The 53,381-nt window shown below is 67.8% G+C and carries 61 protein-coding genes (2 of these 61 only partly in view); 25 read left to right on the top strand and 36 right to left on the bottom strand.

Annotation, left to right across the window (positions count from 1 at the left end):
• Window positions 1-909, top strand: partial view of an ABC transporter permease gene (locus RMO01_RS05005; protein ID WP_309627940.1) — the 3' portion only. The gene continues 477 nt to the left of window position 1, outside the view; 909 of the gene's 1,386 nt are visible here — the last part of the coding sequence; its start codon lies beyond the left edge, outside the window; its stop codon occupies window positions 907-909.
• 255 nt (window positions 910-1,164) lie between these two features.
• On the opposite strand, the gene rpsU is transcribed toward RMO01_RS05005, so the two are convergent.
• Window positions 1,165-1,404, bottom strand: a complete 240-nt coding sequence (rpsU, locus tag RMO01_RS05000; protein WP_298161710.1) for a 30S ribosomal protein S21 — start codon at window positions 1,402-1,404, stop codon at window positions 1,165-1,167.
• Between the two features lie 185 nt (window positions 1,405-1,589).
• Here rpsU and RMO01_RS04995 point away from each other — a divergent pair, with 185 nt between their 5' ends.
• Both RMO01_RS04995 and RMO01_RS04990 read left to right on the top strand, forming a co-directional pair.
• A complete protein-coding gene (locus tag RMO01_RS04995) occupies window positions 1,590-2,264 on the top strand; it encodes a COQ9 family protein (protein ID WP_309627939.1) in 675 nt (224 codons plus the stop codon).
• Window positions 2,265-2,870 (top strand): SOS response-associated peptidase family protein, encoded by a 606-nt coding sequence (locus RMO01_RS04990; protein ID WP_309627938.1) that lies wholly within the window; start codon window positions 2,265-2,267, stop codon window positions 2,868-2,870.
• 43 nt (window positions 2,871-2,913) lie between these two features.
• Here the strand turns inward: RMO01_RS04990 and RMO01_RS04985 are convergent, their stop codons facing one another.
• From RMO01_RS04985 to purE, 3 genes are read right to left on the bottom strand one after another with little or no spacing between them, the layout of a single operon-like run.
• A complete protein-coding gene (locus RMO01_RS04985; RefSeq protein WP_309627937.1) occupies window positions 2,914-3,165 on the bottom strand; it encodes a hypothetical protein in 252 nt (83 codons plus the stop codon).
• A gap of 39 nt (window positions 3,166-3,204) precedes the next feature.
• Window positions 3,205-4,290 carry a 5-(carboxyamino)imidazole ribonucleotide synthase gene (locus tag RMO01_RS04980; RefSeq protein ID WP_309627936.1) on the bottom strand — a complete coding sequence of 362 codons (1,086 nt, stop codon included), beginning with the start codon at window positions 4,288-4,290 and terminating at the stop codon, window positions 3,205-3,207.
• A complete protein-coding gene (gene purE, locus RMO01_RS04975; protein WP_309627935.1) occupies window positions 4,291-4,782 on the bottom strand; it encodes a 5-(carboxyamino)imidazole ribonucleotide mutase in 492 nt (163 codons plus the stop codon).
• Between the two features lie 124 nt (window positions 4,783-4,906).
• On the opposite strand from purE, the gene RMO01_RS04970 reads away from it, so the two are divergent.
• Complete coding sequence (locus tag RMO01_RS04970) at window positions 4,907-5,482, top strand: GGDEF domain-containing protein (RefSeq protein WP_309627934.1); 576 nt, start codon at window positions 4,907-4,909, stop codon at window positions 5,480-5,482.
• Window positions 5,483-5,591: 109 nt separating this feature from the next.
• Here the strand turns inward: RMO01_RS04970 and RMO01_RS04965 are convergent, their stop codons facing one another.
• Genes RMO01_RS04965 through RMO01_RS04955 form a run of 3 tightly spaced genes read right to left on the bottom strand, consistent with a single transcriptional unit; the run spans window position 5,592 to window position 6,930 of the window.
• A complete protein-coding gene (locus RMO01_RS04965; RefSeq protein WP_309627933.1) occupies window positions 5,592-5,816 on the bottom strand; it encodes a DUF465 domain-containing protein in 225 nt (74 codons plus the stop codon).
• 39 nt (window positions 5,817-5,855) lie between these two features.
• Window positions 5,856-6,335 carry a TIGR02444 family protein gene (locus tag RMO01_RS04960; protein ID WP_309627932.1) on the bottom strand — a complete coding sequence of 160 codons (480 nt, stop codon included), beginning with the start codon at window positions 6,333-6,335 and terminating at the stop codon, window positions 5,856-5,858.
• A complete protein-coding gene (locus RMO01_RS04955) occupies window positions 6,328-6,930 on the bottom strand; it encodes a UbiX family flavin prenyltransferase (protein WP_309627931.1) in 603 nt (200 codons plus the stop codon). The genes RMO01_RS04960 and RMO01_RS04955 overlap by 8 nt, the downstream gene beginning before the upstream one ends.
• Before the next feature lie 138 nt (window positions 6,931-7,068).
• Here RMO01_RS04955 and RMO01_RS04950 point away from each other — a divergent pair, with 138 nt between their 5' ends.
• The gene (locus RMO01_RS04950; protein WP_303695499.1) at window positions 7,069-7,242 is read left to right on the top strand and encodes a YdcH family protein; all 174 of its coding nucleotides are present in this window, start codon (window positions 7,069-7,071) and stop codon (window positions 7,240-7,242) included.
• 90 nt (window positions 7,243-7,332) lie between these two features.
• Here the strand turns inward: RMO01_RS04950 and RMO01_RS04945 are convergent, their stop codons facing one another.
• Window positions 7,333-7,998: a cell cycle transcriptional regulator TrcR gene (locus tag RMO01_RS04945; protein ID WP_309627930.1), complete on the bottom strand. Its 666-nt coding sequence runs from the start codon at window positions 7,996-7,998 to the stop codon at window positions 7,333-7,335.
• A 214-nt stretch (window positions 7,999-8,212) separates the two neighbouring features.
• On the opposite strand from RMO01_RS04945, the gene RMO01_RS04940 reads away from it, so the two are divergent.
• A complete protein-coding gene (locus RMO01_RS04940) occupies window positions 8,213-8,935 on the top strand; it encodes a beta/gamma crystallin-related protein (protein ID WP_309627929.1) in 723 nt (240 codons plus the stop codon).
• Between the two features lie 30 nt (window positions 8,936-8,965).
• Here RMO01_RS04940 and RMO01_RS04935 read toward each other — a convergent pair whose 3' ends face one another.
• Complete coding sequence (locus RMO01_RS04935) at window positions 8,966-9,952, bottom strand: NAD(P)H-quinone oxidoreductase (RefSeq protein ID WP_309627962.1); 987 nt, start codon at window positions 9,950-9,952, stop codon at window positions 8,966-8,968.
• A gap of 40 nt (window positions 9,953-9,992) precedes the next feature.
• On the opposite strand from RMO01_RS04935, the gene RMO01_RS04930 reads away from it, so the two are divergent.
• Both RMO01_RS04930 and RMO01_RS04925 read left to right on the top strand, forming a co-directional pair.
• On the top strand, window positions 9,993-10,235 hold the full coding sequence (locus RMO01_RS04930; RefSeq protein WP_309627928.1) for a DUF1192 domain-containing protein: 243 nt from the start codon (window positions 9,993-9,995) through the stop codon (window positions 10,233-10,235).
• A 105-nt stretch (window positions 10,236-10,340) separates the two neighbouring features.
• The gene (locus tag RMO01_RS04925; RefSeq protein WP_309627927.1) at window positions 10,341-10,862 is read left to right on the top strand and encodes a DUF1465 family protein; all 522 of its coding nucleotides are present in this window, start codon (window positions 10,341-10,343) and stop codon (window positions 10,860-10,862) included.
• A gap of 11 nt (window positions 10,863-10,873) precedes the next feature.
• Here the strand turns inward: RMO01_RS04925 and RMO01_RS04920 are convergent, their stop codons facing one another.
• Both RMO01_RS04920 and rpmE read right to left on the bottom strand, forming a co-directional pair.
• On the bottom strand, window positions 10,874-12,451 hold the full coding sequence (locus tag RMO01_RS04920) for a L,D-transpeptidase family protein (protein ID WP_309627926.1): 1,578 nt from the start codon (window positions 12,449-12,451) through the stop codon (window positions 10,874-10,876).
• 194 nt (window positions 12,452-12,645) lie between these two features.
• Window positions 12,646-12,870 carry a 50S ribosomal protein L31 gene (gene rpmE / locus RMO01_RS04915; protein WP_309627925.1) on the bottom strand — a complete coding sequence of 75 codons (225 nt, stop codon included), beginning with the start codon at window positions 12,868-12,870 and terminating at the stop codon, window positions 12,646-12,648.
• A gap of 133 nt (window positions 12,871-13,003) precedes the next feature.
• On the opposite strand from rpmE, the gene RMO01_RS04910 reads away from it, so the two are divergent.
• Window positions 13,004-14,860 carry an ABC transporter transmembrane domain-containing protein gene (locus RMO01_RS04910; protein ID WP_309627924.1) on the top strand — a complete coding sequence of 619 codons (1,857 nt, stop codon included), beginning with the start codon at window positions 13,004-13,006 and terminating at the stop codon, window positions 14,858-14,860.
• 374 nt (window positions 14,861-15,234) lie between these two features.
• On the opposite strand, the gene RMO01_RS04905 is transcribed toward RMO01_RS04910, so the two are convergent.
• From RMO01_RS04905 to RMO01_RS04880, 6 genes are all read right to left on the bottom strand, one after another.
• A complete protein-coding gene (locus tag RMO01_RS04905; RefSeq protein WP_309627923.1) occupies window positions 15,235-16,191 on the bottom strand; it encodes a glycerophosphodiester phosphodiesterase in 957 nt (318 codons plus the stop codon).
• Between the two features lie 113 nt (window positions 16,192-16,304).
• A complete protein-coding gene (locus RMO01_RS04900; protein WP_309627922.1) occupies window positions 16,305-17,111 on the bottom strand; it encodes an inositol monophosphatase family protein in 807 nt (268 codons plus the stop codon).
• 152 nt (window positions 17,112-17,263) lie between these two features.
• Complete coding sequence (gene efp, locus RMO01_RS04895; protein WP_309627921.1) at window positions 17,264-17,833, bottom strand: elongation factor P; 570 nt, start codon at window positions 17,831-17,833, stop codon at window positions 17,264-17,266.
• Between the two features lie 84 nt (window positions 17,834-17,917).
• Window positions 17,918-18,475 carry a tryptophan-rich sensory protein gene (locus RMO01_RS04890; RefSeq protein ID WP_309627920.1) on the bottom strand — a complete coding sequence of 186 codons (558 nt, stop codon included), beginning with the start codon at window positions 18,473-18,475 and terminating at the stop codon, window positions 17,918-17,920.
• Between the two features lie 53 nt (window positions 18,476-18,528).
• The gene (locus RMO01_RS04885) at window positions 18,529-18,771 is read right to left on the bottom strand and encodes a helix-turn-helix transcriptional regulator (RefSeq protein WP_309627919.1); all 243 of its coding nucleotides are present in this window, start codon (window positions 18,769-18,771) and stop codon (window positions 18,529-18,531) included.
• On the bottom strand, window positions 18,771-19,271 hold the full coding sequence (locus RMO01_RS04880) for a DUF2975 domain-containing protein (RefSeq protein ID WP_309627918.1): 501 nt from the start codon (window positions 19,269-19,271) through the stop codon (window positions 18,771-18,773). Before RMO01_RS04880 ends, RMO01_RS04885 begins: the two co-directional genes overlap by 1 nt.
• Window positions 19,272-19,364: 93 nt before the next feature.
• Between RMO01_RS04880 and RMO01_RS04875 the strand changes: the two genes are divergently transcribed.
• Both RMO01_RS04875 and RMO01_RS04870 read left to right on the top strand, forming a co-directional pair.
• Window positions 19,365-20,309 (top strand): ABC transporter ATP-binding protein, encoded by a 945-nt coding sequence (locus tag RMO01_RS04875; protein WP_309627917.1) that lies wholly within the window; start codon window positions 19,365-19,367, stop codon window positions 20,307-20,309.
• Entirely contained in the window at window positions 20,309-21,034 is a 726-nt protein-coding gene (locus tag RMO01_RS04870) for an ABC transporter permease (RefSeq protein ID WP_309627916.1), read from the top strand. The genes RMO01_RS04875 and RMO01_RS04870 overlap by 1 nt, the downstream gene beginning before the upstream one ends.
• A 1-nt stretch (window position 21,035) precedes the next feature.
• On the opposite strand, the gene bfr is transcribed toward RMO01_RS04870, so the two are convergent.
• Together bfr and RMO01_RS04860 are read right to left on the bottom strand one after the other, a co-directional pair.
• Window positions 21,036-21,536, bottom strand: coding sequence for a bacterioferritin (bfr, locus tag RMO01_RS04865; RefSeq protein WP_309627915.1), 501 nt, complete (start codon window positions 21,534-21,536; stop codon window positions 21,036-21,038).
• A gap of 143 nt (window positions 21,537-21,679) precedes the next feature.
• On the bottom strand, window positions 21,680-21,865 hold the full coding sequence (locus RMO01_RS04860; RefSeq protein WP_309627914.1) for a (2Fe-2S)-binding protein: 186 nt from the start codon (window positions 21,863-21,865) through the stop codon (window positions 21,680-21,682).
• Between the two features lie 120 nt (window positions 21,866-21,985).
• On the opposite strand from RMO01_RS04860, the gene thiE reads away from it, so the two are divergent.
• The 4 genes from thiE to cydB all read left to right on the top strand — a co-directional run bounded on the left by thiE (window position 21,986) and on the right by cydB (window position 26,975).
• Window positions 21,986-22,618, top strand: coding sequence for a thiamine phosphate synthase (thiE, locus tag RMO01_RS04855; RefSeq protein ID WP_309627913.1), 633 nt, complete (start codon window positions 21,986-21,988; stop codon window positions 22,616-22,618).
• Window positions 22,619-22,689: 71 nt separating this feature from the next.
• The gene (locus tag RMO01_RS04850) at window positions 22,690-24,375 is read left to right on the top strand and encodes an ATP-binding protein (protein WP_309627912.1); all 1,686 of its coding nucleotides are present in this window, start codon (window positions 22,690-22,692) and stop codon (window positions 24,373-24,375) included.
• A gap of 120 nt (window positions 24,376-24,495) precedes the next feature.
• Entirely contained in the window at window positions 24,496-25,941 is a 1,446-nt protein-coding gene (locus RMO01_RS04845; protein WP_309627911.1) for a cytochrome ubiquinol oxidase subunit I, read from the top strand.
• Window positions 25,938-26,975, top strand: coding sequence for a cytochrome d ubiquinol oxidase subunit II (gene cydB, locus RMO01_RS04840; RefSeq protein ID WP_309627910.1), 1,038 nt, complete (start codon window positions 25,938-25,940; stop codon window positions 26,973-26,975). Before RMO01_RS04845 ends, cydB begins: the two co-directional genes overlap by 4 nt.
• Before the next feature lie 206 nt (window positions 26,976-27,181).
• Here the strand turns inward: cydB and RMO01_RS04835 are convergent, their stop codons facing one another.
• Window positions 27,182-27,724 carry a hypothetical protein gene (locus RMO01_RS04835; protein WP_309627909.1) on the bottom strand — a complete coding sequence of 181 codons (543 nt, stop codon included), beginning with the start codon at window positions 27,722-27,724 and terminating at the stop codon, window positions 27,182-27,184.
• 43 nt (window positions 27,725-27,767) lie between these two features.
• On the opposite strand from RMO01_RS04835, the gene RMO01_RS04830 reads away from it, so the two are divergent.
• Entirely contained in the window at window positions 27,768-28,133 is a 366-nt protein-coding gene (locus tag RMO01_RS04830) for a hypothetical protein (RefSeq protein ID WP_309627908.1), read from the top strand.
• Window positions 28,134-28,252: 119 nt separating this feature from the next.
• Here RMO01_RS04830 and RMO01_RS04825 read toward each other — a convergent pair whose 3' ends face one another.
• The 4 genes from RMO01_RS04825 to RMO01_RS04810 form a co-directional block, all read right to left on the bottom strand.
• Complete coding sequence (locus RMO01_RS04825; protein ID WP_309627907.1) at window positions 28,253-28,657, bottom strand: YkgJ family cysteine cluster protein; 405 nt, start codon at window positions 28,655-28,657, stop codon at window positions 28,253-28,255.
• On the bottom strand, window positions 28,654-28,995 hold the full coding sequence (locus RMO01_RS04820; RefSeq protein ID WP_309627906.1) for a VOC family protein: 342 nt from the start codon (window positions 28,993-28,995) through the stop codon (window positions 28,654-28,656). Before RMO01_RS04820 ends, RMO01_RS04825 begins: the two co-directional genes overlap by 4 nt.
• A gap of 196 nt (window positions 28,996-29,191) precedes the next feature.
• Window positions 29,192-30,178 carry an alpha/beta hydrolase gene (locus RMO01_RS04815; protein WP_309627905.1) on the bottom strand — a complete coding sequence of 329 codons (987 nt, stop codon included), beginning with the start codon at window positions 30,176-30,178 and terminating at the stop codon, window positions 29,192-29,194.
• Window positions 30,178-31,365 carry an acetyl-CoA C-acyltransferase gene (locus RMO01_RS04810; RefSeq protein WP_309627961.1) on the bottom strand — a complete coding sequence of 396 codons (1,188 nt, stop codon included), beginning with the start codon at window positions 31,363-31,365 and terminating at the stop codon, window positions 30,178-30,180. Before RMO01_RS04810 ends, RMO01_RS04815 begins: the two co-directional genes overlap by 1 nt.
• A gap of 149 nt (window positions 31,366-31,514) precedes the next feature.
• On the opposite strand from RMO01_RS04810, the gene RMO01_RS04805 reads away from it, so the two are divergent.
• Window positions 31,515-33,116 (top strand): leucyl aminopeptidase, encoded by a 1,602-nt coding sequence (locus RMO01_RS04805; protein WP_309627904.1) that lies wholly within the window; start codon window positions 31,515-31,517, stop codon window positions 33,114-33,116.
• Window positions 33,117-33,173: 57 nt separating this feature from the next.
• Here the strand turns inward: RMO01_RS04805 and gatA are convergent, their stop codons facing one another.
• The 3 genes from gatA to RMO01_RS04790 form a co-directional block, all read right to left on the bottom strand.
• The gene (gatA, locus tag RMO01_RS04800) at window positions 33,174-34,652 is read right to left on the bottom strand and encodes an Asp-tRNA(Asn)/Glu-tRNA(Gln) amidotransferase subunit GatA (RefSeq protein WP_309627903.1); all 1,479 of its coding nucleotides are present in this window, start codon (window positions 34,650-34,652) and stop codon (window positions 33,174-33,176) included.
• 2 nt (window positions 34,653-34,654) lie between these two features.
• Window positions 34,655-34,942, bottom strand: a complete 288-nt coding sequence (gene gatC / locus RMO01_RS04795) for an Asp-tRNA(Asn)/Glu-tRNA(Gln) amidotransferase subunit GatC (RefSeq protein ID WP_309627902.1) — start codon at window positions 34,940-34,942, stop codon at window positions 34,655-34,657.
• 74 nt (window positions 34,943-35,016) lie between these two features.
• Entirely contained in the window at window positions 35,017-35,559 is a 543-nt protein-coding gene (locus RMO01_RS04790; protein ID WP_309627901.1) for a hypothetical protein, read from the bottom strand.
• 72 nt (window positions 35,560-35,631) lie between these two features.
• On the opposite strand from RMO01_RS04790, the gene ruvX reads away from it, so the two are divergent.
• The 4 genes from ruvX to pyrC all read left to right on the top strand — a co-directional run bounded on the left by ruvX (window position 35,632) and on the right by pyrC (window position 39,489).
• Window positions 35,632-36,111, top strand: coding sequence for a Holliday junction resolvase RuvX (gene ruvX, locus RMO01_RS04785; protein ID WP_309627900.1), 480 nt, complete (start codon window positions 35,632-35,634; stop codon window positions 36,109-36,111).
• The gene (locus RMO01_RS04780; RefSeq protein WP_309627899.1) at window positions 36,108-37,031 is read left to right on the top strand and encodes an AEC family transporter; all 924 of its coding nucleotides are present in this window, start codon (window positions 36,108-36,110) and stop codon (window positions 37,029-37,031) included. The genes ruvX and RMO01_RS04780 overlap by 4 nt, the downstream gene beginning before the upstream one ends.
• A 48-nt stretch (window positions 37,032-37,079) precedes the next feature.
• Window positions 37,080-38,060, top strand: a complete 981-nt coding sequence (locus tag RMO01_RS04775) for an aspartate carbamoyltransferase catalytic subunit (protein ID WP_309627898.1) — start codon at window positions 37,080-37,082, stop codon at window positions 38,058-38,060.
• 151 nt (window positions 38,061-38,211) lie between these two features.
• Window positions 38,212-39,489 (top strand): dihydroorotase, encoded by a 1,278-nt coding sequence (pyrC, locus tag RMO01_RS04770; protein ID WP_309627897.1) that lies wholly within the window; start codon window positions 38,212-38,214, stop codon window positions 39,487-39,489.
• A 135-nt stretch (window positions 39,490-39,624) separates the two neighbouring features.
• Here the strand turns inward: pyrC and RMO01_RS04765 are convergent, their stop codons facing one another.
• Window positions 39,625-39,867 carry a DUF2164 domain-containing protein gene (locus RMO01_RS04765; protein ID WP_309627896.1) on the bottom strand — a complete coding sequence of 81 codons (243 nt, stop codon included), beginning with the start codon at window positions 39,865-39,867 and terminating at the stop codon, window positions 39,625-39,627.
• Window positions 39,867-41,747 (bottom strand): ABC-F family ATP-binding cassette domain-containing protein, encoded by a 1,881-nt coding sequence (locus RMO01_RS04760; RefSeq protein WP_309627895.1) that lies wholly within the window; start codon window positions 41,745-41,747, stop codon window positions 39,867-39,869. The genes RMO01_RS04765 and RMO01_RS04760 overlap by 1 nt, the downstream gene beginning before the upstream one ends.
• A 60-nt stretch (window positions 41,748-41,807) precedes the next feature.
• On the opposite strand from RMO01_RS04760, the gene RMO01_RS04755 reads away from it, so the two are divergent.
• The 3 genes from RMO01_RS04755 to ndk all read left to right on the top strand — a co-directional run bounded on the left by RMO01_RS04755 (window position 41,808) and on the right by ndk (window position 42,998).
• Entirely contained in the window at window positions 41,808-42,080 is a 273-nt protein-coding gene (locus RMO01_RS04755) for a type II toxin-antitoxin system prevent-host-death family antitoxin (RefSeq protein ID WP_309627894.1), read from the top strand.
• Complete coding sequence (locus RMO01_RS04750) at window positions 42,080-42,505, top strand: type II toxin-antitoxin system VapC family toxin (RefSeq protein ID WP_309627893.1); 426 nt, start codon at window positions 42,080-42,082, stop codon at window positions 42,503-42,505. Before RMO01_RS04755 ends, RMO01_RS04750 begins: the two co-directional genes overlap by 1 nt.
• Before the next feature lie 73 nt (window positions 42,506-42,578).
• Window positions 42,579-42,998 (top strand): nucleoside-diphosphate kinase, encoded by a 420-nt coding sequence (gene ndk / locus RMO01_RS04745; protein ID WP_309627892.1) that lies wholly within the window; start codon window positions 42,579-42,581, stop codon window positions 42,996-42,998.
• A gap of 172 nt (window positions 42,999-43,170) precedes the next feature.
• On the opposite strand, the gene RMO01_RS04740 is transcribed toward ndk, so the two are convergent.
• From RMO01_RS04740 to purM, 4 genes are all read right to left on the bottom strand, one after another.
• A complete protein-coding gene (locus RMO01_RS04740; protein ID WP_309627891.1) occupies window positions 43,171-45,231 on the bottom strand; it encodes a M13-type metalloendopeptidase in 2,061 nt (686 codons plus the stop codon).
• Window positions 45,232-45,304: 73 nt separating this feature from the next.
• The gene (purN, locus tag RMO01_RS04735; RefSeq protein ID WP_309627890.1) at window positions 45,305-45,907 is read right to left on the bottom strand and encodes a phosphoribosylglycinamide formyltransferase; all 603 of its coding nucleotides are present in this window, start codon (window positions 45,905-45,907) and stop codon (window positions 45,305-45,307) included.
• A complete protein-coding gene (locus RMO01_RS04730; RefSeq protein ID WP_309627889.1) occupies window positions 45,904-47,280 on the bottom strand; it encodes a M28 family metallopeptidase in 1,377 nt (458 codons plus the stop codon). The genes purN and RMO01_RS04730 overlap by 4 nt, the downstream gene beginning before the upstream one ends.
• Before the next feature lie 57 nt (window positions 47,281-47,337).
• Window positions 47,338-48,369 carry a phosphoribosylformylglycinamidine cyclo-ligase gene (gene purM / locus RMO01_RS04725; RefSeq protein ID WP_309627888.1) on the bottom strand — a complete coding sequence of 344 codons (1,032 nt, stop codon included), beginning with the start codon at window positions 48,367-48,369 and terminating at the stop codon, window positions 47,338-47,340.
• An 80-nt stretch (window positions 48,370-48,449) separates the two neighbouring features.
• Between purM and rnd the strand changes: the two genes are divergently transcribed.
• Window positions 48,450-49,598, top strand: coding sequence for a ribonuclease D (gene rnd / locus RMO01_RS04720; RefSeq protein ID WP_309627887.1), 1,149 nt, complete (start codon window positions 48,450-48,452; stop codon window positions 49,596-49,598).
• 9 nt (window positions 49,599-49,607) lie between these two features.
• On the opposite strand, the gene RMO01_RS04715 is transcribed toward rnd, so the two are convergent.
• The 3 genes from RMO01_RS04715 to RMO01_RS04705 all read right to left on the bottom strand — a co-directional run.
• Window positions 49,608-51,029 (bottom strand): Ppx/GppA family phosphatase, encoded by a 1,422-nt coding sequence (locus RMO01_RS04715; protein ID WP_409013047.1) that lies wholly within the window; start codon window positions 51,027-51,029, stop codon window positions 49,608-49,610.
• A gap of 62 nt (window positions 51,030-51,091) precedes the next feature.
• A complete protein-coding gene (locus RMO01_RS04710) occupies window positions 51,092-53,308 on the bottom strand; it encodes an RNA degradosome polyphosphate kinase (RefSeq protein ID WP_309627885.1) in 2,217 nt (738 codons plus the stop codon).
• Window positions 53,309-53,331: 23 nt separating this feature from the next.
• Window positions 53,332-53,381, bottom strand: the 3' end of a protein-coding gene (locus RMO01_RS04705) for a chromosomal replication initiator DnaA (protein WP_309627884.1). It continues 664 nt past the right edge of the window; the window shows 50 of its 714 coding nt (coding positions 665-714); its start codon lies beyond the right edge, outside the window — the gene reads right to left on this strand; its stop codon occupies window positions 53,332-53,334.

Raw genomic sequence — 53,381 nt, 5'->3', positions numbered from 1 at the left:
GGGCCGGCGGCCCGGGTCTGGGCCGCGCGAGCGACCGACGACACGGTCGAGGACTTCGTGCGCCGGGCCCTGCGGGACGAGAACCGCGACACCGTCCTGCGCGAGGCCGGGATCGATGCGGCTGTGGTCGAACGGGTCGACGCCTTCCGGCCCGAGATCAACGTCTTCTCGCCGCGCTCGGCCAGCGGCGGCGAGGTGTCGTTCAAGGACCGGCTACCCGGCATCATCGGCCTGGCCTTCAGCTTCATCCTGTGGTCGCTGATCATCACGGGCGCCTCGATCCTGCTGAACAGCGTGATGGAGGAGAAGTCGAACAAGATCCTGGAGGTCTTGCTGTCGTCAGCCTCGGCGACCGAGATCCTGGCCGGAAAGGTGCTGGGGGTGGCGATGCTGACCCTGTCGGTGCTGGTCGTCTGGGGCGGGATCGGGGCCGTGGGCCTGATCACGGCGGCGCCGTCGGTGGCCGGAGATGTGGCCGCGGTGCTGATGACCAACGGGCTGATCTTCTACTTCATCGGCTATATCGTCGGCGGCTATCTGATGTACGCGGTGCTGTTCGCGGCCATCGGGGCCTTCTGCGAGACGCCGCGCGACGCCCAGACCCTGATGGGGCCGATCATGATGGTGCTCGTCGTGCCGCTGCTGGTCGTCCAGATGGCTCTGGTGAACCCCGACGCGCCGGCGGTGAAGTTCCTGTCCTGGGTGCCGTTCTTCACCCCCTTCCTTATGAGCGCCCGCGCGCCGTCGGGGCCGCCCATGATCGAAATCATCGGCACGATGGCAGGGATGTTCGCCGTGGCCTTGCTGATGGTGTGGCTGGCTGGACGGGCATTCCGGGCGGGGGCCCTGTCGGACGTGAAGCTGAGCTGGAAGAGCTTCGGCCAGGCGATCAGCGGCGGGGGGCGGTAACGTCGTCTCCTCCCTGTCGGCGAAGGCCGATGGGGAGGTGGCTCGAAGCGATCAGCTTCGAGACGGAGGGGGCGACACCGTGTCTCCGATGGGGCGCCGATTCCCTCACTTCAACCGTTACCTCGCCCCTCCGTCTCATCGCTGAGCGCGATGAGCCACCTCCCCATGCGGCTTCGCGCATAGGGAGGAGACAAAGAAAAAGGCCGCCCCGGTTTCCCGGGGCGGCCTTTGAAATCTGGACCTGCGTCGCGGCCTTTAGGCGCGCGGGACGCGGGGCTTCGGAGGCGGCAGCAGACCTTCGCGCTGCATGCGCTTGCGGGCCAGCTTGCGGGCGCGACGAACGGCCTCGGCCTTCTGGCGGGCGCGCTTCTCCGAGGGCTTCTCGTAATGCACGTGGCGCTTCATTTCACGGAAGCTGCCTTCGCGTTGCATCTTCTTCTTGAGGGCTTTGAGCGCTTGATCGACGTTATTATCGCGAACGAAAATCTGTACCAGGTTGAACTCTCCTTTGGCCGCCCGCCGCGTCCTTGAGAGGCGGGCAGACAAATAAAATCGGTTCTCGCGGGCGACAGCCCGGCGAGCGAAGGCGTGCGGATACACCAAGCCTCGCCCCCTGTCCAGATCGTCGCGGCGCTTCCGTGACGCTCGCGATCCCGCTGTGACGGGCGTATTATGGCGAAATGACCGATACGCCACACCTGTCGAACGTTCACGAGGGCGCCAATGTACCGGATTGGGCCGACCGGATGGAGCAGTCCGTGCTCGATTCGGCGCTGGGCCTGGCTCCGAGGCTGGGCTGGAACGGCCGGATGGTGCGCGAGGCCTGCGCAGCGAATGGCCTGAGCGAAGGCGATCAGGAGCTTCTGCTGCCCAACGGCGCGCGCGATCTGGCGGTCCTGTTGTGGCGCCGGCACGACGACCAGACCCTCGCGGCGCTGGGCGATCCCGCGCCGCTGAAGATTCGCGAGCGAATCGCCACAGCCGTTTCGACCCGGCTCGAGGTCGCGGCGGCGGATGCGGAAGCCGAGAAGCGGCTGTCGGGCTTCCTCGCTTTGCCGACCAACGCCGATCTGGTGCTGAGCCTGACCTGGGCGACGGCGGACCGGCTGTGGCGCTGGGCGGGGGACACGGCGACCGACTGGAACCACTATTCGAAGCGGACGATCCTGTCCGGCATCCTGATCCCGGCGATGACGCTCAGGCTATTCGACGGCAAGGAGGCGGCCGATGCGTTCGTCGCCGCGCGGATCGAGAACGTCATGGCGTTCGAGAAATGGAAGGCGGGCAAGGACTTCGACGCGCCGGTGCGAAAGGTCACCGCGTTGCTGAGCCGGCTGAGATACGGCGCCCGCTAGGTGTGCGCGTCCTACGAGGCTCGATTCAACATCACCCAGCTGGTCGAACTGTTCAGCCAGGCGGGAGCGCCGCTGGACATGACGACAGGCCTGCCGAACCTGGCCCCTGTCGATGAGGTCAAGCCGACGGACGCATCTCCGGTCATAGGCGGAACCGCCGGGTCGGCGCGGCTGGCCATGCTGAAGTTCGGGTTCCCGCCGCCCCGTCCTAAAGCCCGGCCCGTGGTCAACCTGCGAGCCGAGGGGCGCGTGTTCGACAACCGGGAGCGCACCGGTCGCTGCCTTGTGCCGGTCAGCGGATTCTACGAGTTCACCGGCGACCGGTATCCCAAGACGCGCTGGGTGTTCCGCGATGCGGAGGCGGCGTTCCTGGCGCTGGCCGGCATCTGGCGCGCGGGGGAAGCGGGCGAGGGCGCATCCTTCGCCTTGCTGACGACCGAGCCGGGTCCCGATGTGGCGCCGTACCACGACCGGGGCGTGATCCCGGTCCCGAGCGAGCGGTGGGCCGACTGGTTGTTCGCCGAACCGTTCCCTGCCGATGTGATCGCGCCGCCCGAGGCCGGGCGGATGACGGTCGCCGCCCTGCCACGTCCGCCCAAGGCCTAGGGCGGCTGCAGCGGCTCATGTCACGCGAGCCGCCGCGATCCGGTCAGCTCGCCGCCGCCGCGTCGGCGCGATTGTCGGCCAAGGCTCGTGCCTTGCCTTCCGCATAGCCCAGGGTGAACAGCGTCAGGATCAGTGCGGCGATGGCGACAGCGACATTGAGACCGACCAGCGCCTGAAACTCCGTCCGCCCGTTGGCGCGCGCCAGAATCTTTCGCCGGGATGCCCAAAGCGCGATCGGAGACATGGCGATGGCGAGCCACATCAGACCGTTGGTGACCCAGACAGAGCTATCCATGCCTCAGCCTAATCGCGATCCGCAAGGTGACGCAATCGGCTAGAGGCTGGTGACCCGGTTCACGTGGGCCATCTTTCGGCCCGGCCGGGCCTCGGACTTGCCGTAGAGGTGGAGGCGCTGGTCGGGCCTGGCGGCCAGGTTCGACCACTGCTCGATCTCGTCGCCCAGCAGGTTGGTCATCTCGACCCTGGCGTGGGCGGTCGTGGGGCCAAGCGGCCACCCGGCGACGGCGCGGATATGCTGTTCGAACTGGTCGCAGACGCAGCCGTCCTGGGTCCAGTGGCCGGTGTTGTGGACGCGGGGAGCGATCTCGTTGACCAGCAGCTTGCCGTTCCCGAGATCGAACAGCTCGATGCCGACGACGCCGACATAGGCCAAGCCTTCCAGCACGGCGGTGGCGATGGCCTTGGCGCGCTTCAGGGTCTTCGCATCGACCCGGGCCGGGGCGTGGGTCGTTCGCAGGACGCCGCCCGCGTGGTGGTTCTCGCCCAGAGGATAGACGGCGACCGAACCGTCGCGGCCGCGCGCGGCGATGATCGACAGTTCGCGGGTGAAGGCGGCCCTGGCTTCAAGGATGGCGGGGCGGCCGCCGATGGCGGCCCAGGCCTCAGGGACGTCGGCGGCGTCGCGGATCCAGACCTGGCCCTTGCCGTCGTAGCCGTCGCGCCGGGTCTTGAGCAGGCAGGGCAGGCCGACTTGATCCAGATTGGCCGTGATGTCGTCCGCGCGGTCGACTGCGGCGAAAGCGACCGTGGTCGCGCCAACCGCGTTGAGGAAGGTCTTCTCGTCGATCCGGTCCTGGGCCACGGCGAGGGCGGTCGGGCCGGGGGCGACCAGGGCTCCGGCCTCGGCCAGCAACTCCACAGAGGCGGCCGGGACGTTCTCGAACTCGAAGGTGACGACGTCGCAGACGCGACCGAAGACGCTGAGCGCCGTCGGGTCGTCATAGGCGGCGACGATCTGACCGCGGGACACGCGACCCGCAGGGCTGTTCTCCTCCGGGTCGAGGATGACGACGTCGAAGCCGAGGCGCGAGGCGGCCTGGGACAGCATCCGGCCCAGCTGGCCGCCGCCGAGGATGCCGATGGTCGAGCCGGGTGGGAGAGGGGCGGGAACAGCGGTCACTTAGTCTTCGACCGTCTCGTGGACCGACTCGGTCTGGGCCTCGCGGAAGGCGTCGAGCCGACCGGCCAGGGTCTCGTCGTTCAGGGCGAGGATCTGGGCCGCCAGGATGCCGGCGTTCTTCGCCCCCGCCTCGCCGATGGCCAGGGTGGCGACGGGAACGCCGCCGGGCATCTGGACGATCGAGAGCAGGCTATCGAGGCCTTTGAGGGCCTTGGACTGGACCGGGACGCCGAGGACCGGAAGCGGCGTCATGGAGGCGGCCATGCCAGGCAGGTGGGCTGCGCCGCCTGCGCCGGCGATGATGACCTTGAAGCCGGCCGCCCGGGCCCCGCCGGCGAAGTCGAACAGGCGTTGCGGGGTGCGGTGGGCCGAGACGACGCGGGCGTCCCAGGCGACGCCCAGGCGGTCGAGCATGTCGGCCGCGTGCTTCATGGTGGGCCAGTCCGAGCGGCTGCCCATGATGATCGCCACCGGGGGGGTCGTCGTCGCCATGCTTACAGGGCTCCAGCGCGGGAAAGCGGCCGGTTACAGCACGCGCGTTGCGCCCGCAACCAACGGCGTTAGCTTGGGCGCAGGAGGCGCACGCACTGAGTCGCGCCCGGAGCTGCTTCTCGACGTGACCGACGCGCCGAACATCGACGATATCCTCGACCCTCAGGCCGAGATCGCCCGGCTGCGCGCCGAGGTGGCGGCCCTGACCGCGCGCGCCGAGGCGGCGGAGGCGGCGGCGGAGCATGACGTCCTGACGCCGGTGCTGAACCGGCGGGGCTTCGCGGCCGCGATGGTGCGGACCATGGCCTACTGCACCCGTTACAAGGTCCCGGCAGTGCTGCTGTATCTGGATCTCGACGGGTTCAAGACGGTCAACGATACGCTCGGCCACGCGGCGGGAGACGCCGCCCTGGTGCGGGTGGCGGAGCTGCTGCTGGAGAACGTGCGGGCGACCGACGCCGTCGGGCGGCTGGGCGGGGACGAGTTCGCGGTCCTGCTGCTGAACGCGGACATGGATGCGGGGCGCGAGAAGGCGGCCGGACTGAAGGCGGCGCTGGAGGAGGCTGCGTTCATCTACGACGGCCAGCCGGCGTCGCTGGGCGGTTCGTTCGGGGTGCGGGCCTTCACGGGGCAGGCGGATGTCGAGACCTGGCTGGCCGAGGCGGACGCGGCGATGTGGGTGCGCAAGCGCGGAAGATAGTTCGCAAAAACAACTGTCTATGCGGCAATGCGCAGACTGGATCTAAGGCGATGCACTTTCTGGACTCGGAAAAACAGAGTCCAACTGGTCCCCCTCTCCCAACGGTCAGCTAGGCGATGATGTCGGGCAGAATCCGGCTCTCGATCTTCACGATCTCGTCGCGCAGCAGGAGCTTCTTGCGCTTCAGGCGAGCGATCAGGAGCTGATCCGGGATCGGCATGTGCGACAGGGCGTCGATCGAGGCCTCAAGGTCGGCGTGCTCCAGCCTCAGCTCCTTGACCTGGGCATGCAGGGCGATCTCGTCGTCGGTCAGAAAGGGTTGGTCGTCGTTCATGCCGGTCCCCGCGAAGGCGGGCTTATAGCCGAGGCCGCGTCAGGCCGGAAGGCGTTCGGCGAGCGTTGTCAGCGCCGGGCGCGGCACGACGCGGCTCCAGACCCGCGCGACGGCGACGAGGGCGTCGATGGCGGGCTTCGGCGGGCCGCTCGACGGCGGCGCGAGCGCCTCCAGTCCGGCCATCAGATGGCGTTCTGCGGCCAGTTCGACGGCCTTCACCGCCTCGCGCAGGCTCTCGCGCGCGGTGTTGTCGATATCGGGGTTGGTGTTTTTGAGCGTGCGTCGAAGGGCGCGCAGCGGGGAGACGGCGGCGGCGTCCCAGGCGCGGGCGCAGTCACAGGCGCCCTCGATGGCGTCCTCGTCGAGGACGCGGCCGGTCGCGGCGGTCCAGCCGGCCCAGAGCAGAAGGGGGACGTTCTGGCCGGTTCCGTCCTGCAACTGCAGGCAGGCCTCGGGTACGCCGGGGGCGGCATAGGCCCTCAGCGCCCAGTCCCAGAAAGGGGGGCCGGTCTCAGGCATCGCCGGGGCCTTTCAGCCCGTCCCAGCGTTTCACCGGGGCCCAGTCGAGGCCGAACAAGTCCAGGGCGCGACCTACGGACTGATCGACCATCTCTTCGATCGAGGCGGGCTTCGCATAGAAGGCGGGCAGGGGCGGGGCGATCGTGGCGCCCATCTCGGCCAGGGCCGTCATGGTCCGCAGGTGGCCGAGGTGGAACGGCGTCTCGCGCACCATCAGGACCAGGGGCCGGCGTTCCTTCAGCACCACGTCGGCGGCGCGGGTCAGGAGGGTTGAGGTGACGCCGGTGGCGATCTCGCTCATGGTCCGGACCGAGCACGGGGCGACGATCATGCCCAGGGACTTGAACGAGCCCGAGGCGATCGAGGCGCCGACGTCGTTGAGTTTGTGAACGACCGAGGCCTTGCCGGTCAGGTCGTCAGCGCTGAAGTCCGTCTCCTGCGACAATGTGAGCAGGGCGGCGCGGGTGACGACCAGATGGCTTTCGACGCCCAGTTCGTTGAGCGCGTCCAGGACCCGGATTCCGTAGATGACGCCCGACGCGCCTGAGATTCCGACCACCAGACGGGTCGGCGGGGTCCGTACAGCTACGTTCACATCATGGTCCAGATTGGGGCCCAGGTTCCGACGTGCCCGGAGAAATTTTACGTTCTGTTCACGTCACCGAACCGTGATTTCACAGGCGGCAAATCCGGGCGCTCACTGTGTGGTCCCTTAGACATGGAGGCGCAAGCCATGACCATCGAAGCTCGTATCCGCGAACTGGGAAATCGTCACCGCCAGCTGGATGACACCATCCGGCAGGAGGTGGGACGACCGTCCGTGGATCCGCTGCAGGTCAGGGAGCTCAAGCGAAGGAAGCTCCGGCTCAAGGAGGAAATCACCAGTCTGGAGGCCAGGGCAGGCTAGCCCGGGCCTCCGCCAGAAAAACAGGCGGCCCCGGGAGCGATCCCGGGGCCGTTTTTATTCCTCCCCCAAGCGCAGCGCAGGGGGAGGATTTTACTCGTTCGTCCCGAACACCGACGCTGCAGTCGGCTCCGCGGTGCGGCGTTCGCGTTCTTCGGGGACGAACTCCGGCTCGGCGGGTTCGGCCTCGATCGGCTGGAGGGCGGCGCCGCCCTTTTTCGCGTCGTCCTTGTTCTTCTTGTCGGCGGCCTTGGAGACCAGTTCGTCCAGCACCAGCTGGCCGACGAGGCCGAGGGTCACCGGATCGACGGGCTTGATCTGGGGGCTGTTCCAGTGGGTGCGGTTGCGCACGCTGTCGATCGTCGACTTGGTGGTGCCGAGCAGTTTGGCGATCTGGGCGTCAGTGACCTCGGGGTGGTTCTTGACGAACCACATGATGGCGTCCGGACGGTCCTGACGACGCGAGACCGGGGTATATTTCGGCGCCGGTTTGTGGGTCTTCAGCAGTTCGGCGTGACGGCTGACGACAGCCTTCATCATATAGGTGTCGTTGCCCTGGGCCTTGTCCAGTTCCTCGCGCGTCAGCTGGCCGCCGGTGATGGGATCGACGCCCCGGATGTCGCGGGCCACGTCGCCGTCGGCGATGCCACGCACTTCCAGCGGATGCAGGCCGCAGAAGTCGGCGATCTGTTCGAAGGTCAGCGAGGTGTTGTCCACAAGCCAGACCGCAGTGGCCTTGGGCATCAGGATGTCGGTCATTGGGGCAGTCCCGGAAATGAGGGGCCCGGCGATCGCGGGCTCTGGATACGACGGCGCCCGACCTTTCGGCCGGGCGCTGATGATTTGATATAGGCCTGTTCGGAGCAAAAGAAAACGTCGTCTGTCGGTGTCATACAGCAACGGTTCATGCTGATAGTTGAACACTGTCATATCGGACGCGTTCAGCGCCTTGAGGATCATCTGGAGGAAGACCATGTCTATCGCACTCACCTCGATCGCCGCTCTGGCGATGTTCGCAGGCGGCGTTCAGGAACGCGCCCCGTCGATGGACGGTGGAGGCGGCCCCCAACGTGTCGCGCCGCGCGGCAGCTATGCCGACAGCTGCTCGGGCTCCTACGTGAACCAGGGTCGGCTCTATGCCGACTGCCGCGACATGCGCGGCAACGTTCGTGGTTCGTCGATCGAGCTGGCGCGTTGTTCGTCCAGCGATATCGGCAACGATAACGGCCTGCTGGTCTGCTACAATGTTCGCGGCGACTACGAGGACCGCGGCGGAAACAACGGCGGCGGCGGACGGCCCGGCGGCGGCAACAATGGCGGCGGCTGGGGCAACGGCGGCAACAATGGCGGCGGTTGGGGCAATGGCGGCAACAACGGCGGTGGCTGGGGCAATGGCGGCAATAACGGCGGCGGCTGGGGCGGCAACAACGGCCGGAACAGCATCACCGTCTATGCCGACGCCAACTACCGCGGCTATTCGCAAACCTTCCGCGGTGAGGTCCCGAACCTGAACAGCTCGGGCCTGAACGACCAGATCAGCTCGATCGAGTTGAACGGCGCCTGGGAGGTCTGCACCGACGCCAACTATCGCGGCGAGTGCCAGATCGTGACGAACAGCACCCGGAACCTGGGCAACACCGGCTATAACGACCGGATTTCCTCGATGCGTCCGGCTCGGGGCGGCGGCCGCTGGTAGCATTTTCCTTTGGTACCGCTCGTGCCGCGGTCACCCGCTGCCTGAGCTGACCGTCAACACGATCTTGCCGACATGCTCGCCCGCCTCCAGCCGGAGGTGGGCGAGTTTCGTTTCGGCCAGGGGGAAGGTCCCCTCGACCGGCGGCCGAACCGCGCCGGATGCGACCCAGGGCCAGACGGTCTGCTCGACCGCGGCGGACAGACGGGCCTTCTCATCCGCCGAACGGCGGCGCAGGGTTGATCCGGTCAGTGTCGCCTGTTTCATCATGATGCGCATCAGATCGACCTGGGCCAGCGCGCCGCTTAGCGTCGCGATGACGACCCAGCGCCCGCCGGCCTTGAGAGCGTTGAGATTGGCTTCCGCATAGGCCGCGCCGACCATGTCGAGGATGACGTCCGCGCCGCCGGCCGCCTTGATGGCCTCGGTGAGGTCTCCGGCGGATGCGTCCAGGCCGACGTCGGCCCCGAGGGCGAGCGCGGCCGTCGCCTTCGCCGCGCCCCGCGATGTGGCGACGACGTGCGCACCCGCCGCCTTGGCCATCTGGATCGCCGTGACCCCGATGCCGGAGGTGGCGCCGTGGATCAGCAAGGTCTCGCCGGCTTTCAACCCGCCGGCCTCGAACACATTGGCGAAGACGGTGAAGACGGTCTCGGGCAGGGCCGCCGCCTGGATGAAATCGAGGCCGTCGGGGATCGGCAGCGCGTGACGAGCGTCGACGACGGCGTATTCGGCGTATCCGCCGCCGCCCAGCAGGGCGCAGACCCGGTCTCCGGTCCGCCAGCGGGTGACGCCGGGGCCGACCTGATCAACCTCGCCAGCCACTTCCAGCCCCATGATGTCGGAGGCTCCCGGCGGGGGAGGGTAGCCGCCTGCGCGCTGGATCAGGTCGGGTCGATTGACCCCGGCGGCGCGCACCCGGATGCGGATTTCACCGTCTTCGGCCTGGGGATCGGGGCGTTCGGAGAGACGCAGGGCCTCGGCGGGACCAGAGCCGCCGTCGATCTCGATCACCCGCATATCGTCCAAGCCTTGCAATCGTCCGTGTCCGGGAGCGTAAATGGGCTTCTTCGGGCTTCTGGCCAAGGAGGCGACGATGACGTTTGAGGATCTCGAACCCCGCCCGCAACGCGGAGCGGCCGTGGCGGCCCTCGGTCGCGAGGATCTGGACCTGTATTCGGTCGATGAACTGGGCGAGCGTATCGAGGCGCTGGAGGCCGAGGTCGCGCGGACCCGCGCGGCCATCGCCGGCAAGACCGCCAAGAAGTCCGCTGCGGACGCCCTGTTCAACTTTGGACGCTGATGCGGTTCCGCAGAGACCTTTTCCGTGGCATGGCGGTTGCAGGCGGACGGCGTGCGGCGCCGTTACGGCCCGATGGACCAGCGGACGTTGCGGATCACGATGAGTATGGTTGAGTTGACGGGCGACGAGAGTTCCGCGCCGAACACGGCGTCGCGGGCCGGAGAAATCCGCGATTTCGCACGCTCGGAACTGTTCGAGCGCACCTTCCAGGACGGCATGGACCTGGTCGAGGAGACCGCCGCCTATCTGGACGGCGACGGTCGCCGTGAATCCAAGCTGCTGTCGCGCTCCGCCGCCTTGGCCTACGCCGCCGAGAGCATGAAATTGACCACCCGCCTGATGCAGGTGGCGTCCTGGCTGCTGGTGCAGCGCGCTGTGCGCGAAGGCGACATGGCCGCGGAAGCCGCGTGCGAGCCGCGCTATCGCCTCAACGAACGCAAGGTCGAGGTCGAGCCGAGCCACCCGGAGATGCCGATCGCCCTGGTCGAATACCTGGTGCGCGCCGAGAAACTGCACGACCGTGTCCTGTATCTGGACAAGCGGATGTACCTCGACGACGCGCCGGAGCCCGACGCCAACCCGGTGTTGAGCCAGATGGGCATGCTGGAAGCGGCGTTCAGGAGTTAGACCGGTCGCGACTACGGCCCGACGTCGTTGGCGACAGCGGCGCCGTCGTCGATCACTGCCGGCAGGCTGACGGCGATGCCGAGGGCCTCGGCCAGCTTCTGGTCGCGACGGTAGACGTCCTCGCGGAAGGCGACGCGGCCCTGACCGTCGACGAAGGCGGTCCAGTAAAGCAGGCGCACGGTGATCTCGCGGCCGGTCTGGATGCGCCGGGTGTCGCGGCTGACCTGGGCGTCGTCGAACTGGCCGAGCAGCGTCGGGTCGGGCGACAGCAGCAGGCGCGCGAACTCGACGGCGTTCTGGACGCGGACGCAGCCGTGAGACCGCTGACGCATCGACAGGTTGAAGGCGGCCTTCGACGGGGTGTCGTGCAGGAAGATGGCGTAGCTGTCGCGCAGCTCGAACTTAACATAGCCAAGAGCCGCGGTCGGGCCGGCGCGCTGGATGACCGTGCCGTTGGAGACATACATGTTCTGGCTGGCCAGATAGCCGGGGCCGCGGGGCAGGATCTCGCGACGGGCGATGCCGGCGGGCACGTACCAGGGCGGGTTGGCGACGACCGAGGCGAAGGGCTTTTCGAGGCTCGGCGTCTGGGTCGCCGGGGCGCCGACGACGACCCGGTTGGAGTGAACCGGGCGGCCATCCTTCCAGTAGACCATGATAGCGGCGGCGGTGTTGACCTCGATCCGCTCGGGACTGAGGTTGCGCTTCAGCCAGCGACGGCGTTCCAGGTTCAGGGCGATCTGACGCGCGCGGTCCTCTGCCGAGGCGCCGAGCGAGCTCTGTGTGCCGGCGCCGATGCGACCGTCGGCGGCCAGACCGTGGCGGGCCTGGAAACCACGCATGGCGGTCTGCAGTTCGGGCCCGTAGACGAGACCCTCGGCCGTCAGGCGCGCGCCGTCGGCGGCTGAGAGGTCGCCCTCGGCCACCAGACGGGCGATCATGGCGGGGACGCGATTATCGCTGGCCCCCGGCTCGATCGTGCCCGAGCGGGCGGCGAAGCGCGGCCAGCCGCCCTCGCGGATGAGTCTGCGATAACGGACATAGCCGGCGGACAGGTTGGTGTAGCCGATATCGGTCGGGGCGAGGCCCTCGTACCATTCGACGATCTTGTTCTGGACCAGGGCGTCGTTGAGCCCGACCGGCAGGTCGACCCGGTTCTTCTCCATTTCCCAAAGCTCTTCGACTGTCTCGGGACGGACGCGGCCCTCGGCCAGGGTGCGGGCATAGGTGATGGCGGCGGCGGTGGTGCGGATATCCGCGCTGTCGGGATCGGCGGCCAGACCCACGAAGTCGAAGAAGTCCGAACGCGACAGGCCGTGACGCTCGGCGCGGGCCGAGGCCTGGTTCAGGGTGCGCAGGCGGGCGGCGGTCCACACCGGGCGCCAGTCGTTCAACTCATAGAAGGCGCGCACGTCAGGCTGGGTTGCGGCGGGCAGGCGCTCCAGCTGGGCGTTGAAGGCGGCGTAGTAGGGGCTGGTCGACCCACTGGGGGCGGCCTGGGCGGGAGAGGGGGCCGGCCCGGTCTGCGCCGCCGCAGAGCCGGCCAGAGCCGAAACGGCGGCGCCGAGGGTGAGTTCGCGTCGATTCATGGTCTCTTGTCGCCTTCGTTCGGCGCCTGGTGGAGCCCCGTGTCCACGCCCGTGCGCCGGACGGGAACATGTTATCGACGTTCCGGACAAACAAAAAGCGCCGGTCGGGCGACCGGCGCTCTTCGTGACGTCTTTGTCGCACCGGTGTGATGCGCCAGCTTCCAGTCGACCGCCTGGGAGAACCAGGCTGGGGCCTACTTCTTGATGAAGCCGCCGAACTTGTTGTTGAAGCGCGAAACGCGACCGCCGCGGTCCAGCATCTGCTGGTTGCCGCCGGTCCAGGCCGGGTGGGTCGAGGGATCGATGTCCAGGTTCAGCACGTCGCCCTCTTTGCCGTAGGTCGAACGCGTCTTGTACGTGTCGCCGTTCGTCAGGGTGACGGTGATGAAGTGGTAGTCGGGGTGCGTATCGGCCTTCATGGTCGTGTTCCGGTCTCTTGGGCGCGGTGACGATGCCGACCGTCTGTGCGCGAAATGACAAATCCCGCCAGATGTCCGGCGGGAATGAGCGGCGGCGTTTACACCGCAGGGCGTTCCGGGGCAAGAGCCGCGCATGAGCACGCCCCCGCCGACCCCGGACGCCTATTCCAGCACGGAGGCGGTGGGACGGCCCGGCGCCGGCGCCGTCCTGGTCGAACAGATGGGCGAGGCCGGCGCGCGGCGCGAGAAGCGCAAGGACGTCCGTCCCCTGCTGCGGCTGTGGCCCTATCTGATGCAGCATCGGCTGGATGCCCTGATCGCGGGCTTCTGGCTACTGGGTTCGACGGCGGCCTCCCTGGCCCTGACGGCGACGGCGCGAGGCGCCATCGACCATGGGTTCGAGAACGGCGGCGCCGACATCAATCGCTGGTTCCTCTTCCTGGGGCTGAATGCCGTGTTCCTGGGCGTGGCGACGGCGGTCCGGTATTTCTACGTCACAAAGACCGGCGAGCGGATGATCGCGGACCTCAGGAAGGCGCTGTTCGACCGCATCCTGACGCTGGATCCCGCGTTCTTCGCGCGAATGCGCACCGGAGAGGTGCTGAGTCGGCTGACGACGGACATCGCCTTGGTGGAGACCCTCCTGACGACGTCTGTGTCGTTCGCGCTGCGGAATTTCCTGACCCTGATCGGCGGGGTGGTCCTGTTGTTCATTGTCAGCCCCAAGCTGACCGGTTTGGTGCTGCTGACCGCCCCGCTCTTGATGGCGCCGATCTTCCTGTTCGGGCGGTCGGTGAGGAAACTGACCGTGAAGTCCCAGGACCGGTTCGCCAACGCCGTCGGCTTCGCAGGCGAGAGCGTGGACGCCATCGAGACGGTGCAGGCGTTCGGCCGGGTGCAGAGCGCGGTGGCGCGCTTCGGCGGCGTGGTCGAGGAGGCGTTCGGCGTCTCCATCGTGCGGATGCGCGCGCGGGCGTGGATGACGGCCGTGGTCATCGTGGTGATCTTCGGCGGCGTGACCCTGGTGCTCTGGCTGGGCGCGCAGGACGTGATTCGCGGCGCGATGACGCCGGGGGCCCTGTTGCAGTTCGTGCTGCTGTCCGTGTTCACGGCCGGCGCCGTCGGCGCGCTCGGTGAAAGCTGGGGGGATGTGCAGAAGGCCTCCGGCGCCATGCAGCGGATAGACGAGTTGATGAAGGCCGTGCCCTCCATCATGGCTCCGGACGCCCCCGTCACCCTGCCGAGCCCGGCCGAGGGACGCGTGGCCATGGCGGGCGTCCGGTTCGCCTATCCGGGTCGACCCGATCTGCCGGCGCTGAAGGGGTTCGACCTGACAGTGCGGCCGGGCGAGACCGTGGCCCTGGTCGGGCCGTCGGGGGCCGGCAAGTCAACGGTGTTCCGCCTGCTACTGCGCTTCTACGACCCGCAGGAAGGCGCGGTCAGTGTGGACGGTGTCGATGTGCGCGCGGCCGATCCGGTCGAGGTGCGGAACCGGTTCGCCTGGGTGTCCCAAGAGGCGCCCCTGTTCTCGGGCTCGGCTCTTGAGAATATCCGCTTCGGACGCGAGGCGGCCTCGGAAGAGGAGGCGCGCAAGGCGGCGGACGAGGCGCAGGCTCTGACCTTCATCGACGCCCTGCCGGAAGGATTCGCCACGCCTCTGGGCGAGCGCGGCAAGAGCCTGTCAGGCGGACAGCGGCAGCGCCTGGCCATCGCACGGGCCCTGGTGCGGGACGCGCCGATCCTTTTGCTGGACGAGGCGACCAGCGCGCTGGACGCCGAGAACGAGCGTCTGGTGCAGGCCGCGCTGGATCAGGCGATGGAGGGTCGCACGACGCTGGTGATCGCCCACCGTCTGGCCACAGTGCTCAGGGCCGACCGGATCGTCGTCATGGAGGACGGCGCCGCAGTGGAAGAGGGCACCCACCACGAACTGGTGGCCAAGGGCGGGCTCTACGCACGGCTGGCGGAGCTGCAGTTCAGGGAGGGGTGAAACCGTTCCGGAGCGGAGCTGTTTTGCTTTCATGCTCACCACCCTGATCCTCGCCGCCGTCCTGTCTCAGGCCCAGCCGGGCGCAGCCGACCTGGGGCCCGCGTTCGGCAATACCCTGCTGTCCACCTATCCCGATGGCGCACGGCCCGGATGTGGCTGCAGGAAAATGGCCGGTATGAGGGGCGAGGGCGACGCGGCGGGGCCAGCAGCGGCGTGTGGAGCGTTCGCGACAGCCAGGTTTGTTTCGGCCAGCGTCGACCGATCTGGTCTCCGCGCTCGTTCTGCACCCCGATCGTCCGCGGCGGGGTCGGGACGCGATGGACGGCTCGCGCCGTGACCGGCGAGACGATCCGGGTGCAACTGGTCGCCGGGCGTTAGGGTCTGGCCGCGACAGTCACCCCGGGGAAGTCGCTGAAAACGGCGTCGATTCCCACGTCGTAGAAGCGGCGGATCCAGCCGGGCAGGTCACCGCGGTAGTCGGTGGGCAGGAAAATGTCCTCGGCGCGGAAGGTCCAGACGACGACCGTCAGGCCCTTCTGGTGGGCATCCTGGACCAGGGCCGTCGGCGGGGCGGCGGCGCCGGATGGCGTGCGGGGGATGATCAGGGCGGTCTCGACCCCGACGGCGTCGGCATAGGTCGCGATCTCTGCGAGCCCTTGGGGCGTGGCCATGGCGGCGTAGGTCATGTCGGGATGATCGGCCGGGCCGCCCGACTGCGACATCAGCTGGAGCAGAGGCGCGTCGGTCTGCGCGTTCAGCGAGCGCAGGCAGTCGATCTCGAAACACTGGATCATGATCGGGCTGTCGGCCGACATGAGATCGTTGGCGCGCAGGGCCTCGACGAAGGCGGGCTCCATCGGCAGGCCCAGACCGACGAAATAGATCGGGTGTTTCAGCTCGGGAGCCACGCCGATGACACGGCCGGTGCGGGCGGTCCCCCTGCGGGCGATGTCGATGACCTCCTGAAACGTGAGGATCGTCTCGTCGAGGTAGGCGGTGTTGCCGGGGCGCAGGGTCGGGAGGCGTTCACGGGCCTTCAGCGTCCGCAGCTCGGCGAGGGTGAAGTCCTCGGTGAACCAGCCCGTGGTCGGGAGGCCGTCGATGGTCTTCGTCCTGCGACGGTCGGTGAATTCGGGATGATCGGCGACGTCCGTCGTGCCGCCGATCTCGTTCTCGTGGCGGACGATGAGCTGACCGTCCTTCGACATCACCAGATCCGGCTCGATGAAGTCGGCGCCCTGTTCGATGGCCAGTTCATAGGCCGCGCGGGTGTGTTCCGGCCGCTCGCCGGAGGCGCCGCGGTGGGCGATGACCAGGGGATGACGGGGCATGGCCAGCTCTTCAAAAGAATGGGCGCTGACCGGACTGGCAAGGAGCAGGGCGGCGAGGATGAACCGGATCATGCCCCAGCGGTAGGGCAGGGGCGTGACGCCCCTGTGAAGCCCTACGCCGCCTGGAGCACCTTGCGCAGCTGCGGGTGCAGTTCTGGGTTTGCGGCGAGGATCGACACGCCCGACTTCGGATCGCCGTCCTGATCGATTGTGGTGACCAGACCGCCCGCCTCGGTGACGAACAGGATGCCCGCCGCGACGTCCCAGGGCTTCAGGTTGCGCTCGAAGAAGGCGTCGTAGCGGCCGCAGGCGACCCAGGCGAAGTCCAGCGAGGCCGCGCCCAGGCGACGGATGCCGGCCGTGCGCTGGCCGATGGCGTGGATGTCCTTGATCGACTGGGCGTGGCCCGACTTGCCGATGAAGGGCAGGCCGGTCGAGATCAGGCTTTCCGACAGGTCACGACGGCCGGCGACACGGATGCGCTGGTCGTTCAGGTAGCAGCCCTTGCCCTTCTCGGCCCAGAACAGCTCGTTGGCGATGGGGTTGTAGGTGACGCCCGCCACGATCTCCGACGAGCCGTCCGGCGCATAGCGCTGAAGGCCCACGGTGATGGCGAAGTGGGGCATGGCGTGCATGAAGTTGGTCGTTCCGTCGATCGGATCGACCACCCAGGTGTGGGACTTGTCGGTGCCCTCGATCATGCCGCGCTCCTCGCCGAGGAAGCCGTAGCCGGGTCGGGCCTTCATCAGCAGTTCGTAGAGTGTGTCCTCGGCCTTGATGTCGGCGGCGGTGACGAAGTCGCCGGGCCCTTTACGCGAGACCTGCAGCTGGGCGACCTCGCCGAAGTCGCGCAGCATCGGGCGGGCGGTCTTGCGGACCGCGTCGATCATGACGGAAACGAGGGCGGAGGACAGGGCCATGGTCGGAATCTCCTGGTCCGCAGCTCCTGAAAAGGCATGTCGCCCGGAGGTACGGAGAAGTTCAAAGGCCCCGGAGGGCAGGTGGGTGGTGGCTCGTGGCTGGTGGCTGCAGCGGGATCACCCGTCACCCGTCACCCGCCGCCAGTCACGATCTACTCCGCGCGGCGGACGTATTCGCCCGTTGTCGTGTCGACGATGATGCGCTCACCGGCCGACATGTACGGCGGGATCATGATGCGCACGCCGTTGTCGGCGATGGCGGGCTTGTAGGACGACGAGGCCGTCTGGCCCTTCACGGTCGGCTCGGTCTCGGCGACGGTGACCGTGACCTGGTCGGGCAGGTTCAGGCCGATCGGACGATCGTCGTGCATCTCGATGACGACCTTCATGCCGTCCTGGAGATAGGGGATCGAATCCTCGCCGACCCAGGTCTTCTGCAGTTCGATCTGCTCGTAGGTTGCGTCGTCCATGAAGACCAGGGCGTCGCCCTGTTCGTACAGGTAGGAGAAGTCCTTCTGTTCGAGCGTGACGCGCTCGACCTTGTCTTCCGAGCGGAAGCGTTCGTTCAGCTTGTTGCCGGTCTCGAGGTTCTTGGCCTCGACGTTGGCGAAGGCGCCGCCCTTGCCGGGTTTGACGTGGCTGGCCTTGGTGACGACCCACAGGCCGCCGTTGTGTTGCAGGACCATGCCCGGCTTGATGGTGTTGCCGTTGATTTTCGCCATGGGAATCACAGGGGTTGGGGCGCTGCCAGTACGGCGCGCGAAATCGGGCGCGATCCCTATAGGAGGCGGCTCGTCAGGGCAAGGTTAGTGGACAGTGTCCCGGCTGGCCTCGGCCTTGCGGCCGATGGCGTTGACGAAGGCGACGCCGCGCGCGGTCGGGGCAGCGAGTTTGCCGGCCTTCGGGTCGAGCTTGCGGGCTTCGTGGGCAAAGGCGGCGGCGAGACCGGCGGAGGTCATGGCGGCGGCGATCTGCATGCCGCGGCTGGCTGGTCGAAGGGCGATCCAGAGGGCGTTGATCGCCTGCGCACCCGCCCACAGGACCATGGCGCTGGTTCGGGTCGGATTGGCCGGGGCGTTCCAGACGCGCACGGCCGACAGCGTGGTCGCCGAGAAGACGGCGGGCAGGACAAGGCTGAAGGCGCCGCGCGGGCGCTCGGTCACCGGGCCGTCGCCGTGACGCACCTGGGCCGCCGTGCGCCGGGGAGGCTTGATCGCGCCGCTGGCAAGGGCGGTAGCGAGAAGAGCGAACCCGAGAGTCGCCACAACGCCGAGAGCGACGTGGCCGGCGCTGCGCTCGCCCGCATTGAGGAAGTCGGCGGCGGCGTCACGCACGTCGTCCAGGGTCTCTTCGATGTCGGTCATGGCCTCGCTCCTCAAGCGGAGGAGGAATGGTCGGCGGGCGGAGGGGTTCCGGCTCAGACTCCGTCGTCGTCGGTGCGCGCCAGATCAGCCGGATCGTGATCGTAGTCCAGAAGGTCCCCAGGGCGGCAGTTCAGGGCGGCGCAGATCCGGGCCAGGGTGGAAAAGCGGATGCCCTTGACCTTGCCGGAGCGGAACAGGGACAGTTGGGTCTCGCTGAGGCCCACCTCGGCGGCGAGATCACGCGCCTTTATGCCGCGCGCGACGATCAGCCGGTCGAGGGTGACGCGGACCGGCATCAGATCATCTCGTCCAGCTCGGACTGGATCTTGTCAGCCTGATCCACGACGCGGCCGAGCAGGAAGAGGGCCCCGCCGATCATGCCGAGGGTCATGGAGGCGACATCGAAGTTCAGATAGCCCCCTCTGGTCTCGCCGATCAGGCGCATCAGGTTGCTGATCGCGAAGACGGCCAGAAGGCCGCCGACACCCAGGGCCAGGCCGACGCGGCGCAGGCCGTCAGCGAGAGCGGGCTGGATCAGCCGGCCCTTGGCGATCTGGCCGAGAACCCGGCCGATCGACCAGACGCCGAACAGATAGCAAATCGACGGTGACGCCATGATCAGCCCGGTGAGGAGACGCATGCCGTAGTTCGGCAGTGTCCCGCGCAAGCTCAGCGCCAGCGGCGCGACCAGATAGCTCAGGGCCAGAATCGCTCCGACGCTGATCACCATGAACACCGCCAGCCAGCGGAACTGGCCGCACATGCGCCGGAAACGGGTGAGGTCCTGGATGGTCATGGCGTCGCTGATTTCCTGTCGTATCTTTAATCTTGACTTAAAGACGGGAGCTTCGCAACTTTATATCTGACTTAAACGAAACGGGGCGGGCGGATGATAGCGGCGATCGAGACCGAGGGGCTGACACGGCGTTTCGGCAAGCATCTGGCGGTCGATGCGGTGGCGATGACCGTGCCCGAGCAAGCGGTCTATGGCTTTCTCGGACGCAACGGGGCGGGCAAGACCACGACCCTGAAGATGCTGCTCGGGCTGTTGAAGCCGACGTCCGGAGCCGCGCGGATCTGCGGCGTCGATGTTGGCGAGGACCGGATCGGGGCGGCGCGAAAGGTCGGGGCGCTGCTGGAGGCGCACGGCTTCTATGGCAACCTGACCGGTCGGGAGAACCTGGACTTGACGCGGGTGCTGATGGGCCTGCCGGCGACAGAGATCGACCGGGTGCTGGAGGTCGTCGACATGACCGGCAACGCAGGTCGGCGGGTCTCGGACTATTCGCTGGGCATGCGGCAGCGGCTCGGTCTGGCCCGGGCCATGCTGGGCGCGCCGCCGGTCCTGATTCTGGACGAGCCGACCAACGGCCTGGATCCCGACGGCATCGCCGAAATGCGCCATTTTCTGAAGAGCCTTCCGGAACGCACGGGTGCGACTGTGCTTTTGTCCAGCCATCTGCTGGGCGAGATCGAGCAGACGGCGACCCATGTCGGCATCGTCCACGACGGGCGGCTGGTGCTGCAGGGAGACCTGGCGGTGCTGAAGGCCGACCTGGCGCCGGAGATCGGGCTGCGGGTCGATGATGCGGCGCGGGCAGAGCGGGTGCTGAAGGGCTACGACCTGACCCTGGGCGAAGATGCCGCCGGCCTGGTCGTTCGGCTGAGACCCGGCGCGGACCACGATGCGACGACCGCCGCCCTGAACCGCGACCTCGTCGATGCGGGGGTCAGCGTGTTCGCCATCGGCTCGCGCAGTCCCTCGCTGGAGGGGATCTATCGTAGTGTCACCGCGCCGCGCGATGCGGCCGCCCATCAACCGGAGACCGTCTGATGCTCGCCGTCCTGTCCGTCGAAATGCGGAAGCTGAACCGGTCGCTGGCCGCTGTGCTGGCCGTCGCCGCACCGTCGCTCATCGCCGTCTTCGGCTTCTTCATGGTGCTGCGCGGCAAGGCGCCCCAGCCGTGGGAAATGTGGATGGTCAGTGCGATCGGCATATGGTCGTACTTCATGCTGCCGATGAGCGTGACCGCCCTGACGGCCCTGGTCGCCCATATGGAACACGGCCCGAAATCGTGGGACCACCTGCGCAGCCTGCCTCTGCCGCGCTGGCGTCTTTATGCGGCCAAGGCGGTGATGGTTCTGGCCGTTGTCGCGATCATGAGCGTGCTGACCCTGGTCCTGACATGGGGCGCGGTGATGCTGGCGGTGACAATCAAACCGAACCTGACGCCTACCGGAGCACTGGAGACGGGGCTCTATGCGGCGACCATGGGCAAGGTCTTCCTCGCCGCCATTTTGATGGTCGCCATCCAGCTGTGGATCGCTTTGCGCTTCGCCAGCTTCGTGCCTGCCCTGGTGGTCGGGATCGGCGGGACCTTCTTCTCGGTCGTGGCGACCTCGGCGAAGCAGGGGGTGTTCTTCCCGTGGCAGATGCCGGTGAACATGCTGGCGACCGAGGCCTGGCGCGTGAACACGGCGCTGGGGCTCGGCTGCGGTCTCGGGCTGGTCGTCCTGGTCCTCGCGACAGCCCACCTGAGCCGTCGCGAGGTGCTGTAGATCAGTTGCCGGTGGCGGACTTGTCCGGGGCGATCTCGGTCATGGCCGACTGCAGGTAGTTCTGCTCGCCCAGCTGTTCGATCAGCTTGAACTGGGCCTCGAGGAAGTCGATGTGCTCCTCGGTGTCGGACAGGATTTCCATCAGGATCTGGCGGCTGACGAAGTCCGAGGCGGCTTCGGCCTGGGCGACGCCGGCGACGACGGTGTCGCGACCGCCCAGTTCCAGCTGCAGATCCGCGCCGAGGCATTCGATCGCCGTCTCGCCGATCTTGAGCTTGTGCAGATCCTGCAGGTTCGGCAGCCCGTCCAGGAAGAGGATGCGTTTGATCAGTTTGTCGGCGTGTTTCATCTCGCCGATCGACTCGTCGTAGATGATCTGGCCGAGGTGTTTCAGGCCCCAGCTTTCAAACATGCGGGCGTGCAGGAAGTACTGGTTGACCGCCGTCAGCTCGTTGGTCAGCACCGCGTTGAGGGTGCGGATGATCGCGGGGTCGCCCTTCATGGCCGTCTCGTCCTTGCTTTACCGGCGGCCCGTCGAGGACCGTTCAAAGGGTGCCATAGCACAGGAAAAATGCCTGTGTTCAGTTGCGAGCGCTTATCGGCGCATTGATATTGCGAATGATTTTGGTCCGCAGGACTGCGAACCTACTCGGCGGCGAGGGCGTAGACTTCGCGGCTTTCCGCGATCATCTGGCGCATTTCGCAGACGCATTTTGCGCACTGCGCTTCGCATTGATTGCGCTGGAAAACTTCGCGCGGACGGGTCGCGCCCGCCTCGATCGCGCGCGCCACGTCGCGTTGTCTCAGACCGTTACAGTTACACACGTACAATGTGGGCCGCCCCGAAGCGTCAGTTGCGATTGGTTCGCTATAGCAGACAAATGGGCGATTGCAACGCGTTCGCAGGGCGCGGTGGTTGACGCGGCGTCGCAGGCATCGCACCTGCGAACCATGTCCGCGCCCGCCTGCCAACTGTATCTGATCACCCCGCCCGTCATCGGCGACCTCGACGCTTTCGCGGGCCAGCTCGAGGCCGCTCTGGATGCGGGACCGGTCGCCGCGCTGCAGATTCGTATCAAGCCGGCGTCGGACGAACAGATCGCTGCGGCCGTTCGCCGGCTCGCGCCCGTCGCCCAGAGCCGCGGCGTGGCGGTGATCCTGAACGACCGGCCGGACCTGGCCTCGGCTCTGGGCTGTGACGGCGTGCACGTGGGTCAGGAGGATGCCTCGGTGGCGTCCGCGCGCCGGATCATGGGCAGGAACGCCATGATCGGCGCGACCTGCCACGACAGCCGGCATCTGGGCATGGAGGCCGCGGAGCAGGGGGCTGACTATGTGGCCTTCGGAGCCTTCTATCCGACCTCGACCAAGGAGACCGTGCATCAGCCGGAACCGAACATCCTGACCATCTGGCAGGAGACCATGGAAACCCCGTCTGTAGCCATCGGCGGCATCACCATCGACAACGCCGCGCCCCTGGTCGCGGCGGGCGCGGACTTCATCGCGGTGAGCGCCGGCGTGTGGTCGCACCCGCAGGGGCCCGCCGAGGCCGTGCGCCGGTTTTTGGCGATCCTTGCCGGCTAATCCGGCTTCAGGGGATATTAGGAAGCTGTGGTTAAGGATCGGGTCTCGTTCCCCGCCCAGAGTCGTCGTTAATGCCTCAAACCCGCGCGATAACCGCGACCGATGCGGAGGCGCTAGAGCCTGCCGCCGCCGCGCGTCCGGGTCGGACATCCACCGCGGCCGCGCTCTTCGCCCAGCCTCTGGCCCCCATGCTGACCGTTCTGGCCGTGGCCGTTCTGGTGATCGTGGCGATTTCGACGGCCCGCACGGCCGACATGGTTGCGGCATTGTGGGCGGCCAACGGCCTTGCCGTCGCGGTCTGGCTGAGAAGCGGTCGCGGGGTCGGCTACGACATGGCCTTCGGCGGATTGATGGCGTTCGGGGTTCTGGCCGGAGAGTTCCTGGCCGGCAACGGGCCGGTGTTGTCGGTGGGGTTCACTGCGCTCAACATGCTGGAGATCGTGCTGGCCGTGTGGCTGGCCCGGCGGTTCGCCCCCACGCTCAACCTGGCCACAGTGGAAGGCGCGTGCCGGTTCATCCTGTGCACCGCGGTCGTCGCCCCCGCCGTCGCCGGGCTTGCCGCAGGGGCCTTCCTGTACCTGACCCGCGGGGCAGCGTTCCTGCCGACCTTCCAGACCTGGTGGTTCGGTCATGCCCTGGGCCTGGCCGTGATCGGCTCCTTCATCCTGGCCCTCGACATGCGGGCCGTCAGGGCGATGTTCAACCCGTGGCGCGCGCTCGAGACGGTACTGTTGTTCGGCCTGCTCATCGCCGTCTGTCTGACCATCTATTTCGTGGTGAGCATGCCGCTGGGCTTCGTGATGGTGCCCTTGCTCATTGTCATCGCCGCTCGGCTGAGGGTTATCGGTGCGACCGCGGCCCTGGTGGTCATTTCGGTCATGTCGCTGAGCTCCCTGATGATGGGTGTCGGACCCTGGCGGCTCGTGATCGGGGATCTGTCCGAACGCGCCGTGCTGCTGCAGCTGACGATCCTGTTCGGCTATCTGCCGATCGTGCTCGTCGCCTCCCTGCTGGAGGAACGCGACCGCCTGTCGGCGCGCGCCAGGGCGGGGCAACTGCGCGCCGAGAAGGCCTCGGCCGCGAAGTCCCGCCTGCTGGCCAATGTCGCCCACGAGATCAAGAGCCCCATCGGCGGGGTCATCGGCATCGGCGACCTGTGGTCGACCGGCCAACTGGGTCCCGTGACCGAGACCCAGGCGGAGATGGCCGCCATGCTGGTCAAGACGGCCCGTCAGGTCGAGGCCCTGTCGCACGACCTGCTGGACGTGGCCCGCGCTGAGTCCGGAGCGGTCAAGGTCGAGATGCGCCCGACCGACATCCCCGGCATCCTCGAAGACGTGCGCCGCACCACGGCGATGCGGCCGGAGGCCCGGATGCTGTCGCTCAAGATCATCTGCGAAGGCGACGGTCTTGTGGCCCTGGCCGACTCCCAGCGGCTGGCCCAGGTCGTCGACAATCTGGCGACAAACGCCGTGAAATACGGCGCCGGCGGCGGTGAAGTGCTGTTCCGCGCCCGGCGGGTCTACGACGGCGTCCGCATCGAGGTCGTCGACAAGGGCCCGGGCCTCTCGCTCGAGAAACAGGCTCAGCTGTTCGAACCGTTCAACCGGCTCGGGCTGGAGCGGTCGGCGATCGAGGGACACGGCATCGGCCTGGCCCTGGCCAAGCGGCTGGTGGAGTTGCAGGGCGGGTCCATCGGTGTGGAGTCCGTAGCCGGCGAAGGCGCGACCTTCTGGATCGAACTGCCGGCTGCCTGACGACGGTATTCACTGATTGATGAAATAACGCGACCGACTGTCGCGCGCCCGTCGCGCTTGTGGACACCTTCGTTGTGAGGGCGCAATTCGCCGCGATCGCATTGTCACTAGGAACACCCCGTGGACCTCGACGCCCTGCTGCTGTCGCGCCTGCAGTTCGCCTTCACCATCGCTTTCCATATCCTCTTCCCGGCCTTCACGATCGGGCTGGCGGCCTATCTGGCCGTGCTGGAGGGTCTGTGGCTGTGGACGAAGCGGGAGGCGTTCAAGGTCCTGTATCTGTTCTGGGTCAAGATCTTCGCCTTGAGCTTCGGCATGGGCGTCGTTTCGGGCGTCGTGCTCAGCTACCAGTTCGGCACCAACTGGAGTGAGTTCATCCGCCTGACTGGAGGGGTGATCGGGCCGTTGCTGGCCTATGAGGTGTTGACCGCCTTCTTCCTGGAAGCGTCCTTCCTCGGCGTCATGCTGTTCGGCTGGAAGAAGGTCGGGCCGAAACTGCACTTCGCTTCGACCGTTCTGGTGGCCGTCGGCACCAGCATTTCGGCCTTCTGGATTCTGTCCGCCAACAGCTGGATGCAGACGCCGCAGGGCTTTGAGATCATGGCCGATGGGCGGCTCCAGGCGACCGACTATATGCAGGTCATCTTCAACCCCAGTTTCCCGTCGCGACTGGCGCACATGCTGCTGGCCGCCTTCCTGACGACAGGGCTCGTGGTCGGCGGGGCGTCGGCCTACCGGCTGCTCAAGGACCGAGCGGCCGGGCTGAAGACCGAGGGGTGGAGCGAGAGCCGGATTTCGCTGGTCATGGCGGTGGGGCTGATCGCCGTGCTGGCGCCGCTGCAACTGGTCGTCGGCCATGCCTCTGGAGAGGTCGCGCACAAGTATCAGCCGTCCAAGACCGCAGCGATCGAAGGATACTGGGAGACGCGCGCCGACCAGCCCCTGCACCTGTTCGGCATCCCCGATCGCGACGCGCAGAAGAACCATTTCGAGGTCTCCATCCCCGGCGTCGGCAACTGGATCCAGAACGTGCCGAAGGACGAGGTCATTCAGGGCCTGGATAGCTGGGCGCGCGAGGATCAGCCGCCGCCGTTCATCCCCTTCTTCGGCTTCCGGATCATGGTCGGTCTGGGTCTGCTGATGATCGGCCTGGGCGCCTGGGGCGCGGTGCTGATCTGGAGGAAACGGATCTTCGACAGCCCGCTGTTCCTGCGGTTCGCCGTGCTGATGGGTCCGACCGGCTTCATCGCCGTGCTGGCCGGCTGGATGGTGACCGAGGTCGGGCGCCAGCCGTGGGTCGTCTATGGGGTGCTGAAGACCCGTGACGCCGTCTCGCCCGTCGTCGCCAGCCAGGTCGCAACCTCACTGATCGCCTATATCCTCGTCTATTCCGTCGTGTTCACGGCCGGAGCCATCTTCATCCTGAGACTGATGGCCGAGGGACCGATCGCGGCCAGCACCGAACCGGCGCCGCCCGGACAGAGGCCGCCGGGCACGCCGCTGGCCAAGGCGCCGGAGGACACGACCCCGGGCGGACCCGACGGCGTCCTGGGAGGCCCGAAATGAACCTCGACCTGCAACTGATCTGGGCCGGGCTGATCGCGGTCTCCGTCCTGTTGTACGTCACTCTGGATGGGTTCGACCTCGGCATAGGGATCCTGTTCCCGTTCGCGAAGTCGCCCGGCGAACGGGACGTGATGATGAACACGATCGCCCCCGTCTGGGACGGCAACGAGACCTGGCTGGTGCTGGGAGGAGGGGGGCTTCTGGCGGCCTTCCCCCTGGCCTACTCGGTACTGATGCCCGCGCTGTATCTGCCCATCCTGCTGATGCTCGCAGGGCTGATCCTGCGAGGCGTGGCGTTCGAGTTTCGCTTCCGGGCGCGAAACAGGGGCCGCAAGTTCTGGACCCAGATGTTCGCCGGCGGGTCGATCCTGACGGCCGTGGCGCAGGGTCTGGTGCTCGGCGGCTTCATCCAGGGGGTGACGGTGCGCGACGACCGGTTCGCGGGCGGGCAATTCGACTGGTTCACGCCCTACACCCTTCTGGTCGCCGCGGGTCTGGTGGCCGGTTACGCCCTGCTGGGAGGGGCCTGGTTGATGATGAAGACCAGGGACAATCTGCATGGCGACGCGAAGCGCTGGACCAGCATCTCGGCGCTGGTCGTGGCTGGCCTGCTGGCGGCGGTCAGCTTGGCGACCCTGTTGATCCATCCTCGCATCGCGGAGCGCTGGGGGGTCAATCTGCAGGACGGGTTCGCACTGGAACTTGCTGATCTGGCGCCGCTTCTGCCGATCCCGCTGGTGGGGCTCATCGGGTTGGGCCTCGTCTTCGTGATGAGCCGCAAGGGATCGCATCACTGGCCGTTCGTGGGGGCGATCCTGGTCTTCCTGTCCGGCTATCTGGGGCTGGCGGTCGGGTTCGCTCCTTACGTGGTGCCCTACGCCCTGAACTTCCGGCAGGCAGCGGCGCCCGACAATGCGCTGGCTCTGATGCTGGTGGGGACGGCGGCCATCCTGCCCCTGATCCTGGCCTATACCGGCTGGGTCTACTGGGTGTTCCGAGGCAAGATCGACGAGGAGGCCGGCTATCATCATTGATCCCGTTCCCCCGCCCGAAACGGGCGAAGACAGCGGTCCGCTGTGGAAGAAGCTGGCCTGGTTCGCGGGCCTGTGCGTCGCCGGATCGGTCTCAGTCGCGGTCGTCGCCTATGTGCTGAGAAGCTTGCCGTTCATGGGCTGAAAGGCGATGGTTGCGCCATGTCGAATGTGCTCGTCCTCGCCGCCCTTCTGATCGTCGGATCGGGTCAGACCCAACAAACGGCACAGTCCGCCACGGCCCCCCGGCCCGGAAGCGAGCTTACCCGCAGCCTCAACTCGGCGCCGCCTGCGGGCGCCGTCGCGCCGCGCCCGATCTCACCCATGCCGTCCCCCGTCACGACACCACCGCCTCCGGGCCGGGTCGTGCCGATCCCTTCGGCCCCGGTCTCGCCACCGCCGAGGACGCAGCCTCTGACCCCGCCTGTGGTCGCCAATCCGCCCCGGACCCTGCCGCTGGCGACGCCCGCTCCCGTCACCGCCGCGCCGGACGCTCCCACACGTTCCCCGGTTGCAACGCCCGCGCTGACGACGACCCCGCCTGCCTCCACCGCGCCGAGGACGGCGGCCCCCGTGACGGCAGCGCCCAGGCCGCGCCCGACGACGCCTCCGCCCACCGTCGCCGCGCCGACGCCTCGTCCTGCGACTGTAGCGCCGCCTGCTGCCCCCGCTCCGCGCGCTACGACGCCTGCGCCGACCGCGACCGCGCCGGCTCCGCGACCCACGCCGCCAGTAGCGACCGCGCCGGTCACGGCGCCTCCGGTCACCGCGCCTGCTGCGCCGCCTCCCGCACCGATGACGGTGCTGGACGCCCCGGCGATCCGGGCCCTGCCGTTCACGGTCGACCTTCCGGCCGGGATCACGATCACGACCGGCCGGCCGGGGCCGAACTTCAACATCTGGACGATCCGCAGGGGCCAGCAGCCCCTGGTCATGATCTATGCCGGGCCGGCGTCGCAGTTCCCGATCTATTCGGGCGAGATGGTCGAGGCCGGGGCCCGCGCCTCGGTTGTGTCGACCGAGGACGGCCGTCGCGTGGCTCTGGAGCACCTGTTCACCCGCACGACCGCGCCTCAGGAGGTCCACGTCTGGATCACCAGCGTGGACGGCGCCGACCGGACTCTGGCCGAACGGATCGGCCAGACGGTGGATGTCCGCTAGGCCTTGATCGGCTGAGGAGAGATCGCTTCGCGATCTCGCTGATGCCGTGAATCAAGGCCCAGCTTGAATCTGGGACCTGATCCGACCGGAAAACCGCTCACACTTTTCTGGATCAGGTCCTAGGCCCTTCTGACGGGGGTGTCGGTCTCGCCGAGCCGCACGCCGCGCTTGCCGGCGAAGACCAGCACTTCCTGACCCTCGGCGGCAGCCCAGCGGCGTAACTGGGCCTCATAGGGTTCGCGCCGCCAGTCATGGGGGCGGGCCGCGTCGCACTCGACGATCAGCCGTGCGCCGCCAAGTTCCGAATGCAGGACGAAACCCGAGGCCGTCGGCTTCCAGCGGTCATCCAGCGCCTCGGTCAGCAGCCACAGGCAGTTAAAGACGCGGCAGTCACTCGGGCGATCCTCGTAGATGGAGCAGCCGGTCGTCTTGCCGAAATGGCGGCACCAGCGGCCCGCGGGCTTCTCAAGGGCGGTGACGCCCATGATCTTGCAGCACAGGCCGCAATCGCCGCAGGATTTCATCCGCCCTCGGACCAGACCGCCAGCTCGTTTCCGGATGGGTCGCGGAAGTGGAAGCGCTGGCCGCCGGGGAAGTCGAAGATGGGCTTAAGAATGGTCGCACCGGCCGCCTCGACCCGGGCCAGCATGGCCGGAAGGTCGGTGGCGTAAAGCACGGGGAGGGGGGCTTGCGGCCGTTCGGGGTCGGCGTCGAAGCCGCCGTCCAGGCCCTCGTCGAAGGCGGCGTAGGTCGGGCCATAGTCCTGGAAGGTCCAGCCGAAGGCGGCCGCATAGAAGGCCTTTGTTTCCGGCAGGCCGGTGGAGGGCAGCTCCAGATAGTCCAGTTTTCCGTCGCTTCGCATGGTCGTGATCCGATTGAAAAAGCCGCCGGGGATCCGCTTGCCACGGCCCGAAAGACGGCGCAATGTTGCGAACCACTCGCAAAAACAGGTGTGACGGTGATCGTTCTGTCGGCAGGCCCAGACGCCTTGATCCGCCTGATGCGGGAGGCGAAATTGCATCCGCAGCAGACGCCGCCGAAACCTGTGGACCGCGCGGTTAAGCGGTAAGCCAGCCGTTCCGGCGACCGAAGGCCTGGACCAGTTCGGGCCAGACAGCGGCGGGCTTTCCGGCGATCAGGCGGATGCCGAAACCGTGGCCGCCTTCCTGGAACAGATGGGCCTCGGACACGACGGCCGAGGCGCGCAGGGTGGCCAGAAGCTGAAGGCTGTTCTCCGGCGGTACGCCGGCGTCGTCGAGGGCGTGGATCAGGACAGTGGGGCCGACCCCGGTCCAGTCCATCTGGTCGAGGGACCACCGGGAAATCATTTCGGGCGTGGGGGAGGGCCCCAGGAGCTGGTCGCGTGACCCCTTGTGCGCAAAGGGGTCGGCCAGGGTCGTGACCGGATAAAGCAGAATGGTGAGGTCGGGGCGGTGCGAGACCTCATCGGCCGTGTCGACGGCCTGATAGGTCGCGTCGGACCGGACGGCGAGCAAGCCGGCCAGATGGCCGCCGGCGGAGGCTCCCAGACAGGCGATACGGGCCGGATCGACGCTATAGTCGGCCGCGTGGGCGCGGATCAGACGCAGCGCCCGCTGGGCGTCCTGAAGCGGTGCGTTCGGCCCGGCGGCCCAGCCGTCAGCGGGAAGTCGATAGCGGAGGACGAAACAGGTCACGCCGACCGCCGCGAACACCCGTGCGACGTCGAACCCCTCCTTGTCCAGGACGGCCCAGCGATAGCCGCCGCCCGGAATCAGCAGCAGGGCCGCCCCGTTCGGCCGCTCAGGCCGCATGACCGTCAGGAGCGGGTCGGTCGTGTACTGGGCGTAGCGGTCGTGGAACGACGGATCGGTCGAGCGTTCGGGCACGATGGGGGTGACGGTGACGTTTTCGCCGCCCGGCGCACCGCTGGGCCATAGGTGCACGACTTCGGTCGGATCGGCCGGGGCGACGTTCCCGGCAGTGTTTTGGGCCTGAACGGCGCCGGCCGCTGCGGCGGTCACAGCCGCCGCGCCGAGAAGGGAACGACGGCTGAGATCGATCATCAGGCCAGCTCGACTGCAAGGGCCACGGCCTCGCCGCCGCCGATGCAGAGGGACGCCATTCCCTTCGACTTGCCCCGGATCTGCAGGGCCGAGATCAGGGTGGTCAGGACGCGGGCGCCCGACGCGCCGATCGGATGGCCCAGGGCCGTGGCGCCGCCGTTCACGTTCATCTTCGCGTGGTCGATACCCATCTCCTGCATGGCGATCATGGGGACGACGGCGAAGGCCTCGTTGATCTCCCAGAGGTCGACGTCCTCGACCGACCAGCCGGCCTTCTTCAGCGCCTTCTGCATGGCAGGCACCGGGGCCGTGGTGAACAGGCCGGGCTCATGGGCGTGGGCGGCGTGCGACACGATGCGGGCGATGACAGGCAGGTTCAGGGCGCGGGCGACGCTCTCGCGCGTCAGGACCAGGGCGGCGGCGCCGTCACTGATCGAGGAGGCGTTGGCGGCTGTGATGGTCCCGTCCCTGGAAAAGGCGGGCTTCAGGGTCGGGATCTTCTCCGGCATGGCCTTGCCGGGCTGTTCGTCCTCGGTGACCGTAACGGTCCCCTTGCGGCCCGAGACCTCGACCGGAGTGATCTCGGCCTTGAAGGCGCCGGTCTCGATGGCCTTCAGCGCGCGGCTGAGGCTTTCGAGGGCGTAGGCGTCCTGCTGCTCGCGCGTGAACTGATAGGTCGCGGCCGAGTCCTCGGCGAAATTTCCCATCAGTTTGCCGGGCGTATAGGCGTCCTCCAAGCCGTCCATATACATGCTGTCGACGATGACATCGTGGCCGATGCGCGCGCCGCCGCGGTGCTTGTTCATCAGATAGGGGGCGCCGGTCATCGACTCCATGCCGCCCGCGACGATGACGTCGGCCGAACCGGCGTGGAGGGCGTCACTGGCCATCATGACGGCCTGCAGGCCCGAGCCGCACATCTTGTTGACCGTCGTCGCCTCGACATGCTGGCCGAGGCCGGCGCCTATGGCCGCCTGACGCGCCGGAGCCTGACCGAGACCGGCCGGCAGAACGCAGCCCATATAGATCTGCTCGACCTTCTGCGGCGGCACGCCCGCGCGCTCGACTGCCGCCCTGACCGCCGTCGCGCCCAGTTCGGTCGCCTTCACCCCGTTGAAGACCCCCTGGAAGCCGCCCATGGGCGTGCGGGCGAAGGCGACGATGACGACAGGATCGGACATGGACAGGCTCTCACGATGACGTGGAGCGGATGTAGCGTCGGGGGAGGCGGATTGCGAGGGGAGTGACGCGAGGCGCCGAGGTGGCCATTGGGTCGCATGGTCCTCGTCGCCCGGCTGTTACAGAGTTTCGCCCCGGTTCTTTTGGAGGCCCTGTCATGATTTCCGCCCGTCGCCATCTCGTCCTCGCCGTATCCGCCCTGGCCCTCGCAGCAGCATCGACCCCGGCTGTCGCCCAGTCGCACGGCGCGGCGGGCGTGGCGGCGGCTCCGACGCCGCGGGCGGTGGTCTTCGCCACCGAGCCGGGAGAAACGACGGGTGCTTTGGTCCTGCCATTACGGACGGCGGCGGATCTCGACGCCCTGACCGGTCTCCCGGAGATCGAAGCGGTCGGGCGCGCCCTGACCTCGGCCGAGTTCAGCTATGGCGCGCGCCAGACGCTGAGCCTGCGCGGCATCGGCGGCTGGGACCGCATTTTGGTGCTGGGTCTGGGCGCCGAGGGCGAGGCCGCCGCTCTGCAATGGAGCGGCGCGGTTGCGGGACGGAGCTTGATGGCAGACGAGGGGACCGTGACCGTTCTCGCCCCCGCGCTGTCGGGCGAACAGGCGGCCGCCCTGACGACCGGCTTCGGCATCGGCCACTATCGTTCGAACATCCATCAGGCGTCCGCCCGGACCGCGGCGGCGCCGGACGGGCTGACGGTCGTGACCCCCCAAAGCCAGGCCGCCGAGGCCGCCTATCAGGCGCGCGGCGCCGCTCTGGTCGAGGCGATGACCTGGGTGCGCGACATCTCCAACGAGCCCGCCAACATCGTCTATCCGGAGACCTTCGTGGAGCGGACGCGCGCCGCCTTCCGGGGCGTGCGCGGGGTGTCGATCGAGGTGCTCGACGTTCCGGCCATGGAGCGGCTGGGCATGGGGGTGATCACGGCCGCCGGGGCCGGCTCGGCCCGTCCGCCGCGCCTGCTGGTCGTGCGCTATGCGGGCGAGGGGGCGCCGGAGGGCGGGCCGGTGGCGCTGGTGGGCAAGGGGATCACCTTCGACTCCGGCGGTATCTCCATCAAGCCGAGCGCCAATATGGGCAATATGAAGATGGACATGTCGGGGGCCGCCTCGGTCGTCGGCGCGACCCTGGCCCTGGCCCGGTCGGCCGCGCCGGTGAACGTCGTCGCGGTGGCCGCCCTGGTCGAGAACATGCCGGACGGCGCGGCCATGCGTCCGGGCGACGTCCTGACCGCCATGAACGGCAAGACGATCGAAGTCATCTCGACCGACGCGGAGGGGCGGCTCGTTCTGTCCGACGCCCTGGTCTGGACCGAGCGCAACGTGAACCCAGCCGCGATCGTCGACGTGGCCACCCTGACCGGCGCGGTCGGCGGGGCGCTGGGCGACGACTACGCCGGCCTGTTCAGCCGCCACGACGCGCTGGCGGATCAGCTGACGGCCGCCTCAGATGCGACCGGCGAGGGGTTGTGGCGCCTGCCGCTGCATTCCTCCTATGCCCAGGAGATCTCCTCCACCATTGCTGACATCAAGAACTCGGGCGATGGCGGGGCGGGAGCCGGCACGGGCGCATGGTTCATCGGGGAGTTCGTCAGCCGCGAGACCCCGTGGGCCCATCTGGACATCGCCAACATGGCCTATGGCGGCGCCAATGACTGGAAGCCGGCGGGCTCGGCCGGGTTCGGGGTGCGGCTGCTGGAACAGTTCGTCCGCGACTGGCGGCCGGTCGGGCGTGGGATCGGCAACGGCGGAGGCTGATGCGAAAAGGGCCGCCGGTTCTCCCGGCGGCCCTCCATCTTGTCGCGTCTGCCTGGATCACCACCAGCGCTCGGCCTTGCCGACGCCGCCCGCCGCCTGTTCCAGCGCCGCCCCGACCTGAAGCACGGTCGCCTCGTCCAACGCCTTGCCGATCACCTGCAGGCCCAGCGGCAAGCCGTTGGAATCCACGCCAGCCGGGACCGAAATCCCGGGCAGGCCGGCGAGGTTGGCGGTCACCGTGAAGACGTCGTTGAGGTACATGGTCACCGGGTCGATCTGCTTGTCGCCCAGGGCGAAGGCGGCCGACGGCGTCGACGGCGTCAGGATGGCGTCGACCTGACCCCAGACCTTGTCGAAGTCCTCGGCGATGCGCCGCCGGACCTTCAGGGCGCGAACGTAATAGGCGTCGTAGAATCCGGCCGACAGCACATAGGCCCCGATGACCAGGCGGCGCTGGACCTCCTTGCCGAAGCCCTCGGCGCGGCTGGTCTCGTAGAGGTCGGTCAGGCTGGTCGCCTTTTCCGCCCGATGGCCGAACCGCATGCCGTCGTAGCGCGCCAGGTTCGAGGAGGCCTCGGCCGGGGCGACGATATAGTAGGTCGGCAGGGCGTATTTCGTGTGGGGCAGGGAGATGTCGACGATCTCGCAGCCTGCATCGCGCAGCCAGGCCACGCCCTGGTCCCACAGGGCTTGGATCTCGGCGGGCATGCCATCGACGACGTACTCGGCCGGCACGCCGATGCGCAGTCCCTTGACCGACTGGCCGACCGAGGCGGACCAGTCCGGCGTCGGGATGTCGAGGCTGGTCGAGTCCTTGACGTCGAAGCTGCACATCGACTGCAGCATCAGGGCGGCGTCCTCGACCGTCTTGGTGATCGGCCCGGCCTGATCCAGCGAGGAGGCGAAGGCGACCATGCCGAAGCGGCTGGCGCGGCCATAGGTGGGCTTGATCCCGACCGTGCCGGTGAAGGCGGCGGGCTGGCGGATCGAACCGCCGGTGTCCGAGGCCGTGGCGGCCAGGCACAGGTCGGCGGCGACGGCCGAGGCCGAACCGCCCGATGAGCCTCCCGGGGTCAGGTCGGCATTGGAGTTCTTGGACTTCCACGGGTTTACGACCGGACCGAAGGCCGAGGTCTCGTTCGACGAACCCATGGCGAACTCGTCCATGTTGAGCTTGCCCAGCATGACCGCACCGTCGCGCCACAGGTTGGCGGTCACGGTCGATTCATAGGGCGGGACGAAGCCGCGCAGCATGTTGGAGCCGGCGGTCGTCTGGACGCCCTCGGTGCAGAACAGATCCTTGATGCCCAGGGGCGCGCCTTCGAGGGGGCCGGCGGTCCCGGCCGCGATCCGGGCGTCGGAGGCCTTCGCCATCTCGATCGCCTTTTCCGGGGTCGTCACGACATAGGCGTTCAGGGTCGGGTTGGCGGCCTCGATGTTCGAGACGAAGGCGCGGGTGATCTCTTCCGACGAGAAGGCCTTCGACTTCAGCCCGTCGACGGCCGCCTTGAGGGTCAGTTTGGTCAGGTCGCTCATGACTATTCGACCACCTTGGGCACGACGTAGAAGCCGTCTGCGGATTGCGGCGCGTTGGACAGGACGGCGTCGACCTTTGCACCATCGGTGACGACGTCGTCACGCAGACGCAGCGGCTGGGCGACGTTGGACGTCATCGGCTCGACGCCGACCACGTCGACCTCGTTGAGCTGGTCGATCCAGGCCATGATGCCGTTCAGCTCGCCAGCCAGCGGCTCCAGCCGGTCGTCAGCGGTCTTGATACGGGCGAGGTGCGCGACCTTCCTCACCGTCTCTGCGTCGATGGCCATGCGGCCCTCCGATAGTCTCAGTGCAAGCGGGCGGGATTAGCCGCCTGTGCCGCGCCGCACAAGGACCGCAGGCTCTACTGAGCGGGCGTGACGGTCACGACGGTCGGGGCGGCGTCGTCCGCGCCTTGGGTCCACTGGATGATGATCTTGCGATGGCGGTCGCCGATATCGCCGGTCGCTTCGTCCATGGTGCTCTCATGGATGTCGAGATCGATCCGGCCGTTGGCGTGGGACAGGACCGTGTAGTCGAGGAAATCGCCGATCTGATAGATGGCCCAGCCGTCTGCGGGGTTCTCGAAGAAGGCGATGTAGGTCTGAAGCCCGTTCATGGCCGGATCGCCCCCGGAGACGCCGAACAGCTTTGCGCTCTCGCCCGGAATATCGTCGCTCTTCACCACGCTGGCGGCCCATTGCAGGCCGTTGTCGGTCTGCGACGGGTCGGCGATCGTCAGGGTCTCGGGGGCTCCGGATGCCGTGAGGGGCGCGGCCTGGGAAGGCGTGTCGGCCCCGTCCGTGGTCGGCGTCACAGTCGTCTTCGTGGACGGCATGGCGTCGCAGGCGGCGAGCGACAGGGCCGCGACGATGGTGATGCTCAGAAACGAAGAACGCACAGACATGGACCCCTCGCGGACCGGTGATAGGCGACAGTCGCCTTTGACAGGCGGAATGGCAACGCCTACCGCCCGCCCATGCCTGTTGTGGATATCGTCGACCTGCCCGCAGCCTGCCCGCCCGGTACCGCCTGGATGGGGCTGGACCTCGGCGAGACGACCATAGGAGTCGCGGTCTCGGACACCACGCGGCTGATCGCCAGTCCGCTGCAGCTGATCCGCAAATCGAAATTCACGGCCGAGGCCGAGGCCCTGTTCAAGCTGATGGACGCCCGCAAGGTGTCCGGCCTCGTCATCGGCCTGCCGGTCAATATGGACGGGACCGAGGGGCCGCGCGCCCAGTCTTGCCGGGCCTTCGCGCGCAATCTCGAGCGGTTCCGCCCTGTGAACGTCGCCTTCTGGGACGAGCGGCTGTCGACCTCGGCAGTCGAGCGGTTCCTGATCGGGGAACTGGACCTGAGCCGCAAGCGCCGGGCCGGAGTGGTCGATCGGACCGCCGCCGCCTGGATTCTGCAGGGAGCGCTGGACCGGGTGCGCGACCAGCAGACCTGGACATGATCGGCCTCATCGCCGGGGTCGTTCCGGTCTTCGTTATGATCGCCCTGGGCTATGGGCTGCGCAAGACCGACTTCCTGCCCGACGCGACCTGGCGGCCGATCGAGAAGCTGTCGATCAACCTGTTGTATCCCGGTTTCCTGATCCCCGCCGTCTGGGGTGCGGACCTGTCGGGCGGCAGCGCGGGCGCGGCGGCGGGCGCGGCGGTGATCGCCGTCCTGATCGTCTCGGCCGGGACCTTGCTGGCCAAGCCGCTGATGACGATCGACGGCCCGGCTTATACCTCCGTGTTCCAGGGTGTGATCCGGTGGAACAGCTTCGTCTTCCTGCCGGTCATCCAGGCGTCATTCGGGGCCGAGGGACTGGCGCTGGCGGCGGTGATGATCGCCTGCATCATTCCGGTGACCAATATCTCCTGCGTCGCCGTCCTGGCGAAATGGGGCGCGGGACAGCGCGGGGTGACGCCCCTGGCCCTCGTGAAGGCCATGCTGGCCAATCCGATCCTTTTGGCCTGCCTGATCGGCCTGGCGCTGAACTTCGCCCGCGTGCCCCATGTGCCGGGCATCTGGGAGACACTGGAGCTGCTGGGCTCGGCCGCCCTGCCGCTCGGCCTGATCATCGCAGGCGCGGGCCTGAGCTTCGCTGAGGTGGCGCGGCGCAAATTCACCATCGCGGGCGTGTCCTTTGTGAAGCTCATCATCATGCCGCCCCTGATGTGGGGCCTGTGCATCCTGCTGGGCGGCGATCACCTGGCGCAGGGAGTGGCGATGCTGTGCGGCGCGGCGCCGGGAGCGGCGGCTTCCTATCTGCTGGCGCGGCAGATGGGCGGAGACGCGCCCCTGATGGCGGGGGTGATCGCCCTGACGACGGTGGTCAGCGCCCTGATGATCCCCTTGCTGCTGTTCCTGCACCGACTGACTTGAGGCGCCATCCTTGAGCTTGGCGCCGGGCGCCCCTATAGCCGGGCTTTAATGACCCAGCATGATGCAGCCGCCGACCTGATCGCCGACCGGCTGGTCCCCTTTCCGAAACCGCATTTCCTGGCCGCCGGCGATCTGAATCCGCCGTTCGTTCTGAGCCTGCTCGATCTGGCGGATGCGTTCGTCGACCTGAACCGGCAATCGAGCAAGCAGCTCGACCTGTTGCGCGGTCGCACCGTCATGAACCTGTTCTTCGAGAACTCCACCCGCACCAGCTCTTCGTTCGAGATCGCGGCCAAGCGGCTGGGCGCCGACGTCGTGACCATGCCGGTGCAGGCTTCGTCAGTGAAGAAGGGCGAGACCCTGATCGATACGGCGGTCACCCTGAACGCCATGAAGCCGGATATTCTGGTCGTGCGGCACGGGGCGTCGGGGGCGGCGGCCCTTCTGTCCCAGAAGGTCGGCTGCGCGGTGGTCAACGCCGGGGACGGCCGCCACGAACATCCGACCCAGGCCCGGCTGGACCTGCCGAGCCTGCGCCGCGCCTTCGGTGACGTCGGAGGACTGACGGTCGCCATCTGCGGCGACATCGCCCACAGCCGGGTCGCTCGTTCCAATGTTGCGCTGCTGTCGATGATGGGCGCGCGGGTGCGTCTGATCGGGCCGCCGACCCTGGTGCCCGGCGACGCCGACCGCTGGGGCTGCGAGGTCTTCCACGACATGCGCGAGGGCCTCGCCGGCTGCGACGTGGTGATGATGCTGAGGCTGCAGCTGGAGCGGATGGACGGGGCCCTGGTCCCGTCGACGCGCGAGTATTTCCGCTTCTGGGGTCTGGACCGCGAGAAGCTGGCCTGGGCCGCACCGGGCGCCCGGGTCATGCACCCCGGGCCGATGAACCGGGGCGTGGAGATCGATTCCGACGTCGCCGACGACCTGTCCGTGTCGCTGATTCAGGACCAGGTCGAGATGGGCGTCGCGGCGCGAATGGCAGTGCTGGCCTCGCTATCCGCCCGTCTGGAGGGCGCGGCATGAGTTCGTTCCGCCAAATCCTCCCCCATCGGGGGAGGTGGCTCGAAGCGAAGCGTAGAGACGGAGGGGGCCAGCCCCGGACTCCGGCGTGCGCGGTGGGCCCCCTCCACCGCGAAGACGCGGTCCCCCTCCCCCAAGGGGGGAGGATTTTCGCATGAGCTCGCAGGCCATCATCAACGCCCGCCTGCTGGACCCGGCGTCCGACTACGACGGCCCCGGCTCCGTGGTCATCGAGGACGGCGTCATCACCCGCGTCGAGCGCCGCTCGGTCGCGGTTTCGGCCACGGAAATCCTCGACGCGCGCGGCCTGTGCCTGTCGCCCGGCCTGATCGACATCCGCGTCCGCACCGGCGAGCCGGGCGCCGAACCGAAGGAGACGCTGAAGTCCGCCAGCCTCTCTGCCGCTGCAGGCGGGGTCACCACGGTGGTCATCCAGCCGGACACCGACCCGGCTGTGGATGATCCGGCCATGGTTGATTTTATCCAGAGGCGGGGCGCGGCCCTGAGCCTCGTCAACGTCCGGGCGGCAGGGGCGGCGACGAAGGCGCGCGACGGCAAGCGGATGGCCGAGATCGGCCTGATGCACGAGGCCGGCGCCCTTTACTTCACCGACGGCGACCACGTCATCGCCGACAGTCGGGTGCTGCAGCGGGTCATGGCCTATGCCACGGCATTCAACGCCCTGATCGCCTGCCGCCCGGCCGATCCGTGGCTGACCGAAGGCTCGGTGGCGACCTCCGGAGAGCTGGCGACGCGTCTGGGCCTGTCGGGCGCCCCGGCCATCGCCGAACGTATCCAGCTGGAGCGCGATCTGGCCCTGGTCGAACAGACCGGCGTGCGCTTCCTCGTCGACCAGATCTCCACCGAGGCGGCGCTGGAGGTGCTGGCGCGGGCGCGGGGCAGGGGGCTGGAGGTCGCGGCCTCGGTGTCGATCAATCATCTGTGCTTCAACGAGATCGACATCGGCGACTACCGCACCTTCTTCCGCCTGGAGCCGCCGCTGCGGCCCGAGAGCGACCGGCGGGCGCTGATCGAGGCGGTGCGCGACGGACTGATCGAGGCCATCACCTCGGCCCACACCCCCGCGCCCGCCGAGGACAAGCGCCGCCCGTTCGCCGAGGCCGCGCCGGGGGCGGTGGGTCTGGAGACCCTGCTGCCGGCGGCGCTAAGCCTGCATCATGAGGAGGGGCTGGATATCCTCGACGTCCTGCGGCCGATGACCCATGGGCCGGCGACCCTGCTGGGGCTGGACGCGGGCGTGCTGGAAGCGGGGGCTCCGGCGGACCTGATCGTGTTCGATCCCGGCGCGCCGGTGATCGTCGATGCGGCGACGCTGCGGTCCAAGTCGAAGAACTCGCCGTTCGACGGGCGCCGGCTGCAGGGCAGGGTCGAGATGACCATCGTCGGCGGCCGGGTCGTGTTTTCCAGTTAGTGCCGTGCACCCCGGCGAAGGCCGGGGTCCAGATCACAGAAGCAGGCGGCTGGCATCTGGCGCCAGTCCTCAAGCGTCATGCAAAATCGTTCGCCATCTGGACCCCGGCCTTCGCCGGTGTGCACGGTGATTGAATTACGGCTTCTGCTCCAGCGCATAGAGCGCTTCGGCCATCTCGTCGGCCTTGGCGGCGATCAACGCCTGGGCGTCGTAGAGGGCGCGATTGTAGACGGCGTGGCCCAGGGTGTTGGCGAAGAAGTCCATCAGCATCGACGCCTGCAGGTCGCCGATCTCCTGATCCAGTTCGTCGCGCACGAAGGTCTTGATGCGCAGGATCAGGTCGCGCTGCTCTTCCTTCGAGAAGACGATCGGCTTCATCACGAAATCTCGGCCAGGGTTTCCTCCGCGGCCATCCAGGCGGCTTCGGCGGCGTCAAGATCGGATTGCGTCTTGGCGCGCGCGCGGGTCAGGCCTTCCAGCGCCTTGGGGTTCGACACGGCGGCGTTGGCGAGATCGTCGTCGATGCGGGCGATCTCGGCGGTCAGGGCGACGACTCGTTCCTCGGCCTTCTTCACCGCGTGACGCAGGGTCGAGGGCGAGGGGCCGGACTTCTGCTTTTGCGGCTTGGCGGCGGGCGCGGAGGCGACGGCGGCTTCCTCCTTCTTGATCTGGCTCGGCTTCACCGCCGCCTGTTTGGCGCGGTCGAGGACGAACCTGGCGTAGTCGTCCATGTCCCCGTCGAACGGCTTCACCGTGCCGTCCGCGGCCAGCCACAGCCGGTCGGCGACCATCTCCATCAGTGAGCGGTCGTGGGTGATGAGGATGACGGCGCCGGTGTAGTCGTTGAGCGCGTCCAGAAGGGCCCGGCGGCTGTCGATGTCGAGGTGGTTGGTCGGTTCGTCGAGGATCAGGACGTGCGGGGCCTCCATGGCCACCATGTTCAGCAGCAGGCGCGCGCGCTCGCCGCCGGACAGGCTGTCGACCGTCGTCTCCTGCTTCTCGTAGTTCAGACCGAACTGGGCCAGCTTGGAGCGGCGCCCGGCCTCGGGCGCGTCCGGCATGGCGCGGCGGATGATCTCCAGCGGCGTGTCGGTCGGGTCCATGGCCTCGATCTGATGCTGGTGGAACCAGCCGACCCGCATCTTCTTGTCGCGATGCAGTTCGCCCTCGGTGACCTTGAGCGCGCCGGCGATCATCTTGGCGAAGGTGGACTTGCCCGCGCCGTTGACGCCCAGCAGGCCGATGCGGTCGTCCAGATCCATTCGCAGGTTCAGATTGCGCAGGATCGGCCGTCCGGGCTCATAGCCGACGTTGGCGCGTTCCAGCCGAATCAGCGGCGGCGCCAGAGGACGGGGCGGCGAGGGAAGGGTGAAGGGGGCGACGCGTTCCTCGATCGTGGTCGAGACCGGCTGCATCTTGGCCAGACGCTTCATGCGCGACTGGGCCTGGGCGGCCTTGGACGCCTTGGCCTTGAACCGGTCGACGAAGGACTGGAGGTGGGCGCGTTCGGCGTCCTGCTTGGCCTTGGCCGACAGTTGCAGACGGGCCTTCTCGGCGCGCGCCTGTTCGAACTGGTCGTAGTTGCCGGTGTAGATCTCCAGCTTGCGGTTCGCGAGATGGAGGATGTGGGTGCAGACCTCGTTCAGCATCTCGCGGTCGTGGGAGATGATCAGGGCCGTCGCCGGATATTTCTTCAGCCGCGCCTCGAGCCACAGGGCGCCTTCCAGATCGAGGTAGTTGGTCGGTTCGTCGAGCAGCAGCATGTCCGGCTGGGCGAACAGGGCGGCGGCCAGGGCCACGCGCATGCGCCAGCCGCCGGAGAACTCCGACATCGGCCGCTGCTGGTTCTCGTGGTCAAAGCCGAGGCCGGCGAGGATTTCCGCCGCGCGCGCGGGGGCGCCGTCGGCGTCGATCTCGATCAGCCGCGACCAGATCTCGCCCATCTCCTCGGGCTCTGCGGTTTCCAGACGGCCCAAGAGGTCGTGGCGTTCGGTGTCGGCCTCGAGAATCGTCTCGACCACGCTGACCGGCGTGGCCGGGTGTTCCTGATCGACCGAGCCGATGCGTGCGGTCTTGGGCAGGGAGACCTCGTCGCCGTTGCCAGCCAGTTCGCCCAAGATGATCTTGAACAAGGTCGACTTGCCGATGCCGTTGCGGCCCACCAGCCCGACCTTGGAGCCCGGCGGCAGGCTGACCGAGGCGTCGTCCAGAAACTGGCGACCCCAGGCGTTGAACGTCAGGTTGGTGATCTGGAGCATGGAGAAGCGTTGACTTTGAAAGTGGTCAGTTCAATATGACTGGTCATGACACATGACCATGTGACCGGTGAGGTCGTCATAACGGCGACGGAGTTCAAGGCCAAGTGCCTTGAGCTAATTGATCGTCTGCAACGTGGCGCTCTGAAGAAGGTGACGATCACCAAGCGCGGAAAGACGGCGGCGGTGGTGCATCAGCCCGAGCCTGCCGCTGTGTTTGATCTCCGAAGCCTCGTCGGCGCGATGAAGGGCACCGTGATCGCTCCCGCCGATTTCGACTGGACCGCCCCCATGGATCTGGACCCGCTCGATTCCGAAAACGGCATCATCGACTGATGAATCGTCCCGTCCTGCTCGATACGAACGCCATTATCGATCTTGCGACGGGGCTGGGGCTCAGCCCGGCTTCGATGGATGTCGCCGTGGAAGCGTCCGCGCGTGGCGCATTGCTGGTCTCACCCGTCTCGGCATGGGAAATCGGCAACATCAGCCGGCCGCGAAATACGCGCAGATCCATCGATTTTCTGCCAGATCCGACGACCTGGTTTCGGCGTTTCGTCGATACCTATCATGTGGTGCTGACGCCCTTGACGCCCGAGATTGGCATCGCTGCAGCCTATTTGCCGGACGGCATCAATGCTGACCCCGCTGACCGGTTGTTGACCGCAACGGCGCGTGCGCTCGATGCGGTCATGATCACACGCGACCGGGATATTCTCGCCTATTCCGCGCAGGGGCACGTTCGGGCGATCGCCGCCTGATCGACGGGTTGGAAAGCCCGGACGCCGCGTCTATAAGCCCGCGACCTTCAAACTCCCAACAAGAAGTCTCCTCATGACCGACCGTACCTTCTCGATCATCAAGCCCGACGCCACGCGCCGCAACCTGACGGGCGCCATCAACGCAGTGATCGAGGGCGCCGGCCTGCGCATCGTCGCCCAGCGCCGCATCAAGCTGACCGAGGCCCAGGCCAAGAAATTCTATGAAGTCCACGCCGAGCGCCCGTTCTACGGCGAACTGGTCGGCCAGATGATCGCCGAGCCGGTCGTCGTCCAGGTTCTGGAAGCCGAAGGCGCGGTCGCCAAATACCGCGAAGTCATGGGCGCGACCAACCCGAAGGACGCCGCTGACGGCACCATCCGCAAGCTGTTCGCCCTGTCGATCGGCGAGAACTCGGTCCACGGTTCGGACTCGGAAGAGAACGCCGCGATCGAGATCGCCCAGTTCTTCACGGACGCCGACATCGTCGGCTAGGTCGCTCAAGCAACGCGCGACCGCGTCGCGCGCCTTGGTGCCACAAGGAACGCGCTCACGCAGCGAGGCAGAGCCTGTCCTCCGGCCGATCGAAGATCGGACCGGGGGGCGAGCCGAGCGGTAGCGCCCTGAAAAAGAAAGGCCCCGGATCGCTCCGGGGCCTTTTTCGTACTTACCAAATCCGGGCCCGGGCGTCCGGGGCCAGATACTGTTCGTCGCCCGGCTCGACGCCGAAGGCGGCGTACCAGGCATCGATGTTTCGGGGCGGGACGGCCGCGCGGTACATGGCGGGGGCGTGGGGGTCGGTCGTCACCTGCTGGCGCAGATAGGCGTCGCGGCTGTTGGTCCGCCACACCTGGGCCCAGCCGAGGAAGACCCGCTGGTCGCCGGTCAGCCCGTTGATCACCGGGGCCGGCTGGCCGTTCAGCGACATGCGATAGGCGTCCAGCGCCATCAGCAGCCCGCCCAGGTCGGCGATGTTCTCGCCCATGGTCAGGTCGCCGTTGACGGTGGCGCCTTCCACCGGCGACAGGGCCGAGTATTGCGCACCCAGGACAGCGGCCCGTTCCTCGAACTTGGCCGCGTCCTCGGCCGTCCACCAGTCACGCAGCACGCCGTCGCCGTCGGTCTTGCGACCCTGGTCGTCGAAGCCGTGGGTGATCTCGTGGCCGATGACGGCGCCGATGCCGCCGTAGTTCACCGCCGGATCGGCGCGCGGATCGAAGAAGGGCGCCTGCAGGATGGCGGCAGGGAAGACGATCTCGTTGCGCGGCGGGTTGTAGTAGGCGTTCACGGTCTGGGGCGTCATGCCCCATTCCAGGGGGTTCACGGGGCGATCCAGCTTGGAGAGGGCGAACTCCCACTCGAAGGCCGCCGAGCGCTCGACGTTGCCGTAGAGGTCGCCGGCCACGAGGGTCAGCCCGTCGTAGGAGCGCCATTCGTCGGGATAGCCGATCTTCACCCCGAACCGGCTCATCTTGTAGAGGGCCTGTTCCTTTGTTTCCGGGCTCATCCAGTCGAGGTTCTGGATGCGGACGGTCATGGCGGCGCGCAGGTTGGCGACCAGGTCTTCCATCTGGGCCTTGGACTCGGCCGGGAAGTGACGGGCCACGTACTCGCGACCCAGGGATTCACCCAGCGAACTCTCGACCAGGGCCACGCCGCGCTTCCAGCGGGGCTGGATCTCCTGCTGACCGCTCAGGGTCTTGCCGAAGAATTCGAACCGGGCCTGGACGAACGGGTCGGACAGATAGGGGGCGGCCTGGTCGATGACGTGGAAGGCCTCCCACGACTGCAGGGTCGAGATCGGGGTTTCGGCGAAAACGCGGGCCATGCCGGGGAAGGCGGTGTTGTTGGCGGCGATCAGGGTGCGGTCGGCGCCGAGGCCGGCTGCGGTCGACCAGGCGGTCCAGTCGAACCCGGGCGCGGCCGTGTTCAGTTCGGCCACGGTCATCGGGTTGTAGAGCTTGTCGATCTGCCGGTTCTCGACCTGGGTCCAGTGTTCCCGGGCGATCGCGGTCTCGAAGGCCAGGATGGCGTCGGCGGCCGCGGCCGGCTCGGGCCAGCCGGCCAGGGTCAGGGCCTGTTCGACATAGGTGCGATAGGCGGCCTTCTGGGTCGCGAACCGCTCTTCCAGATAATAGTCGCGGTCGGGCATGCCGATGCCGCCCTGGACGACATAGGCCGAGGTGCGATCCGGGGTGCGCAGATCCTCAAAGGCCTGAACGCCGAACAGGCTGGAGCCGAAGCCGTACTGGGTGCGGCCCATCAGGGCGGCCAGCTTCTCGCGGGTGTCGGCGGCGCGAACCTCGGCCAGATCGGCCTGCAGCGGCGAGACGCCCAGGGCATTGATCGCCGCCTCATCGAGGAAGGCGGAATACATGGAGCCGATGCGGGTCGCGTCCGCGCTGGCGCCCGGGTTTGCCGCGCTCTCATCGATGATGGTGCGCAGATTGGCGTCCGAACGGTCCCGCAGCACGGTGAACATGCCGTAGGAGGCCTTGTCGGCGGGGATCGGCGTGTTGGCCAGATAGGTCCCGCTGGCGTAGCGGTTGAAGTCCTCACCGGGCCGGATCGAGGTGTCCATGCCGTTCAGGTCGAAGCCGAAGACGCCGATCTCGGCCTGATCCTCGGACGGGATTTCGACCGGCAGGGGCGCGGTCTGGGCCAGGACGGGCGAGGCGATCAAGAGGGCGGCGCCGGCGGCGCACGCCATGAGGCGGAGTCTGGACATGAGGGATCCCTGTCGGAAGATTTGCGGCAGACTGAACCCGCTGGGTCGCGGTGTCGCGGGCAAAGCGTGATGATTACAAACTTCTAATCCGCGCCCGGCAGAAGTCGGCCAGCGCCCGCGGGTAGAGGGTATGCTCGGCGTTGAGGACCCGCTGGGCCAGGGTCGCGGGCGTGTCGCCCGGAACGATCGGCACGGCCTGCTGGTCGAGGATGGGGCCTTCGTCGACGCCCTCGGTCACCAGATGGACGGTGCAACCCGCCTCGGCGTCGCCGGCGGTCAGGGCGCGGGCATGGGTGTCGAGGCCCGGATATTTCGGCAGCAGACTGGGGTGGATGTTCAGCATCCGGCCCTCCCAGGCGCCCACAAGGAAGGGCGTCAGCAGGCGCATATAGCCGGCCAGGGCGACGACCTCGGTCCCCGCAGTCTCCAGTTCCGACTGAATCGCGGCCTCGTGGGCGGCGCGGTCCTTGCCGAAAGGCCTGTGGTCGACGGCGGCGGTGGCGACGCCCTTGGCCCGCGCCACGGCGAGGCCGCCCGCCTCCGGATCGTTGGACAGGACCAGCACCACCTCATACGGCGCATCGGCGGCCTGACCCGCGTCGATCAGGGCGGCCATGTTCGATCCGGCGCCGGAAATCAGCACGGCCACGCGCACGCGGCCCCCGGGCTGTCTCATCGTGCGGCGGGCGCCGGCGGGTCGCCGACCGAGACGAAGGCGCCGGCGGGACCCGGGTAGACGACCGGGCTCTCATAGCCGTCCTCGGAGATGGCCGAGACGCCGAAGAAATAGTCGTCGATCGGAATGCCGGTCAGGACCAGCGACGTCGTTGTGCCGGCCGAGCGGTTGAACGTCCACTGCGGCGCGGTGGTCGAGCGCCACCAGACGCGATACCCGACCGCGCCTGGCACGGCGGCCCAGCGCAGGGTGGTGTCCGGCTTGACCGCGCCCTCGATGGTCACATCCGCCGGAACCATGGGCGCATTGGCCAGCGCCGCCATGGTCGCGATGTTCAGCCGGGCGACCTGGGCCAGATAGTCGAAGTCCACGCCCTCGATCGTGTCGCCGTATTCGACGCCGTTCTCGGTGCGCAGGTCCTGATGCTGGCGGTCGTAGTTCTCGGCGCCTTCCGAGATGCGCACGGCAGGGAAGCCGGCGCGCAGCATCTCGACCTGGTCGCCGCCGCGCCCGAAGCGGTCGGTGCGATAGATCATGTCGACGTCGAAGTTCGCCAGATAGCGGTCCGCTATGCCGTCGACATAGCGGGCGAGGTTGCGCGAAGAACTGTCGACCTCGCCGCCGTTGTAGCGCCGGCGATCGGCCTGCAGGGTCGTCTCGACCGTCTTGGTGCCTTCGGAGAAGACCCGGACCCGCGTGGTGTCGCGGACGCCCGACTGGCCTTCCGAGTTGCCGACGATGTCGTTGTTCAGATTGGCCTCGACGACCCAGCCCTGCGCCTTGGCATAGTCAGCCAGGATCTTGCCGCCGAGCAGGCCCTGCTCCTCGCCTGACAGGACGGCGTAGACCAGGGTGGCGTCGAACGTGTGTTTCGACAGGACGCGGGCGGCCTCCAGAACGGCGGCCACGCCCGAGGCGTCGTCATTGGCGCCCGGTGCGTCGGCGGTGAAGTTCATCACGTCGGTGACGCGGCTGTCGATGTGGCCCGAGATGATGATGACGCGGTTCGGATCGCCGCTCCCGCGCTGGATGGCGACCACATTGACGACCTCGGTCGGCGTCGGGACGCGTGGACCGGTCACGGTGTCGGCCGGCAGGGCGATCTCGAGACAGGTCCCGCATTCGGCCGAGATGCGGCGGAACTCCCGTTCGGTCCAGCGACGGGCGGCGCCGATGCCGCGCGTCTCGGATCGGGTCTCGGACATGGTGTGTCGGGTGCCGAAGCCGACAAGCGCCGTGATGTCGGCGTGCATCCGGTCGGCCTCCACCTCGGAGACGACTGTGTGCAGTAGCGGCTGTTCGATCGCGGCGGGTGTCTGGGCCTGGGCGACTGCAGGCAGGGCCAGCAGGGCGGCGAGGGCTATCAGGCGCATGGGACGACTCCGTGTTCAGAGACAACCTAGCGACATCCCTCTCCCACCGGGAGAGGCTTAAACCAGTTGTCCGCAGACGAACGCCGCTTCACCGGCTTCCAGCAACCCGGCCAGCACGTCTTCGGCATTCTCCGGCGCGACGATCAGGATGAAGCCGATGCCGCAGTTGAAGGTCCGGCGCATCTCGTGGTCCGAGATGCCGCCGGTCTCGGCCAGCCACTGGAACACAGGCGGCACGGGCCAGGCGTTCCAGTCGAACTCGGCCGACAGGCCCTCGGCGATGCAGCGGGGCGGATTCTCGATCAGGCCGCCGCCGGTGATGTGGGCCGCGCCCTTGATCAGGCCAGCCTTCATCAGCGGCAGGACCGGCTTCACATAGATGCGCGTCGGCTCCATCAGGGCCTGGGCGAGGGACCGGTCCCTGGCGAAGGGGGCGTCGTCGCCCCAGGCCAGACCCGAACGCTCCACCACCTTGCGAATCAGGGAGTAGCCGTTGGAGTGCGGACCCGACGACGCCAGGCCGATGATCAGGTCGCCGGTGTTCTGCAGGTCCAGCCGGGGCAGGGCGTGGCCCCGCTCGACGGCGCCCAGGGAGAAGCCGGCCAGGTCGTAGTCGCCGCCCGAATACATGCCGGGCATCTCGGCCGTCTCGCCGCCGACCAGGGCCGCGCCAGCCTGACGACAGCCCTCTGCGATCCCCGACACCACGCGGCGCGCCGCGTCGATCTCGAGCTTTCCGGTCGCATAGTAGTCGAGGAACAGCAGCGGCTCCGCGCCCTGGGCCAGCAGGTCGTTGACGCACATGGCGACCAGATCGATGCCGACGCCGTCATGACGGCCCGTCTCGATGGCGATCTTCAGCTTGGTGCCGACGCCGTCCGTGGTCGAGACGATCAGCGGATCCACGAATCCCGCCGCCTTCAGGTCGAACAGGGCCCCGAATCCGCCCAGCGACGGCTCCGAACCGGGGCGGGCCGTGGATTTGGCCAGGGGCTTGATGTGTTCGACCAACATGTCGCCGGCGTCGATATCCACGCCCGCATCGGCGTAGGTCAGGCCGTTAGGCAATGGGTCTTTATTGTCGCTCATCGCTCACGGGCCTGGAATCGGTGCGGAAATATGGTCGCGGCTCTTGCCACGACGGCGTCGGGCCGGGCTATAGCATTTCAATGACGCCGATCACCACCAATGACGCGCTGGTCCAGTTCTGTTCCGCAGTCGCCAGCGCCCCGTTCATCGCGGTCGATACCGAATTCATGCGGGAGACGACCTACTGGCCCAAGCTGTGCCTGATCCAGGCCGCCACGCCGGAGCATGAGGCCATCATCGATCCCCAGGCCGAGGGCCTGGACCTGGAGCCGTTCCTGGACATCCTGCGCGATCCGAAGATTGTGAAGGTCTTCCACGCCGCACGCCAGGACACCGAGATCTTCGTCAAGCTGGGCGCCATGCCCAGGCCGATGTTCGATACACAGATCGCCGCCATGGCCGCCGGGTTCGGCGATCAGGTCGCCTATGACGGGCTGGTGCGCCAGATGCTTCGCATCGACCTCGACAAGGGCAGCCGGTTTACCGACTGGTCGCGCCGGCCCCTGTCTGACGCCCAGCTGACCTACGCGATCGGCGACGTGACCCATCTGGCGGCCCTGTATCCGAAGCTGCGCGACCGGCTGAACAAGGACGGCCGCCTCGACTGGGTGACGCAGGAGATGGAGGATCTGGTCGATCCGGACCTCTATGACACCGATCCCGAGAAGGCCTGGAAGCGGCTGAAGCCCAAGAAGTACAACGCAAAATACCTCGCCGCCTTCAAGGCGACGGCGGTGTGGCGCGAGCGGGCGGCCCAGGATCGCGACCAGCCGCGCGGCCGTATCCTGAAGGACGAGGCGATCGACGAGATCGCGACCCAGACGCCGATGGACGTCGACGCCTTCAACCGTCTGCGCTCCGTGCCCAAGGGATTCGGCGGCTCGCGGCTCGGCCTCGAACTGACCGAGGAGCTGAAACGGGTCATGGCCGACCCCGAGGCTCATGCCCCCAAGCTGGATCGTCCGGCCCATAACCAGCCGGCGCCGCCGTCGGTGGTCGAACTCCTGAAGGTTCTGCTGAAGGCCAAGAGCGACAATGCCGGGGTGGCGTCCAAGCTGATCGCCAACGTCGCCGACCTCGAGCGAATCGCCATCGACGACAACGCCGCGGTCGAGGCCCTGACCGGCTGGCGGCGCCAGCTGTTCGGCGAGGACGCGCTCAAGCTCAAGCGCGGCGAGATCGCCCTGGTCCTCAACGGGGCCCGGGTCGAGGTCGTCGAGATCGAATAGGCCGCCTTCTCAGATTTCCAGCTTCAGTCCCATGGCCTCGGCCAGGGCCTTGGCGCGTCGACGGGTCTGTTCGCCCAGCAGGACGTCGGCATAGCCCGGCGAGGCGGTCAGCTTCAGGACGCCGTCCCTCACGGTAACCGAGGCGTTGGCCAGCAACTGCGGCGAACGCCCCGACAGGTCGCAGCCCAGCCGCATGGCCAGCCCGAGAGCCCGGGCGCTGGCGCGGGCGTCATCGCTCAGAAGCCGATCGACGACTGCGGGCGCAGGTGTGGAAGCTCCGCCGCCGTAGCGGCCGTTCAGGGCGCAGGCCAGCCATACCCGCTCGGGGTGGGTCTGGCCCGGGATCGGCGCGCGCAGGACCTGGTCGAACACCAGCTCCAGCCGGTGATCGGGATGCAGTCGCGCGCCCAGATCGGCGAGTCGGCACGCGGCGGCGGCCAGCACGGCGTCGCGTTCGCGGCCGAAAGCCTCGGGCAGGGCCGCGATCACATCGCCCAGCCAGGCGTTCAGCGCGGCGGGCAGGGCCGGCGAGATGCCCTGGCGCGCGCCGAGGGCGGCGGCTCCGGCGATCAGCGGATCCGCAGGCGCCTCGTCCTGATCCAGAGTCTCATACAGCAGGCCCTCGCGCAGGCCCCAGGCGGAGAAGGTGACGGTCTTCAGCCCCAGGGTGTCGATCAGTCCCTCAAGCACGAGGGCGGCATAGGGCAGGGTCTCGGCGCGGCGTTTGGACACGCCCGGCAGCCGGTCCAGCGAGGCTTTCGACTGCTGCGCCACCAGCCGCGCCATGCCCCGCGCGTCCTCCGCGCTCATCGCATACTGGTGGACGATGTGGAGCGGATAGTCGCTCATCGCCATGTGCAGCTGGGCCAGCGAACGCCAGCCCCCGCCCACGGCGTGCAGTTCGCTGGCCGAGAATCGCTTCGCCGCCGGCTTCAGCCGGTCCGCGATCGTGGCCCGCAGCCGACCGGCGTCGAACCCCTTTGGATCCGCCAGACTGAACGGCCCCAGCGGCAGGGTCACGCCGGGCGTGATGGAGCCCTGTCCGACCTTGATCAGCTCAAGGCTGGACCCGCCCATGTCGGCGGCGACGCCCTCCGAGCGCGGCTCTCCGGCGAGCACGCCGAGCGCGGCGTATTTCGCCTCCTCCTCGCCAGTCAGGACACGGACGCGCAGGCCCGTGGCGGCGGCGACGCGCTCGCAAAAGTCCGGACCGTCCCGGGCTTCACGCACGGCGGCGGTGGCGGCGACGAAGGTGTAGGCGGGCCGAACCCCCTCCAGCACGGCGGCGAACCGGCGCAGGGCGGTCATCGCCATCTCGATGCCCGCAGGCGAAAGCTTGCCGGTTTCCGGCAGGTCCCGGCCCAGCCCGGCCAGCACCTTTTCGTTGAACACGGTCCAGATGGCGCGGCCTTCCAGCCGGTACAGGACCATACGGACGGAGTTCGAACCGATGTCGATGACCGCCGCCTCGCGCGGCGTCGCGTAGAGTTCGTTCACTTACCGGGCCGATCGTAACGCAGCGCTTCCGGCCTGTTCTTGACCTTGCGGCCCCGGCCCGACAGGCTGGGGTTGGTCATGAAGTATTTGTGCGCCGAGAAGGGCCGCGCCGGGTCGGCTGGCGTGACTCGGATGTAGCCGCCTTCGGCGCCCAGCACCCAGCTCTGGGCGTCGTCCTTCAGGTTGGCGACCATGATCTGGTCCAACACCTGGTCGTGGACCGTCACATTGGTGATCGGCGTCATGATCTCGACGCGGCGATCCAGGTTGCGGGTCATCCAGTCGGCCGACGAAATGAACAGCTTGGCCTTGTCATGCGGCAGGTCGCGGCCGTTGGCGAAACAGATGATCCGGCTGTGCTCCAGGAACCGGCCGACGATCGACTTGACCCGGATATTCTCCGACAGGCCCGGCACGCCCGGCCGCAGGCAGCAGATGCCACGCACGACCAGTTCGATTCGCACGCCCCACTGGCTGGCGCGGTACAGGGCGTCGATGATCTCCGGATCGACGAGCGCATTGAGTTTGACCCAGATCGCCGCCGGCTTGCCCTTGGCCGCCGCCGACATCTCCTTGCCGATCAGTTCGATCAGCGTGGCCTTCATATTGAGCGGAGAGACGACCAGCGCCTCCAGATCCTCGGGCTGCGCGTAGCCCGTGATGTAGTTGAACACCCGCGACGCATCGCGAGCCAGCACGGGGTCCGAGCTGAACAGGCTGAGGTCAGTGTAAATCTTGGCCGTAATCGGGTGATAGTTGCCGGTGCCGAAATGGCAGTATGTTTTCAGCCCGTCGCCCTCGCGGCGCACGACGACGCTCAGCTTGGCGTGGGTCTTGTACTCGACGAAGCCGAAGACGACGTGGACCCCGGCGCGCTCCATCGCCCGGGCCCAGCGCAGATTGGCCTCCTCGTCGAACCGGGCCTTGATCTCGACCAGGGCCACCACGTTCTTGCCGTTCTCGGCCGCCTCGATCAGGGCGGCGACGATCGGGCTGTCCTTGGAGGTGCGGTAGAGAGTCTGTTTGATGGCGATGACATTGGGGTCGCGCGCCGCCTGTCGCAGGAACTGGACCACCACGTCGAAGCTCTCGAACGGGTGGTGGATCAGGATGTCCTTCTCGCGCACGGCGGCGAAGACGTCGCCGCCCTGATCGCGGACCCGCTCCGGATAGCGGGGCTCATAGCCGGGGAATTTCAGGTCGGGATGGCCCGAGGGGATCAGTTCGCCCAGCTGCGCCAGGCCCAGCATGCCGTCGACCAGCACCACATCCTGGGGGGCGGCCTCCAGTTCGCCGACGATGAACTCGCGCAGATCGTCGGGCATGGACGCCTCGATCTTGACCCGCACCACCGAGCCAAGGCGACGTTGCTTCAGCGCTTCCTCGAACTCCAGGACCAGATCCTCGGCCTCTTCCTCGATCTCGATGTCCGAATCGCGGATCAGACGCAGCACGCCCTTCTCCAGCACCTCGTGGCCGGGAAACAGGTGCTCGATGAACAGCAGCAGGACGTTTTCGAGCGAGATGAACCGTCTGCGCCCCTTCACCGACCGCCCGTCACCGGTCAGCTCCCAGAACCGCCGCACCTGGGTCGGGACAGGGACCAGCGCATAGAGGGTCTTGTTGTCCCGTTCGCGACGCAGTTTCAGCGCCAGCGAGAAGCCGAGGTTGGGCAGGAACGGGAAAGGGTGTGCCGGATCAATGGCCAGGGGGGTCAGGACGGCGAACAGCTGGTTCAGGAACTCGGGCTCCAGCCGCTCCTTGTCGGTCTTGGTGATCTTGCCGGAATGAACGACCTCGATACCGGCGCCGGTCAGTTCCTTGCGGAGCTGGCGCCAGCGGGCCTGCTGTTCGGCCATCAGCTCACCGGCGGCGACATTGACCTTTTCCAGCTGTTCGGCGGCGGTCAGGCCGTCGGCGGACAGGACCCGGACGCGCTCGCGCACCTGGCCCTTCAGGCCGGCGACGCGGGTCATGAAGAACTCGTCGAGGTTATTGGCCGAGATCGACAGGAACCTCAGCCGCTCCAGCAGGGGGTGGCTGGGGTTCGCGGCTTCCTCGAGCACCCGGGCGTTGAAGGCCAGCCAGCTGATCTCGCGATTAAAGAACCGGGTGGGCGAGACCATCAGGTCCTCGTCCAGATGCAACTGGGGCGCACGGGAGGAGGGGACTTCCTCTCCCCGGGTGGCGTCGGCGATGGCGGCGTCGGACATGGGCCGGTTGTGGGGCGCGATTGTTACGGCTGCAACCCTGATCCGCCTTCATCTTGAGCCGCGTCGTCGAACA

It is taken from the genome of Brevundimonas sp. (assembly GCF_031412435.1).
GTDB lineage: Bacteria > Pseudomonadota > Alphaproteobacteria > Caulobacterales > Caulobacteraceae > Brevundimonas.
The sequence above is the reverse complement of the archived record's forward strand: the minus strand, read 5'-3'. Positions and strand labels throughout refer to the sequence as shown.

Excerpts from the sequence above, each read along its gene's own strand:
- RMO01_RS04995 (WP_309627939.1), top strand. The coding sequence starts at position 1,590 with ATGACCGATACGCCACACCTGTCGAACGTTCACGAGGGCGCCAATGTA.
- RMO01_RS04985 (WP_309627937.1), bottom strand. The coding sequence starts at position 3,165 with ATGGATAGCTCTGTCTGGGTCACCAACGGTCTGATGTGGCTCGCCATC.
- purE (WP_309627935.1), bottom strand. The coding sequence starts at position 4,782 with ATGGCGACGACGACCCCCCCGGTGGCGATCATCATGGGCAGCCGCTCG.
- RMO01_RS04965 (WP_309627933.1), bottom strand. The coding sequence starts at position 5,816 with ATGAACGACGACCAACCCTTTCTGACCGACGACGAGATCGCCCTGCAT.
- RMO01_RS04960 (WP_309627932.1), bottom strand. The coding sequence starts at position 6,335 with ATGCCTGAGACCGGCCCCCCTTTCTGGGACTGGGCGCTGAGGGCCTAT.
- RMO01_RS04950 (WP_303695499.1), top strand. The coding sequence starts at position 7,069 with ATGACCATCGAAGCTCGTATCCGCGAACTGGGAAATCGTCACCGCCAG.
- RMO01_RS04945 (WP_309627930.1), bottom strand. The coding sequence starts at position 7,998 with ATGACCGACATCCTGATGCCCAAGGCCACTGCGGTCTGGCTTGTGGAC.
- RMO01_RS04940 (WP_309627929.1), top strand. The coding sequence starts at position 8,213 with ATGTCTATCGCACTCACCTCGATCGCCGCTCTGGCGATGTTCGCAGGC.
- RMO01_RS04935 (WP_309627962.1), bottom strand. The coding sequence starts at position 9,952 with ATGCGGGTGATCGAGATCGACGGCGGCTCTGGTCCCGCCGAGGCCCTG.
- RMO01_RS04930 (WP_309627928.1), top strand. The coding sequence starts at position 9,993 with ATGGGCTTCTTCGGGCTTCTGGCCAAGGAGGCGACGATGACGTTTGAG.
- RMO01_RS04925 (WP_309627927.1), top strand. The coding sequence starts at position 10,341 with ATGGTTGAGTTGACGGGCGACGAGAGTTCCGCGCCGAACACGGCGTCG.
- RMO01_RS04920 (WP_309627926.1), bottom strand. The coding sequence starts at position 12,451 with ATGAATCGACGCGAACTCACCCTCGGCGCCGCCGTTTCGGCTCTGGCC.
- rpmE (WP_309627925.1), bottom strand. The coding sequence starts at position 12,870 with ATGAAGGCCGATACGCACCCCGACTACCACTTCATCACCGTCACCCTG.
- RMO01_RS04910 (WP_309627924.1), top strand. The coding sequence starts at position 13,004 with ATGAGCACGCCCCCGCCGACCCCGGACGCCTATTCCAGCACGGAGGCG.
- RMO01_RS04905 (WP_309627923.1), bottom strand. The coding sequence starts at position 16,191 with ATGCCCCGTCATCCCCTGGTCATCGCCCACCGCGGCGCCTCCGGCGAG.
- RMO01_RS04900 (WP_309627922.1), bottom strand. The coding sequence starts at position 17,111 with ATGGCCCTGTCCTCCGCCCTCGTTTCCGTCATGATCGACGCGGTCCGC.
- efp (WP_309627921.1), bottom strand. The coding sequence starts at position 17,833 with ATGGCGAAAATCAACGGCAACACCATCAAGCCGGGCATGGTCCTGCAA.
- RMO01_RS04890 (WP_309627920.1), bottom strand. The coding sequence starts at position 18,475 with ATGACCGACATCGAAGAGACCCTGGACGACGTGCGTGACGCCGCCGCC.
- RMO01_RS04885 (WP_309627919.1), bottom strand. The coding sequence starts at position 18,771 with ATGCCGGTCCGCGTCACCCTCGACCGGCTGATCGTCGCGCGCGGCATA.
- RMO01_RS04880 (WP_309627918.1), bottom strand. The coding sequence starts at position 19,271 with ATGACCATCCAGGACCTCACCCGTTTCCGGCGCATGTGCGGCCAGTTC.
- RMO01_RS04875 (WP_309627917.1), top strand. The coding sequence starts at position 19,365 with ATGATAGCGGCGATCGAGACCGAGGGGCTGACACGGCGTTTCGGCAAG.
- RMO01_RS04870 (WP_309627916.1), top strand. The coding sequence starts at position 20,309 with ATGCTCGCCGTCCTGTCCGTCGAAATGCGGAAGCTGAACCGGTCGCTG.
- bfr (WP_309627915.1), bottom strand. The coding sequence starts at position 21,536 with ATGAAGGGCGACCCCGCGATCATCCGCACCCTCAACGCGGTGCTGACC.
- thiE (WP_309627913.1), top strand. The coding sequence starts at position 21,986 with ATGTCCGCGCCCGCCTGCCAACTGTATCTGATCACCCCGCCCGTCATC.
- RMO01_RS04850 (WP_309627912.1), top strand. The coding sequence starts at position 22,690 with ATGCCTCAAACCCGCGCGATAACCGCGACCGATGCGGAGGCGCTAGAG.
- cydB (WP_309627910.1), top strand. The coding sequence starts at position 25,938 with ATGAACCTCGACCTGCAACTGATCTGGGCCGGGCTGATCGCGGTCTCC.
- RMO01_RS04830 (WP_309627908.1), top strand. The coding sequence starts at position 27,768 with ATGACGGTGCTGGACGCCCCGGCGATCCGGGCCCTGCCGTTCACGGTC.
- RMO01_RS04825 (WP_309627907.1), bottom strand. The coding sequence starts at position 28,657 with ATGAAATCCTGCGGCGATTGCGGCCTGTGCTGCAAGATCATGGGCGTC.
- RMO01_RS04820 (WP_309627906.1), bottom strand. The coding sequence starts at position 28,995 with ATGCGAAGCGACGGAAAACTGGACTATCTGGAGCTGCCCTCCACCGGC.
- RMO01_RS04815 (WP_309627905.1), bottom strand. The coding sequence starts at position 30,178 with ATGATCGATCTCAGCCGTCGTTCCCTTCTCGGCGCGGCGGCTGTGACC.
- RMO01_RS04805 (WP_309627904.1), top strand. The coding sequence starts at position 31,515 with ATGATTTCCGCCCGTCGCCATCTCGTCCTCGCCGTATCCGCCCTGGCC.
- gatA (WP_309627903.1), bottom strand. The coding sequence starts at position 34,652 with ATGAGCGACCTGACCAAACTGACCCTCAAGGCGGCCGTCGACGGGCTG.
- gatC (WP_309627902.1), bottom strand. The coding sequence starts at position 34,942 with ATGGCCATCGACGCAGAGACGGTGAGGAAGGTCGCGCACCTCGCCCGT.
- RMO01_RS04790 (WP_309627901.1), bottom strand. The coding sequence starts at position 35,559 with ATGTCTGTGCGTTCTTCGTTTCTGAGCATCACCATCGTCGCGGCCCTG.
- ruvX (WP_309627900.1), top strand. The coding sequence starts at position 35,632 with ATGCCTGTTGTGGATATCGTCGACCTGCCCGCAGCCTGCCCGCCCGGT.
- RMO01_RS04780 (WP_309627899.1), top strand. The coding sequence starts at position 36,108 with ATGATCGGCCTCATCGCCGGGGTCGTTCCGGTCTTCGTTATGATCGCC.
- RMO01_RS04775 (WP_309627898.1), top strand. The coding sequence starts at position 37,080 with ATGACCCAGCATGATGCAGCCGCCGACCTGATCGCCGACCGGCTGGTC.
- pyrC (WP_309627897.1), top strand. The coding sequence starts at position 38,212 with ATGAGCTCGCAGGCCATCATCAACGCCCGCCTGCTGGACCCGGCGTCC.
- RMO01_RS04765 (WP_309627896.1), bottom strand. The coding sequence starts at position 39,867 with ATGAAGCCGATCGTCTTCTCGAAGGAAGAGCAGCGCGACCTGATCCTG.
- RMO01_RS04760 (WP_309627895.1), bottom strand. The coding sequence starts at position 41,747 with ATGCTCCAGATCACCAACCTGACGTTCAACGCCTGGGGTCGCCAGTTT.
- RMO01_RS04750 (WP_309627893.1), top strand. The coding sequence starts at position 42,080 with ATGAATCGTCCCGTCCTGCTCGATACGAACGCCATTATCGATCTTGCG.
- ndk (WP_309627892.1), top strand. The coding sequence starts at position 42,579 with ATGACCGACCGTACCTTCTCGATCATCAAGCCCGACGCCACGCGCCGC.
- RMO01_RS04740 (WP_309627891.1), bottom strand. The coding sequence starts at position 45,231 with ATGTCCAGACTCCGCCTCATGGCGTGCGCCGCCGGCGCCGCCCTCTTG.
- purN (WP_309627890.1), bottom strand. The coding sequence starts at position 45,907 with ATGAGACAGCCCGGGGGCCGCGTGCGCGTGGCCGTGCTGATTTCCGGC.
- RMO01_RS04730 (WP_309627889.1), bottom strand. The coding sequence starts at position 47,280 with ATGCGCCTGATAGCCCTCGCCGCCCTGCTGGCCCTGCCTGCAGTCGCC.
- purM (WP_309627888.1), bottom strand. The coding sequence starts at position 48,369 with ATGAGCGACAATAAAGACCCATTGCCTAACGGCCTGACCTACGCCGAT.
- rnd (WP_309627887.1), top strand. The coding sequence starts at position 48,450 with ATGACGCCGATCACCACCAATGACGCGCTGGTCCAGTTCTGTTCCGCA.
- RMO01_RS04715 (WP_409013047.1), bottom strand. The coding sequence starts at position 51,029 with ATGGTCCTGTACCGGCTGGAAGGCCGCGCCATCTGGACCGTGTTCAAC.
- RMO01_RS04710 (WP_309627885.1), bottom strand. The coding sequence starts at position 53,308 with ATGTCCGACGCCGCCATCGCCGACGCCACCCGGGGAGAGGAAGTCCCC.